Annotated in this window: 34 protein-coding genes, 2 tRNA genes and 1 riboswitch; of the genes, 24 read left to right on the top strand and 12 right to left on the bottom strand. The window is 64.3% G+C overall.

The window, feature by feature from the left end; all coding sequences use genetic code 11:
- The 12 genes from GXP39_19620 to GXP39_19565 all read right to left on the bottom strand — a co-directional run.
- Nucleotides 1–765, bottom strand: a 765-nt coding sequence (locus GXP39_19620; GenBank protein ID NOZ30244.1) for a M20/M25/M40 family metallo-hydrolase, incomplete at its 3' end; no start/stop codon positions are given.
- Between the two features lie 95 nt (nt 766–860).
- Complete coding sequence (locus GXP39_19615) at nt 861–1,964, bottom strand: glycosyltransferase (GenBank protein NOZ30243.1); 1,104 nt, start codon at nt 1,962–1,964, stop codon at nt 861–863.
- Nucleotides 1,965–2,526: 562 nt separating this feature from the next.
- Nucleotides 2,527–3,624 carry a glycosyltransferase family 4 protein gene (locus GXP39_19610; protein ID NOZ30242.1) on the bottom strand — a complete coding sequence of 366 codons (1,098 nt, stop codon included), beginning with the start codon at nt 3,622–3,624 and terminating at the stop codon, nt 2,527–2,529.
- Nucleotides 3,608–5,098 (bottom strand): glycosyltransferase family 39 protein, encoded by a 1,491-nt coding sequence (locus GXP39_19605; protein ID NOZ30241.1) that lies wholly within the window; start codon nt 5,096–5,098, stop codon nt 3,608–3,610. Before GXP39_19605 ends, GXP39_19610 begins: the two co-directional genes overlap by 17 nt.
- A complete protein-coding gene (udk, locus tag GXP39_19600; protein ID NOZ30240.1) occupies nt 5,095–5,751 on the bottom strand; it encodes a uridine kinase in 657 nt (218 codons plus the stop codon). The genes GXP39_19605 and udk overlap by 4 nt, the downstream gene beginning before the upstream one ends.
- Complete coding sequence (locus GXP39_19595) at nt 5,748–7,280, bottom strand: cytochrome c biogenesis protein ResB (GenBank protein NOZ30239.1); 1,533 nt, start codon at nt 7,278–7,280, stop codon at nt 5,748–5,750. Before GXP39_19595 ends, udk begins: the two co-directional genes overlap by 4 nt.
- A 147-nt stretch (nt 7,281–7,427) precedes the next feature.
- Nucleotides 7,428–7,503: transfer RNA gene (locus GXP39_19590), tRNA-Thr, on the bottom strand.
- A gap of 200 nt (nt 7,504–7,703) precedes the next feature.
- Nucleotides 7,704–8,555, bottom strand: coding sequence for a LysM peptidoglycan-binding domain-containing protein (locus tag GXP39_19585; protein ID NOZ30238.1), 852 nt, complete (start codon nt 8,553–8,555; stop codon nt 7,704–7,706).
- 567 nt (nt 8,556–9,122) lie between these two features.
- On the bottom strand, nt 9,123–10,226 hold the full coding sequence (locus GXP39_19580) for a DUF362 domain-containing protein (protein ID NOZ30237.1): 1,104 nt from the start codon (nt 10,224–10,226) through the stop codon (nt 9,123–9,125).
- 229 nt (nt 10,227–10,455) lie between these two features.
- Nucleotides 10,456–10,528, bottom strand: a tRNA-Thr gene (locus GXP39_19575).
- Nucleotides 10,529–10,591: 63 nt separating this feature from the next.
- Complete coding sequence (gene efp / locus GXP39_19570) at nt 10,592–11,149, bottom strand: elongation factor P (protein NOZ30236.1); 558 nt, start codon at nt 11,147–11,149, stop codon at nt 10,592–10,594.
- A gap of 120 nt (nt 11,150–11,269) precedes the next feature.
- Nucleotides 11,270–14,092 (bottom strand): DEAD/DEAH box helicase, encoded by a 2,823-nt coding sequence (locus tag GXP39_19565; GenBank protein NOZ30235.1) that lies wholly within the window; start codon nt 14,090–14,092, stop codon nt 11,270–11,272.
- 695 nt (nt 14,093–14,787) lie between these two features.
- On the opposite strand from GXP39_19565, the gene GXP39_19560 reads away from it, so the two are divergent.
- The 24 genes from GXP39_19560 to GXP39_19445 all read left to right on the top strand — a co-directional run.
- A complete protein-coding gene (locus GXP39_19560; protein ID NOZ30234.1) occupies nt 14,788–15,801 on the top strand; it encodes a hypothetical protein in 1,014 nt (337 codons plus the stop codon).
- A gap of 102 nt (nt 15,802–15,903) precedes the next feature.
- Nucleotides 15,904–16,410: a hypothetical protein gene (locus GXP39_19555; protein NOZ30233.1), complete on the top strand. Its 507-nt coding sequence runs from the start codon at nt 15,904–15,906 to the stop codon at nt 16,408–16,410.
- A gap of 352 nt (nt 16,411–16,762) precedes the next feature.
- A complete protein-coding gene (locus GXP39_19550) occupies nt 16,763–18,424 on the top strand; it encodes a CTP synthase (GenBank protein ID NOZ30232.1) in 1,662 nt (553 codons plus the stop codon).
- An 875-nt stretch (nt 18,425–19,299) separates the two neighbouring features.
- Nucleotides 19,300–20,052: a YebC/PmpR family DNA-binding transcriptional regulator gene (locus GXP39_19545; protein NOZ30231.1), complete on the top strand. Its 753-nt coding sequence runs from the start codon at nt 19,300–19,302 to the stop codon at nt 20,050–20,052.
- A 31-nt stretch (nt 20,053–20,083) separates the two neighbouring features.
- Complete coding sequence (ruvC, locus tag GXP39_19540; protein ID NOZ30230.1) at nt 20,084–20,587, top strand: crossover junction endodeoxyribonuclease RuvC; 504 nt, start codon at nt 20,084–20,086, stop codon at nt 20,585–20,587.
- Nucleotides 20,588–20,695: 108 nt separating this feature from the next.
- Nucleotides 20,696–21,442 carry a response regulator transcription factor gene (locus tag GXP39_19535; GenBank protein NOZ30229.1) on the top strand — a complete coding sequence of 249 codons (747 nt, stop codon included), beginning with the start codon at nt 20,696–20,698 and terminating at the stop codon, nt 21,440–21,442.
- The gene (ruvA, locus tag GXP39_19530) at nt 21,442–22,017 is read left to right on the top strand and encodes a Holliday junction branch migration protein RuvA (protein NOZ30228.1); all 576 of its coding nucleotides are present in this window, start codon (nt 21,442–21,444) and stop codon (nt 22,015–22,017) included. Before GXP39_19535 ends, ruvA begins: the two co-directional genes overlap by 1 nt.
- Nucleotides 22,018–22,275: 258 nt before the next feature.
- Nucleotides 22,276–24,072 (top strand): ArsB/NhaD family transporter, encoded by a 1,797-nt coding sequence (locus GXP39_19525; protein NOZ30227.1) that lies wholly within the window; start codon nt 22,276–22,278, stop codon nt 24,070–24,072.
- 82 nt (nt 24,073–24,154) lie between these two features.
- Nucleotides 24,155–24,281, top strand: a riboswitch (SAM riboswitch).
- Between the two features lie 65 nt (nt 24,282–24,346).
- Nucleotides 24,347–25,414 carry an S-methyl-5-thioribose-1-phosphate isomerase gene (gene mtnA, locus GXP39_19520; protein NOZ30226.1) on the top strand — a complete coding sequence of 356 codons (1,068 nt, stop codon included), beginning with the start codon at nt 24,347–24,349 and terminating at the stop codon, nt 25,412–25,414.
- Nucleotides 25,411–26,346, top strand: a complete 936-nt coding sequence (locus tag GXP39_19515) for a site-specific DNA-methyltransferase (protein NOZ30225.1) — start codon at nt 25,411–25,413, stop codon at nt 26,344–26,346. The genes mtnA and GXP39_19515 overlap by 4 nt, the downstream gene beginning before the upstream one ends.
- Nucleotides 26,343–27,317, top strand: a complete 975-nt coding sequence (locus GXP39_19510) for a carbohydrate kinase family protein (GenBank protein ID NOZ30224.1) — start codon at nt 26,343–26,345, stop codon at nt 27,315–27,317. Before GXP39_19515 ends, GXP39_19510 begins: the two co-directional genes overlap by 4 nt.
- A complete protein-coding gene (locus GXP39_19505; GenBank protein ID NOZ30223.1) occupies nt 27,314–28,111 on the top strand; it encodes a GNAT family N-acetyltransferase in 798 nt (265 codons plus the stop codon). Before GXP39_19510 ends, GXP39_19505 begins: the two co-directional genes overlap by 4 nt.
- A gap of 265 nt (nt 28,112–28,376) precedes the next feature.
- Nucleotides 28,377–29,639, top strand: a complete 1,263-nt coding sequence (locus GXP39_19500; GenBank protein NOZ30222.1) for an adenosylhomocysteinase — start codon at nt 28,377–28,379, stop codon at nt 29,637–29,639.
- 126 nt (nt 29,640–29,765) lie between these two features.
- Nucleotides 29,766–30,980, top strand: coding sequence for a methionine adenosyltransferase (locus GXP39_19495; protein ID NOZ30221.1), 1,215 nt, complete (start codon nt 29,766–29,768; stop codon nt 30,978–30,980).
- Between the two features lie 311 nt (nt 30,981–31,291).
- Nucleotides 31,292–32,263, top strand: coding sequence for a GDP-mannose 4,6-dehydratase (locus tag GXP39_19490; protein NOZ30220.1), 972 nt, complete (start codon nt 31,292–31,294; stop codon nt 32,261–32,263).
- A gap of 119 nt (nt 32,264–32,382) precedes the next feature.
- Complete coding sequence (locus tag GXP39_19485; GenBank protein ID NOZ30219.1) at nt 32,383–33,807, top strand: phosphoglucomutase/phosphomannomutase family protein; 1,425 nt, start codon at nt 32,383–32,385, stop codon at nt 33,805–33,807.
- Entirely contained in the window at nt 33,797–34,618 is an 822-nt protein-coding gene (locus GXP39_19480; protein ID NOZ30218.1) for a TatD family hydrolase, read from the top strand. Before GXP39_19485 ends, GXP39_19480 begins: the two co-directional genes overlap by 11 nt.
- A 220-nt stretch (nt 34,619–34,838) precedes the next feature.
- Nucleotides 34,839–35,810, top strand: coding sequence for a polyprenyl synthetase family protein (locus GXP39_19475; protein NOZ30217.1), 972 nt, complete (start codon nt 34,839–34,841; stop codon nt 35,808–35,810).
- Between the two features lie 175 nt (nt 35,811–35,985).
- Entirely contained in the window at nt 35,986–36,942 is a 957-nt protein-coding gene (locus GXP39_19470; GenBank protein ID NOZ30216.1) for a glycosyltransferase family 2 protein, read from the top strand.
- Between the two features lie 3 nt (nt 36,943–36,945).
- Nucleotides 36,946–38,154: a glycosyltransferase family 4 protein gene (locus GXP39_19465; protein NOZ30215.1), complete on the top strand. Its 1,209-nt coding sequence runs from the start codon at nt 36,946–36,948 to the stop codon at nt 38,152–38,154.
- Entirely contained in the window at nt 38,135–40,375 is a 2,241-nt protein-coding gene (locus GXP39_19460) for a phospholipid carrier-dependent glycosyltransferase (protein ID NOZ30214.1), read from the top strand. Before GXP39_19465 ends, GXP39_19460 begins: the two co-directional genes overlap by 20 nt.
- Nucleotides 40,376–40,561: 186 nt before the next feature.
- Complete coding sequence (locus tag GXP39_19455; GenBank protein ID NOZ30213.1) at nt 40,562–41,266, top strand: transposase; 705 nt, start codon at nt 40,562–40,564, stop codon at nt 41,264–41,266.
- Nucleotides 41,263–41,631 carry a hypothetical protein gene (locus GXP39_19450; protein ID NOZ30212.1) on the top strand — a complete coding sequence of 123 codons (369 nt, stop codon included), beginning with the start codon at nt 41,263–41,265 and terminating at the stop codon, nt 41,629–41,631. The genes GXP39_19455 and GXP39_19450 overlap by 4 nt, the downstream gene beginning before the upstream one ends.
- A 72-nt stretch (nt 41,632–41,703) precedes the next feature.
- Nucleotides 41,704–42,065 (top strand): hypothetical protein (locus GXP39_19445; GenBank protein NOZ30211.1); only part of this gene is annotated, 362 nt, incomplete at its 3' end.

The following is a 42,065-nucleotide window of genomic DNA, read 5'->3' as shown; positions in this document are numbered from 1 at the left end:
CCGCTCGATGTCCGGCGGCAGGCGCAGCCCGACCGTGGCGTCCACTCGATCATAAAGGCCATCGCTGGATGAGCGAATCTCCCGCAACGAGGGTAACAGCCGGTCGAAGGCGGCCTTCCGATCCCGATTGAATGCCTCGGCGAACCGCTGGATGCCCAGCCACCAGGTGACGGCCGTCTCGCACACGCTGCCCATCGGCCCGGCCGTGTGCCCCATAGGCTGACGGGCGGTGAAGTCGGCCAACAGTCGGCCCTTATAGCCCAACGTGATCCGATCCCACGCGCTGGGCTCGCCGATGATGCAGAAATCGGGGTGGTACTGGGTGGCGATGTGGCGGGCGCCCCGGGATGTAGCCGATTCCTCCTCCACGGCGCCGACGACGACGATGCGCCAGTCCGTTGGGGGGCGTACCCGCGCGGCGGCCTCGATGAACGCGCACAGCGGCCCCTTGGCGTCCACGCTGCCCCGGCCATAAAGCTTCCCGTCCTCGATCCGTACCGGGATATGGCCGGGTACCGTGTCCATATGCCCGAGCAGCACGATCGTATGCGCGGCATCCGGGGAGCCCATCTCGCCGACGGCGTTGCCCGCCTCGTCGATGAAGGCTCGATCATAGCCGCGTGCGCTCATGGCGTCCACCAGGTAAGCGGCGAGCGCCCCTTCCTGCCCGGAGAGGCTCTCGATCTCCACCGCACCGCGTAGCAGGGCGATAGCGGCAGAAGAGTGAGTAGTCAAGGTCGAAAGGTCTTTATCGATTGGGTTCATTCTCACCATCTTGAGCTCGAGTTTCGTTGCCTAATTGTAGAATCGAATTGGCAGATTACCAAACGCTGCATCGAAGGGGACGAGATCGGGGCTTATCAGGAGGGCATACGGTGTTCCAGTACATGTTTGTAGACGGCCTTGACTCGCTGCACCATCAGCGGCAGGCTGAACTCCGCCTCCACCCGCTCTCGCGCGGCCCTTCCCATCCGTCGCCTCCGTTCAGGGTCCGCCAGCAGCTCCCGGATCGCCCGGGCCAGCGCGTCCGGATCATCGGGCGGGACGACCCGTCCGGTCACCCCGTCCTGGTTCACCCAGGAGGTGCCGGTGCCCAGCTCCGTGCTGATCACGGGGAGCGCCATAGCCATCGCCTCCAGCAGCACGGTCCCGAACGCCTCCGCCCGGGCGGTGGCGGGAAGCACGAACAGGTCCGCCCTCGCGTAATAGCCGGGCAGTTCCTCGTCGGGCACCTCGCCGGCGAATCGGACGCGAGATCCCAGATCCTGCTCCTGGGCCAGCCGTTCCCACGGCTTGCGCATCGGGCCGTCGCCCACGATGATCAGTTGGACGCCGGGCAGGGAGCGCATGGCGCGCAGCAGGACGTCCAGCCCCTTGTAGTAGCGCAGCTTGCCCACGAACAGGATCCTCGGCGGGTCGTGGATCGGCGGCTTAGGATGCTCGGGGAAGCGGCTCAGATCGATGCCCAGCGGCACGATGGTGCATCGGTCCCGCACGGGGCGGAGCCAGGGCGAGGTCTCCAGGTAGCGTGGGCTGGTGGCGATGATGGCGTCGGCGGAGCGCAGGACGCGGCGCAGGATCGGCCCGTAGAAGCGCAGGATGAGCTTCTGGCGCACCACGTCGCTGTGGTGGGTGATCACCGTGGCGCGGGCACGTCCCCATAGCCAGTTGGCGGCCTCGCCCACCGGGTAGGGGGAATGGATGTGGACGATATCGGGACGCAGGCGGGCCAGGAACCGGGGCTGTTGTACGCTTAAGGGGGTGGAGGCGATGGTGGCCAGCCGGGCGGCCTTGATGACGTGTACGCCGTTCCGGTCTTCAACACGAGTACGAGATCCTGGCGCACAGACGAGCACGGTCACCTGATGGCCCGCGGCCGCCTGGGCCTCCGCCAGCATGCGGATGTGGTTCTCGATACCGCCCAGGACGGGGAAGTAATCCTTGTATACGTGCAGGATCCTCATTCCGGCGTCGATTTTCTCCCTGATGGGGCCTCTCCTCGGGCATGGTGTGGGCGTAGCTTCTGCGCCAGGATGCGCCGTCTCATTGCCTCTCCCAGCCTTGGCGTATGATAGCACAGGCGTGGCGGGGGGACAATGCTCAAACGCTCGACGGCGCTCGTGGCAGCTAATATCCTGTTGGAAATGGGACGCTGATCTCGCTGATAAGCGCTGATTTCTCAGGAATCTGCGAAGATCAGACACAAGATGACGGGTAAGATGTAAGTACTCGTAGGGTTGCACCCCACATTGCTCATTTAAAACATGCCCTTTGAACTATGGAAAGCCACCCTACTGCTAGGGCTGTGTGTATTGAAGTCCCATTCCTAACAAGGAGGGCTGGTTTCCATACCTGGCCTTTCGCCGAGATAGGCGGTGCTCGCCTGGGACGTGGCTGTTGAAAATGGGACACTGATCCCGCTGATGAGCGCTGATTTCTCCAAGGCATCTGCGGGGATCAGCGAAGATCTGCGTCGTCTGCGTTCTATGCTAGCTCGGGCAGTGAGAGGGTGGGAGGCTGTGAGTGTCAACTCGCCATCGCCCGGTACACCGCGAGCGTCATGCAGGCCGTTCGCTCCCAGGAGAATTCGGCCGCGCGCGCCAACGCCCGTCGGCGCATCTCCTGGCGCAGGCCCTCATCGGTCAGCAGCCTTGTGATCGCCCCGGCCAGCGCTTCCGCGTCCGTGGGATCCACCAACAGGGCGGCGTCCCCGGCCACCTCGGGCAAACTGGCGCGATCTGAGCAGACGACCGGCGCGCCGCACGCCATCGCCTCCAATACCGGTAACCCGAACCCCTCGTACAACGATGGGAAGACGAAGAGCTCGGCGCCCCCGTACAGGGCTGGCAAATCGGCCTCGTCCACGGGTCCCAGGAACCGCACCTGGTCCTGCAACCCGAGCGTCCGGGCGCGCTGGCGGGCCTCCGGGTAGCGGGGATCCCAAACCCCGGCGATGACCAGCGCCCACCCGGCCGCCTCCGGCGTCTTCGAGACCAGCCCCCACGCCTCGATCAGGCGCACCAGGTTCTTATGGGGCTTGTTGCTGCCCACGTAGAGCGCATATCGAGGGGGAAGCCCCAGCCGCTCTCGCAGGTGGGCGATCATCGGCCCGGGTTGGGGGACGAATCGGGGATCCGGCGCCAGCGGGATCACGTCAATCCTGCTCTCGGGGACTCCCGTAACTCGACATAAATCTTTCTTCGTCGCCGTGGAGATGGCGATCACCCGGTGGGCGGCGCGTAGTGCCAGCCGGAGCAGGTGGGGGAACAACCACCGGGCGCGTCTGGACACGGCCTCCGGGTAGAGGATCGGGATCAGGTCGTATACGGTGAGCACGGTGGGGACGCCCGGGCGGTAGGGCATCAGGAAGTACGTGCTGTGATAGACGTCCGCCCGGAGCCGACTCAGCGCGCGGGGCACCTCCCATTGCTGGCGCAGGGAGAACGGCCCTCCCCGAACTCGGACGGCCCTTTCGTGGGCGGTGGGGACATCGCTCAGGGTAAGCAGGGTGAGCTGCTCTCCTGGGGCCATGATCGGGGGCAGAGCGCGCAGCAGGTTCGAGACGTAGCGCCCGATCCCGGGGAAGTGAGGCGTGACCGTACGAGCGTCAATCACGATGTGCATCGGGAGCCTCGTATAGGGAGAGAACGGCCTTGTGCGTGTAGGCCGGACGTCTAAGCACTCGAGCCTTCACCTTTCGATAGGTCGGATCCAGGGGGACATATTTCCATTCAGCGACGCGCCGGTAGCTCCGTTCCAGCTGTTGGATCGCCTCCCTGGGCGCCAGGGGACGGGTTCGGTCCCGGTTGAGCGTGAGCAGCCAGACATGGGAGGGACGTGTGCGAAGCGCCCTCAGCGCCTGGGGGGAGCGGCTGGCGATCAGGGGGACGGGATGAGTCGCAGGCCAGTAGCGCTGCACGACGGTGTCTCGATCCGCCAGGAACAGGTCGCCGGGGTGCGCGCTCTCGGCCACCTGGGCGGCGATCTCCCGCGAGGGAACGGCGTAGATGGGATTCAGGAGATCTCGCCCCGTCCACAGGTGGATCAGGCCGACCAGGTTCGTCGCGACCAGGGCGGCCGCCAGCGTCAGCCGGAAAGGACGGCGAACCCGCATGAGCCCTGCTCCCCATACGAGGTAGAGGGCGGGCGCGGCGTACAAGGCCCGGCTGGCCGTGTTGAGGAAGGTGATGTCGGGAGCTACGATCTCGGTCAGGCCGATGGTGAATCCCAGGGGCACGAGCACTCCCAGCGCCAGCGCGGCGCGGGGACGCGGCTGCCTGATGGCCGCCAGAATGAGCAGGCCACCTGCCAACAGGCCCAGCCAGGCGATCCCCTGCCAGGGGAGCGTGGCCTCGCCGACCGTCCACACGTACCAGGGGGTGCTCAGGCGCAGCAGGATGCCCGTGATCGTGCCGGACAGATCGGCTCGGAGCAGATCACGGCTCGCCTGGCGGCGGAGGAGGTGCCACCAGGGGAACGTGGCCAGCCCCAGCGCCAGCACGGTAAGCGCCCACGCTCGCCGCTGCCCTCGCCTCCTGGCGTACAGACGGATTCCCTGCCCGATCAGGACCGGGATAATGGCGGGGTCGGTGTACATCAGCGCCAGGGTGGTCGCCGCATATGCCCACCAGGCCCGTCTTCCGGCCAGCCAGCGCTCGAGGGTGAGCCAAGAGCTCGCGGCCAGCAGCCATACCAGGCTGTAGTAGCGGGCCATGGGCACGTATAGGGCCAGGAAGGCGGATCCGGCGGTCAGGATCCCACATCCGAGAGCCGCCCGCCGTCCCATCCAGCGCCGTGCCAGTCGCATGGTCACGGCCAGGGCCAGCACGCCGGCCGCGGCCGAGGGATAGCGCAGGGCGAAATCGGTGTCTCCGGCGGCGTGGCGCCAGGCGAAGAGCAGCAGGTGATAGCCCGGGGGACGGCGTTCCCGGCGTGCCACGCTCTGCCACACGCTTTTCACATCAGGCTCGCCGGCGATCTCCGCCGCGATCTGCTCGTCGATCCAGAACGAGGGGCGGTTCAGACGCCCGCACCACAGAGCGAAAGCGAGGAGCAGGATCGCCAGCGAGATGGCCTGCCGCCCCCGCATCACGTTCACACGTCCTCGGCCGTCATCCCCAGCAGCGCCCGGATCCGAGCGACCACCATGTCGAGCGCCACCTCGTTGAACCCGCCTTCCGGGATGATGATATCCGCGTAGCGTTTGGAGGGCTCGACGAACTCCAGATGCATGGGGCGGACCGTGCTCAGGTATTGCTCGATCACCGACTCGACCGTCCGGCCCCGCTCTCGGATATCCCGCTGCAGCCGGCGGATGAAGCGCAGATCGGAGTCGGTGTCTACGAAGATCTTAATGTCCATCAGGTCGCGCAGCATAGGCTCCGCGAAGATCAGGATGCCCTCCACCAGGATCACCGGCTCCGGGTTCACGCGGCGGGTCTCGGGTTTGCGGGTGTGGGTGGTGAAGTCGTAGATGGGGACCTCCACCGGGCGTCCGGCCTGGAGGTCTCGAATGTGTTGTGCGAGCAGGGCATTGTCCAGCGCGTCGGGGTGGTCGAAGTTGAGCTTGGCGCGCTCCTCCGGCGGCAGGTTGCTGGCGTCGTGATAGTACGCGTCGTGTTGCAGGTAGGCGATGCGATGCCACCCCACCCGCTTCAGGATCGCGTGGGCGATGGTCGTCTTGCCGGAGCCGGTCCCCCCGGCCACGCCAATGGTGATCGGACGCCTGGGAGCGCTCTCTTGCGAGGTCATGGTTGGGTCGTCTCCTCCATGGAGGATTGCATCCAGGAGTGCCAGGCCAGGGCGAGCAGGGTCAGCGCCAAGGGCAGGACCCATCCGATCCCCCTCGTCCAGTACTGGCCTGTCATACGTTGGTTCCACCAGAAGGAAGCTGCCAGCCATCCGGCGGCGATCATGCAGATCCCGCTGGTCGCTTTGATGATGTGGGCAGCCCGACGGTTGGGATGGGACCGTTGGCTTCCCGGCGGCGTTGGCGGGATAGGAGCACCCTCCAGGGACACGATCCGCCAGATGACCCGGGTGCTTTCCCGCGCGGGGCGCAGGGTGATGTGCCATCCCTGATAGGGAGATACCAGCGAGATGAGGTAGCCCAGCCAGATAAGCGCCGCGCTGGCGACCGCCAACGGGAAGCCAGGATCGTGCGAGGCCGCCAGCAATGGGGATGAGGTGATGTGAAAGGTGTATCGGGCCTGGCCCACTTCGATCGTCGTGTCGGCCGTGATGAATTGGTTGTAGATGGGCTCCGCCTGGTCGGCCTGGAAGGCCTGTACCAGGATGGCGGGCCCTCCATCGGGATCCTCGGGCGGGTGATCGAAGTTCACCAGGCGGAAGACCAGGCCCTCATCGGGCACGGCGAACCCGCTTTCCGTCTGGTCTTGCGGGAACGCCAGGGTGAGCTCGGCCCCTGGGTCGCCCTCCAGAGGTTGCAAAACGAGCTCTCGTCCGTCCCGGGATGTGGCCCTCACCGCCACGGCTGGCCGCTGGCCGGTTACGTAGAATCCGATCCCTTGCCAGCGAGCCGGATCCCCCGGGCGAGGGGTGATCCGAACGCTCCCTTGCGAGTCGGTCACCTGGATCTGGGGCGGTGAGCTCTCGGCCAGCTGGAGGGTCACGTCTGGACGGTGGGCCAGACGGATGCTGCGGCCCGGGGGCAGGAACAGCCCGGGCTCGTGCCAGGCGATCTGACTGCTGACCCACAGCCCGATGAGCAGCAGGATGCCGCCCAGCGATGCCATGGGCATGGCCCAGATGCCGATCCGGCCGCGCTGGGCGACCAGGGTCTGCTCGTCGGGGGATTCGGCGTTGGCGGGCAATCGAGCGCGGAGTGATTGGGCCGTCTCGTGGATGGGGCTATCGAAGGTCTCCTCGGCGACCCATGTCGCTTCCTCTGGTGACGGCCCGGTGGTCCAGAGCCGCCAGCGGCCAGGCAGCAGATCGGCCAGGTAGACGGCCAGGGAGACGAACAGGAGCCCGCAGAGGATCCGCCAGACCGGGTTCCGGTAGATGTGAAACAGCCCCAGCGATCCCATGATGCGGCCGAGCGTCCCCTCATAGGGGACGTGGGTGGCCAGCCAGCGGGCTGTGGCCGCCGCATCGTCGGCGATCTGTTCCGGGATCTGCGGGATCATCGTGGACAGGAGCGCCAGGGCGGCCAGGATGACGAGCATGATGGCCCGCACGCGGGGCGAGGACGCGAGGCGCCACAGCGTGGTCCATATCTCTGCTCGAATTCGCGATGACGGTACGGCGTGTTCGGTCATCCCATATCGCCTTCGGCCGCTGGTGGCCTGTGTGCATGGCCTCGGCCAGCAGTAGTGCCGATCTCCCCTGCGATTCCCTGAGCCGTCAGGAGCGGATCAGGGCCCATATGGAAAAGGCCCCAACCGCCGGTCGGGGCCTCGATACGCTGGAGCCACCCATCGGACTCGAACCGATAACCGGCCGCTTACGAAGCGGCTGCTCTACCGATTGAGCTAGGGTGGCCCATTAGACATCGGTGCTGTCAAGCAGCGCTGTAACAATACCACGTGCGGCCGCGTTTTGTCAAACTCGCGGTGTCCTGGCGGAGCGGCACAAGGGCGAGGCACAGAAAGCGCCCCGCCGCCGCTCCTCTCGCTCCGGCGCGCGAGCATCCCCCTCGGGCCGACGGGCGGGCCGTACAGCCCGTGAATGTGCCGACGCTCCTAATTGAAGTGTTGCCAGATGCCGTTGCTGTAGAGGACGTAGATGCCCAGGGTGGGCGTCCACAGCATGGTGCCGCCGTCGAAATGCTGGATGGATACCTTGGTCAGCGCTCCCGCGTCCACCGGCCAGCCGAGCTGCCAGGCGACGCTATACCATTGGTCGGCGGCATATTCGCCCCATCGTCGGTCATTCCACAGCACCCAGAATCGGTTCTCATCCGCTCGCCAGAGGACGATCCCTTGCTGGAAGCGCTGTTGCGTGGCGTCGGTGCTGAACTCGGGCTCCGTCGCGCAGCCCAGAGCGGCTTGTACATTCAGGTGGGAGTTCCATACACGGCCAAACCCGAGAATCGGCGTGATACTACAACTCGGCGGCGGTGACGGCGGTGGTGGCGGCGGATAGGGCGGATAGGGCGGCCACAACGGCGGCGAATACGGGACGGGAATTGCCAGGCGCTGTCCCACGTAGATCCGATTCACGTTTCGGATCCCGTTGATGCGGGCCAGCTCCCACATGCTGACCCCGTAACGGGCGGCGATCAGGCTCAGCGTTTCTCCCGGTCGCACGATGTGAATGCGATAAGAGCCCGATGGGGGAGCTGACGGCCGACAGATGGGGATGCGTAGCCATTGCCCGACGTAGATGTAGTTGATGTTCGCGAGCCCGTTTGCTCTAGCGATGGCCCATACGCTGACCCCATAACGGGCGGCAATGCTGCCTAGCGTCTCTCCTGCCCGCACCTGGTGATAGACGGGGTCGCATGCCATGGCCGGGCCAGGCAACAAGAGGATCACCAGGCTGGCGAGTAATGTGCCGATGATGAGCGCTCGCCAGAACCTTTTGGCTTTCATTTGCTCCTCCTAATCGTCTTCCTGTTCCCCCAAGGGGTTCCGATACCCGATCGCCTGGCAGAGAGGGGATGGTAATGGCCCAACGCGTTTGTGGCAGGGAGGCAAGTCTCCTCCGTAGTTAAAGACGACGGAGCTAGGGCAAAAGATCCTGTCAGTGTGGAAGTCGGTGACAGAAATCTCGCTCAGGCTCATTGTAGCACTCCTGGCGTGATTTGACAACAGGATATTCCATGGAGAAGAGAGCTCCATTGGGATCGCCCGCCGTTCCGCGGGGGAAATACGCCGCCTTTCGGCGGCAGAGATGAGAAGCCGGGGCTCTCGAAAAGCCCCGGCTTCCGATCAGACATGTGTGATGGCGTCCGCGCCTATTCGTCTCGTGGATTCCCAGATCGCTGTTCGCCCGCCCTGGCCGGTGGTGGTGGGTATCCCAGGCAGACCAGGCTCAGGCTTTTGGGATCCCAGCGCCACAGCAAGTTGCAATGAGAGCAGTGAAGTACATCCTCTCGCCAGGGCGACAGCTCATGGGAGCACTTCTGGCAGATTCGCTCGCCGGCCATGTTGGGACTCCTACATCTGATCGGCGGCGATGTAGTCCATGGGCTTGCGCTCGATCTTCTCCAGCGGCATGATGTCGATCAGCTCGTATTCCCGAGTGCCCAGCCCCAGCTTCTCGCCGTACTCGACGACCAGGTAGGGGTTCTTGTACGGGCCATGAAGCCATTGGAAGGGGTGCCCCTCGCGGGTATGCACCTCCATCGACAGGGGCACGTTCTCCTCGATGAGGCGGTGTCGCCCGATGACGTCCAGCGTGGCCTGTTCCACGGCGACGATATCATCCGATCCGAAGACTCCCACGTCCGGCAGGATGGGGAGCCCCGTGAAGCCGAAACAGTCGCACACCGGCGTCATGTGGGTGGCGATGTTGATGAACACGGCCTTGCCGGGCTCGAACGTGCTCAGGACCAGGTCGACGGCGATGGCGTTCGCCTCCTGGAAGGAGGCGAAGTTGACGGGATCGATCTTCAGTGACCCGGGCGGCGCCACCCGAAGACAGCGCCCACACTGATTGCAGTTGTCAAAGTGGATGTGGATCTCCTCCGGATCCTCTTTATCCTCCACCAGCGCGCCGAAGGGGCACGACTCGATGATCTTCTGGCGGGTGGCCGCGTCGGGGCATTTCTCCTTAAACCAGTACTTGTCGTAATGCACCGTGTCGTGCATATCGCCTCGGGTCTGGCGGGTCATACAGCCCAGGGCCAGGTTCTTGAACACGCCCCCATACCCGCAGGAGGGATGTCCCTTCACGTGCGCCAGGTCGATCAGGAATGTGGCATCCCGGATCATCCCCGCCATGTGCCATTCCTTGACGTTCTTATAGGGCCTCTCGTAGGTGTAGGAATACTTCTCGTCGGGGCCGGCCACGGGGTAGATCGGGCAGCCGAGCGTCTCCTCCGTGTACCCGCGTTGCCAGGCCGTCATGGCACTGCCGGAGTGATCGGTCACAAACGGTTTGCCGCCACCGTCCTTCACCGCCTGCACCACGCGCCGCACGAAGACGGGGTGGATCGTGGAGTAGCCGACGTTGCCGCCTAGATGCATTTTGATCGCAACCGTCTCCCCTTTGACGCGATCACGCAGGTGAAGCGCGTCGATGATTCGATCCAGCTTCATCGGTAGCGTCTCTTCTGCACTCAGCCTTGCCTGTCGTGCATCGCCAAAGAACACCTTACTTGCCATGAAACAACCTCCTCACATGCATGAAACTGAGAGTCCTCTTACCCATTCCTCTTCCTCTGCATCTAGGCGGCGGCTACCGTTTGTGACATGAACGAAGGAGGCTGACCGAGAGCGGCGCCTCCTTCGCCATACCCAATTGGTTATGCGATTGTTCGTTTCACAGAGCCACCCATCGGACTCGAACCGATAACCGGCCGCTTACGAAGCGGCTGCTCTACCGATTGAGCTAGGGTGGCAGAAATCGGGGAAAACCCCTGGATGCGGCGATTATATATCAAGCCAGGAAGGTTGGCAAGCATTCACACCCGGGTCACGTAGTTGCCGTTGCGCGTGTCCACCCGGATGACGTCGCCGACGTTGATGAAGAGCGGCACCTGGACCTTCAGGCCGGTCTCCACGGTGACCTGTTTGGTGGCACTGGCGGCCGTGTCGCCGGCAAATCCCGGCTCCGCCTCCACGACCTTCAGATCCACCGTCGTGGGGAGCTGGACGTCGATGGGCTCTCCCTCGTACGTCTGCAGTTCGACGGTCACCCCCTCCGTCAGGTAGTAGACGGCGTCGCCCAGCACGGAGGCGTTCAGCGCCGGCTGCTCGAACGTCTCCATGTCCATGAAGTAGTAGAGGTCGCCGTCGTGATAGAGATACTGGACCGTGTGGTGGTCCAGACGCACGTCCTGGACCCGTTCGCCGGAAGTGAACGTGCGATCGATGGTGGCACCACTTCGGAGATTGCGCAGCTTGGTCCGGATGATGGCGTTGCCCCGTCCGGGTTTATGGTGCTGGTACTCCAGCACGCGATACAGCTCGCCGTCCAACTCGACGATGGTGCCCTTGCGCATCTCCGTCACGCCGATCATGAGTTTAGGCCTCCTATCCATATTCTATAACGATTATACGGACGGGTGATGAGAGAGTCAAACTGATTCCGTGATAGGGGGGCACTCCTTTTCAATGAGAATGCCGTGGAGCCATCGCCCTCAAGTCCGTTCCCGGGCCAGCCAGCGGGCGGCCAGGCGAGGCAGGTGGGCCAGCGGCCCATGGATCGTGTGACAGGTGGGCAGGGATTTCAGGAACAGCTCGCCGTACGCCTTGCTGATCACGCGCCGATCCAGGATGACGCAGACGCCGATGTCGTTGTGGCTGCGGATCAGACGGCCGAACCCCTGGCGGAAGCGCAGGATGGCGTCGGGGAGGTAATATTCGTTGAACGGATCCTCGAAGGTGTGGCTGCGGGCCCGGATGATGGGATCGTTGGGCACGGCGAAGGGGAGCCGGCAGATCACCAGCGCGCTGAGCGCCTGGCCGACCACGTCGACTCCTTCCCAGAAGCTGCGCGTGCCCAGCAGCACCGCCTTGGGGGTGGTGCGGAACCCCTGCAGGAGCTGGACCCGAGAGGTTCCATCCCCCTGGCTGAAGATGGCGAACCCTTCCGGGGCCAACGCCGTGGCTACCGCCTCCGTCGTGCGGCGCAGCTGATTATAGGACGTGAACAGGGCCAGTAGTCGTCCGTCGGTGGCCCGGGCCAGCTCGATGATGGTCTGCTCCACCGTCTCCTGGTAGCGGGGCTGGTTCGGCTCCGGCATGTCGGTGGGGATGTAGAGGAGCGTTTGCTCCTCGTAATTGAAGGGGGAGCCGACGGCCAGCTCCTCCGCATCCCAGGCGTGGAGCCGCTCCCGGATATAGTCGAAGGAGCCGGCCGTGCGCAGCGTGGCCGAGGTCATGACCACGGTGCGTTTGGGGGCCAGCAGGTGTTGTTCCACCAGGGGGCCCACATGTAATGGCACGGCCTTCAGGCTGAGCTGCCCGCTGCGGACCGACACCTCGGCCCAATAGATGCCGTTGGAGTGCGGGGATGAGACGATGGCCTCGATCTGATCCCGGTGCTCGGCGACATGCCGCGCGGCTGCCGTGAGATCTTCGACCAGCCCCTCCAGGCCCTCGACGTCGTGTCCCATCCATCGGCTCAGTTCGTCGGCCAGATCGATGAGCCGTTCGGCCAGATCCGTGAGGCGTTCGCTCACCTCGCCCCATGCGATCTCCAGGTCGGACCAGGCCGGCTGATAGCGCATGCCCTCATCCAGCAGGATGCGCACGTCATAAGGGCCGTCCAGGCGTTGATTCGTGTGCTCGCGCAGGAAGTCCCACACGGCATCGAAGAAGAGCCTCGTCGCCGTGCGGGCGGCCTGGACGGCCCGTTGCAGCGTCTGGACGCGAGCTTGAACCGGTGAGAGATCTCGCCCCTCCGCGAGGGGACGCAGGCGCGGGAGGATCTCATCCAGCAGGCCGGGTCGGCGTCCGGTGGTGTGTAGCGTGCTCAGGAGCTGGGCGATCCCCTCGGCACTGACGGAGAAGCCAAGCTGCTGGGTCGTGGCCTCCTCCAGATGGTGTGCCTCGTCGATGATGAGATGGGTGTATTCGGGCAGCACCCGGTTCTCCGTGGCCACATCGGATAGCAACAGCGCGTGGTTGACGATGATGATGTGCGCGTTTTGAGCTCGCTTGTGGGCCTGGTAGAAGAAGCAACGCCCCTTCTGCTCACGCAGGCAGCGCTCCGCGGTGCAGCCCCTGGGCTCGCTGGCGATGCGGTTCCAGATGGCTCGATAGGTCGCCGAGGGTAGGAACAGCTCCGCCTGATCCCCCGTCGTCGTGGTGGCCAGCCAGACCAGCACGCGGGCGATCACGTCCATCTCGTCGGCGGAGAGGTCCGGCGCCCGGCACAGCGCCTCGAATCGGCGAGGGCACAGGTAGTTGCTCCTCCCTTTCAGGATCGCGCACCGGACGTTGGCCCCCAGGATGCGTTGCAGGGTGGGGATGTCCTTGTCGAAGAGCTGATCCTGCAGGTTGATGGTGTTGGTGGAGATCACCACCCGCTCCTGGTTCGCCACGGCGAACTGGATGGCCGGCAGCAGGTAGGCCAGCGACTTGCCGATGCCGGTGCCCGCCTCGACCAGCAGGTGCCCTCCCTCGTTGAAGGCCTGGGCGATGGCCTTCATCATCTCGATCTGCTGCGGCCGGTGCTCGTAGCCGGGGAGCCCGGTCGCGATGGCCCCTCCGGGCGACAGCATGTCGGCCAGCGCCTCGACGTCGAGCGGGCGGCTCGGCGGCTCCTCGGGCGGACGGGCTCTCGGCGGCTCCGCCTCGTCGATATCCATCGGGGGGGCCGGGCGAGGGCGGGGGGCCGATTGAGTGAACGCATGACGGGCCTGGCGCCGTTCGATCTCCTGGAAGATCTCGCGCAGGGGCCATGGGTCTCGGCATCGCCGGGCGATGTGATTGATGCGCCGGATCACGTCCGGGGGGATGTGCGTCTCCGCGTAGCGGATCAGGGCCAGGAAGAGCTCGGCGGCGGCGCGTGCGTCGGCCAGGGCGCGATGCGCGTCCTTCAGGGTCACGCCCAGGGTCTCCGTCAGCGCTCCCAATGCGTAGCTATGCTGGCGGGGAAGCACGATGGAGGCCAGGGCGAAGGTGTCGATAGCCGCGTTCTGCTCCAGCAGATGGGCCTGGCGCAGGAAGCCGATGTCGAAGGCCACGTTATGGCCGACCAGGATGGCGTCTCCCACGAAGCGTCGGAGCGTGGGGAGCACCATAGGGAGCGTCGGCGCGTGGGCGAGTTCGTCGGAGGAGATGCCGGTGAGCTGTTCGATCCGGGGCGGCAGCGGGCATTCCGGGTTCACCAGGGTGGACCAGGTCTCGATGTCGCCGTCACTGTGGAAGCGCACAACGCCGATCTCGATGATGCGATCGCGTTCCGGGTCCAGGCCGGTGGTCTCTAAATCCAGGGCGACGAATACGGGTTTCATATGCCTCTTCTGAGGGAGGGATTGTTCGATTATACCATAGCTCGTTAGGAAATGGAGCAACGGGTGGCGTGTCGTCGGGCGTTCTCAATTTCGTTGCCTTTTCGTCCCTGAATTTCTCAATTTGGGTTCTCTGTGACTAGGCGAATATCGGAAATCTGTGGTACAATAGGGTTGCCCGTATCCTGCAATGGCAGCTCAGCGTCACGATCTGTGAGGCCGGGAAAGCCGACCGTGGTTTGTTAGGAAAAGCTCGCCAGATCTTCGCGACCTTAAGCGGTTGGCTGTGTTGATTACTAGTGAAAGCGGGCTGAGGCTGCGCCTCGCGGTTGACATTCGCGGCGATCGGCGCGATACTAAAAGGGATTGCCACATCGGGTGGAATCCGTGCCTCGAGGTCCCCGGGCGGAGGCCCGCCCGAAGCCGGTCACGATCCAGGTATCCCATCCTGAGCGTGACTACTCAAGCGAAACCCAGGTCTTGTCATCGGTCCAGAGCACAGCGGATTTATCGGACAGTGCAGGGCGCACCGTGAGCATCGGTCCATAGAGCGATCTTCATCCGCGGCCGTTGGGCGTCTCGGCGGGCGGCGTCAGCCGTTCGATCCACGGGGGCGGGATGGGGTCTGCTGCAAGGTTGTCCGGATGCGACGAGGTGGCCCTAGCGAGCATATAAGCCCGGACTATGGGAGGTGAAAGGTGCGACCACGACGTTCCCTGCGGCAATCCTTCGTATGGGTGCTCGTTTTGAGCCTCTTGCTGCCGTTCTTCACGGCAGGCGGAGTCTCTGCGGCCCCTGTTGTGGCCCCCCTAGCGCAAGAAGAACCGGCCTTTCGGCTAGAGCTCCCGCGCATCGTGGTGACCATTGACGAGGAAGGATTCCCCGGTGTCTTCGGCCTGAGCGTCAAGGACATCCAGAGCATGACCGGCATGGACATGAGCATGGCGAAGGTGCCGGACAACATCATGCAGATGGTGGCTCAGGCCGGGATCCAGCACTTTGAAGTCGTTCTGAATGGGCAGGGCCTTTTCCTGTTCGCCAATGGGAAGCCGTTGCCATATTTGGAGTGGGATCAGGAACGGCTGACCAGCCTGGTGGAGGTGCTTCAGGCCTTCCAGGTGCCCAATGCAGCTCTCATTGGACGTTTTGTACCCTTCCTTCAGTACATTAGCATCTCTCTGGCGGTGCAGTTCCCGCTGCCGGAGGGGGCAAGCCCTGTGCCCATGCGGGATCCCAAGGATCTGTCCCTGGTCGACGTTGAGGCCGCTCGCGCGGAGGTAACCGAGGGCCCCTCGGTGATCTTCCACACCATCGTGGATGTGGATGCTGAAGGCGTGCCCTCGATCCTGGATCTGTCTGTCCGGGATATCCAGGAGGAGGCTGGCATCGATTTGAGCTCTGTCGTGGTGCCGGCAAACCTGATGGCTCAGCTGGAGGCCGCGGGGGTTCAGCACGTGCAGTTGAAGACCTGGCCGGATGGTCTGTACCTGTACCTGAACGGCCAACCGTTGCCGCGCCTGGTCTGGGATGCGGCCCACCTGGCCACGTTGGGCGAGGTGTTGCCTGGCCTGTTGGCCGGTCAGCCGTGGGCGCCTTTGGCGGGAGATGCGGTGCCGGTCCTGCAAGCGGCGGATGTCCAGATCACCGTTCGCTTCCCTCTGCCGGCCGGCGCGCAGGAACTGCCGCTACACGACTTTTCGACGGGACAGTAAGGTGTGACCGATGTGTAGGCCCGGTCACCACGACCGGGCCTACGTAGATTTGTGTTCGGATCATCATCGACGATCCCGCTCTAATCAGCTTGTGGAGGAGTGATGATGTTGGAAACGCGACGTGACCTATTGCGCAAGGTCGCCCTGGCCAGTAAGGCGTTGGGCATCTTGCTTCTTATTATCGGCGTGATCGGCCTGATCGCGGGGCTAACGGCCGGGGGGAATATGCCCGCCATTGTGACCTCGCTGGTGCGGATGGCGGCTCTATTTATCCTGATCACGGGAGTCTTCTTCTTCATCATACTCTATGCTGTCGGCGATATGGTCCTGGTCCTGCTGGGGATCGAGGAGAACACGCGCCAGATGCGGGAGCAGCTTGCCCGCAGCGCCACCGCTTCTCCCTCTCGGTCGGGGAGCGCCGCCCGCAGTGGGAGCCGGACGACCTCCTCGCGTAGCACGGTGACGCCATCGGAGTCGAGCTCTGCCGCGCGGTCCAAGGAGGCCTCTGCGGAGTCGGAGGATGAGGCCGTGCGTCGCGCGGCGGATCAGGCCCGCCGCGCGGCGGAGATCGCCCGGAAGAGCAAGGAGTCTGGCTCCTCCGAGGAGTGAAGGATTGCCCCAGGACATAATAAGCCCGGCCTCCGCCGGGCTTTTTCGTTGGGGCGAAATGTCCGCGGTTACGCGCACGGCCGTGCGCCCATATGAGGGCTCAATGCCTCCTCGCGGCGTTTCCACATGAAAAGGGTATATCACCTCTTCGCATATCGCGTTGACAGGGCCGGTAAGGTATGATAGGATTTCAGCGGGTTGAGGGCTCCCAGGCCTTCCGTAACAGGGAGATGGCAGCGCGCTGATCAATGGCCGGCACATCATGTAGGGATGTCCGCGCAGAGACACGGGACGATCGCCGTGTCTCTGTTGTATGGGGAGCCGGACAACCATTCCAGTGAGGTCGAAGGCAGTGACGAAATATATCTTTGTAACTGGCGGCGTGGTTAGCTCCCTCGGCAAGGGCGTGACGGCTGCATCCATCGGGCGGCTGCTCAAAAGCCGGGGCATTTCCGTTTCCATCCAGAAGCTGGACCCTTACCTCAACGTGGATCCCGGGACGATGTCGCCGTATCAGCACGGCGAGGTGTTCGTCACCGAGGATGGGGCCGAGACGGATCTGGACCTGGGCCATTACGAGCGGTTCATCGACGAGAACCTGACCCGGGATAACAACGTGACGACGGGCCAGATCTACGCGGAGGTGATCGCCAAGGAGCGGCGTGGCGATTACCTCGGCGGGACCATCCAGGTGATCCCCCATGTCACCAACGAGATCAAGCGGCGGATCGCTCTGGTGGCGAGGACGTCCGGCGCCGAGGTGGTGATCTGCGAGGTGGGCGGCACCGTGGGCGACATCGAGGGGCTTCCGTTCCTGGAAGCCATTCGTCAGATGCGCAAGGATGTGGGGCGGGAGAACACGGTCTACATCCACGTCACCCTGTTGCCCTTCATGCCGGCGACGGGGGAGCTGAAGACCAAGCCCACGCAGCACAGCGTGCGAGAGCTGCGCGGGATCGGGATCCAGCCGGACGTCATCGTGTGCCGTGCCGATTTCCCGGTCGGGGAGGCCGTGCGGGATAAGATCGCCCTGTTCTGTGACGTAGAGAAGCGGGCGGTCATCCCGTTGATCACGGCGGAGACGATCTATGAGGTCCCGCTGATGCTGGAGGAGGCCGGTCTCACCGATTTCCTGTTGGAGCGCCTCCAGTGCGCGCCGCGCAAGCAGGACCTGGACGAGTGGCGGCGGCTGGTCGCCGAGATCAAGCGCCCGAAGGAGCGGCTGTCCATCGGCCTGGTGGGGAAGTACGTGGAGTTGCAGGATGCCTACATCAGCGTGAAGGAGGCGTTGCTGCACGCCGGCGTCGCGATCAACCGGGACGTGGATATCGAATGGATCAGCTCGGAGGACCTGGAGCGCGGTCGCGGGCTGGATCGGCTGCAGGCCGTGGACGGCATCGTGGTGCCGGGGGGATTCGGCTACCGGGGCATCGATGGGAAGATCGTCGCCGCACGCTACGCCCGTGAGCACAAAGTCCCCTATCTGGGGCTATGCCTGGGCATGCAGATCATGTGCATCGAGTTCGCACGCGCCGTGTTGAACTCGGAGGAGCCCAACAGCACGGAGTTCGACGTGACGACCCAGTATCCGGTGATCGACCTGCTGCCGGAGCAGCGTTCCATTGAGGACCTGGGCGGCACCATGCGCCTGGGGATCTATCCGTGCCGCCTGGTGCCCGGGACCCGGGCGTGGGAGGCATACCAGACGGATCTGGTGTCGGAGCGTCATCGTCATCGCTTCGAGTTCAATAACGCGTACCGGGACCTGCTGGGGCAGGCCGGGATGGTGTTTAGCGGCCTCTCCCCCGACGGACGCCTGGTGGAGATCGTCGAGCTGCGGGATCACCCCTGGATGGTGGGCACACAGTTCCACCCGGAATTCAAGTCGCGCCCGAACGCTCCTCATCCCCTCTTCCGTGATTTCTTGAAGGCTGCCGAGGCACATCGGCGGGAGCGCCTCCAGGCGGGGCAGGTCTCCCTGATGTCGGTTGAGGAGAAGACGGAGACGGCGTGAGAAGGTGCAAGTCGCGGCCACCCGTGTCCCCCTGTTGCGTTCTGTGGGCCTCGCGTCTCCGGGGTGGCCTGGAAGAGCGCCAGCTCTTCCGAGGAAACGGATTCTTTTCGCCCTTCACCTGCCCTCCTGGGGCAGAGGGCTCTCGGTCTGAGAGCGTGTCTGAGAAATGCCGTTACCCCCATGCTATGGGGAGACCCGGAGGGGCGGAGCCCCTCCGGAAGAAGCCCTTCTTCCGCCTTCGGACCCGCCTGGCCTCGGCCCGGGTCCTTCGGGAAGGGCAGAGAAAGGCAGGTGCAAGCCGGAAAGGTGGGATTTCCGTGGAGGGAAGGTCTCCTCCACACCTCCCCCTGTGGAGCTGGTAACCGAGGAAGCTCCTCAGATACTTGACCGGTAGATTTTCAGACACGCTCTGAGCCCCAACCACGCAGGTAGCGGCGAGAAGGTGGACATTTTTGCGGAGGGAATTTCCCTTTGCGCCTCCCCGGCCCCCGTTGTCGGCTTGGGAAAGCTCGCGCGTGGCGCTATCGCAGGCGGTGGTTTGGGCAGCTTTATGGTATAATGTGGACGAAAACACATGTTAAGATGCGCTCGCTCGTGGTGCTGTTGCCGGCGATCCGGGCGCGGGATTGAGGTTGGTACGTGAGATCCGGACGAGAGATCTGGCGGTTCATCCGCCTGTGGCGCTACGTGGCTTGGGATGGCCCCGACCAACGTGGTGAGTGGAAGGGGACTTCTCGGGGGTACGTGTAGGGGTGGCGGGGGATGCCGCCGCGTGAGGGCCCGGGAGGCGCGTGCGTCTCGGCGGGCGTCAGGATTATGTGTCCGGCGATGGGCCGCTGTCCGGTCGCCGGTTGGAATGATAGTGGGGGTGACTGATGTCTGGACATTCGAAATGGTCAACGATTAAGCGGAAGAAAGGGGCCATGGATGCAAAGCGGGGCGCTCTCTTCACCAAGTTGGCGCGCGAGATTCAGGTCGCCGCGCGGGAGGGCCCCGATCCGGAATATAACTTCAAGCTGCGGCTGGCGATTGAGAAGGCCAAGGCGCACTCCATGCCCAAGGAGAACATCGAGCGGGCTATCCGCCGAGGGAGCGGCCTGGAGAAGGGCGGCGAGAAGCTGGAGCAGATCATCTACGAGGGATATGGGCCTCATGGTGTGGCCATCATCGTGGAGGTGCTGACCGACAATCGCAATCGGGCCGTGTCGGACATCCGCCGCCTGTTCAACCGGGCCGGTGGGAGCCTGGGCGAGTCCGGGAGCGTGGCCTGGCAGTTTGAGATGAAGGGATATATCACCATTCCCATGGAGGGAAAGGACGAGGAGTCCCTGTTCGAGGCCGCGATTGAGGCGGGTGCCGAGGACGTCGAGTTCAGCGATGAGGTGGCCGAGGTGTATACGGCGCCTACCGATCTGCAGGCCGTGCGTGAGGCGTTCCAGAAGCAGGGCATCGCCGTGGAGACGGCCGAGTTGGTCTGGAAGCCGAAGAATCCCGTCTCCCTGGGCACCAAGGAGACGCTTCAGAACCTCTCCTTGATCGAGGCCCTGGAGGATCTGGAGGACGTCTCTCGCGTGTTCTCGAATCTGGATATCTCGGAGGAGGCCGTCGAGGAGTTCGCCGCCGCGTAGGGACCTCTGAGGAAGGCGAGGATAAAGCCGGGTGCTCGTGTTAGGGATCGATCCGGGCGTCGCCATCACGGGATATGGTGTGGTGGAGCAGGGGCGCGATCAGCTATCGTTGGTCGCGTGTGGAGTGGTGACGACGCCGCCGCACCAGCCGTTGGCGGAGAGGTTGCGCACGATCTATCAGGAGCTGTCCGATCTGATCGGCCGTTATCGGCCGGAGGCGGTGGCGGTAGAGGAGCTTTTCTTCGGACGGAACGTGCGCACGGCCATCTCGGTGGGACACGCTCGCGGGGTGGCGTTGTTGGCGGCGGCCCTGGCCGATCTTCCCGTGTTCACTTATACGCCCACGGCCGTCAAGATGGCGATCATCGGATACGGGGGCGCGAGCAAGCGTCAGATGCAGGAGATGGTGCGTATGCTCCTGGGGTTGCCGGACGTACCGCGCCCGGATGACGCCGCAGATGCCATCGCTGTAGCGATCTGTCACATCCATTCGGCTCAGTGGGATCAGATGGCCGCTGCTGCCGGAGATTCGTGACCGGCGTTGCCGTGAGGCGGTCATGCAAGGTGGGTACAATTCCGATGCGATCGTCGCGAGCGCGGTGGTTGCATGGCTGTGCGAGGGGGATCTATGGGGAACGACGAGATGACAGCGGAGGGCCGGGATAGGCGGCTCGAGGCCCGTCAAGAGGAGGACGGGCGAAAGGCGTATCGCGTCCTGATCGCCGAGGATGAGGCGCCGCTGCGGAATCTACTCAAGCTCTCCCTGGAGAACGCGGGGTATGAGGTATTCCCCGTTGAGGATGGACAACAGGCGGTCGAAGTCTTCGATTCGCAGGACATCGACCTCGTGATCCTGGATATCATGATGCCCAGGTTGGATGGCTTCAGCGTCTGTCGCCATATCCGGAAACGCTCTGACGTTCCCATCATTATGTTGACGGCTCTTGGCAACACCGATGACCTGGTCCAGGGGTTCGAGCTGGGTGCCGACGATTACATCACCAAGCCGTTCACGTTCAAGGAGGTCGAGGCGCGCATCCAGGCGATCCTGCGCCGGGTGGAGTGGAGCCGCAATCGGCCGAAGCCTCATGTGATCTCGATCGGTCGTGTGACCATCGATACCGAATCGCACGAGGTGTTCGTGGATGGCGAGCCGCGGCATCTGACGCCCATCGAGTTTCAGCTTCTGTATTACCTTATGGCCCACGCGGGCCAGACGGTCCCCAAGGAGACGCTCTTCCGAGAGGTGTGGGGGTACGACTTCGTGGGCGGGACGAACCTGGTGGAAGTCGGGATTCGACGGTTGCGTGAGAAGGTGGAGGAGAATCCGTCCAAGCCGACGCACATCCTGACGGTGCGAGGTGCGGGTTATCGCTTCCGGGAACCGTGATGATCGCTTGGGTGGAAGGGCGTGTTCTGGCACGCGGGAAGGATTATGTGGTGATCGATGTGGGGGGCATAGGCCTGAAGGTCTTTGCCCCCGCGCCGCTTCTGGCCCAGGCGCGGGTCGGAGAGCGGTTGGCCGTGCACACGCACCTGCATGTGCGGGAGAACGACCTGGCCCTGTTCGGCTTTGCCGATGAGGAGGAGCTGGCCATGTTCGGCCTCCTGCTCTCCATCTCCGGCGTGGGGCCGCGGGTGGCGCTGGCCGCGCTGTCGGCCATGTCCGTGGATGCGCTGCGAATGGCCATCGCACAGGAGCAGCCGGAGCTGTTGTCTCGTATCCCCGGCATCGGCAAGCGCACGGCTCAGAAGATCGTGCTCGAGCTGAAGGACAAGCTGCCGGCCGTGGAGGTGCCCGAGGAGCTGGCCGCGCTGACGGAGGCGGATGCCGAGGTGATCGACGCCCTCACGGCGTTGGGGTACAGCGTGGTGGAGGCTCAGCGGGCGGTTCAGTCCCTGCCTCGCGACGTCACCGATGTGGAGGAGCGCCTGCGTCTGGCGTTGGCTTCCTTCGCCGAATGAGCGCAGGTGTCCATCGGATATCGTGCGGTCGGGTAGCCCTCTACCCGACCAGCTGTGGGATGTGATTTCCCCTCCGTTTTTCTTCTGACTGCCCTGACCTCGTCAGTCGTCAGCGGTCAAAAGCTGGATAGGCCGAAAGATCTGGGCCTGGCTCGTCTCGACGCGCGCGGCGCGGCGTTTCCTCGGTGGCGCGTGTGAAGAGGGCGTGCTTGACGGTATATCGGAGAGGGCGAGACGTTTCAGACCACACAGGTGACCATGCGCGATCATCGTCGGAAGGGGTTCCCTCTCGGGAAGGGGTGGGGCGGGCTCAGCGGGCGTGCGCGAGCGGCCTTGGGCCTTGCCCTTCTCGTGCTGCTCGCGTTCGCCTGGGCGTCGCCGCGCCCGGCGTCGGCCCAGGCGCTGGATGAGATCGATCTGGTCATCACCGGCCGGCTGGTCAACGCGCATAGCGACCCGATCGTCGGCGCGGCCGTGGAGGTGACCATCGATGGCCGGCGGTGGCCGGTCCGGGTGGAGGACGCCGATCAGGACGCGGCGCATAGCGCCGATGATGGCACCTTTCGGCTGGCCCTGGCCGTGCCACGAGACGTGCTGGATGACATCGCCGCGGGTCGCTCCACCCTCTCCGTGATCGTGTCCAAGCCGGCCTATCGCACGGCCGTCATCCCCGTGCGACATCCGGGCTTCGCCGGGTCCGAGCTGCTGGCCGACCTGGGGCCGGTGATCATGGTGCGCCTGGTCAACGCCGGGTTCATCATCGCCGGCGTGGTGTTCCTCCTGGTCTTCATCCTCATCTCCTTTCACATCCTGCACGAGACGGTGGCGGCCCTGTTGGGGGCCTGCCTGATCTTCCTGGTGACCTATGGGCTCGGCACCTTTTTCCGCGACTTCTGGATCCTCTCCTTTGAACGTTCCCTGACCTATATCGACTTCAACGTCATCTTCCTGATCCTGGGGATGATGATCTTCATGGCGGTGCTGGCCCGGACGGGGGTGTTCCCCTGGCTGGCCTACCGCTCGTTTCAGCTGGCGGGCGGCAACGCATGGTACCTGGCGGTGATCCTGATCTTGCTGACCGGCGTGATCTCCGCGCTGCTGAACGACGTGACCGCCATCCTGTTGGTCGCCCCGGTGAGCATCGAGATCGCCCTCATCTCGGATATTCACCCGTTCGCCTTCGTCATCCCGGAGGTCATGGCCTCGAACATCGGCGGCGCGAGCACGTTGATCGGGGATCCGCCCAGCACCATCGTGGGCTCGTACCTGGGGATGGGTTTCACGGAGTACCTGGTGAACATGGGGCCGCTCGGCGTCACGATGCTCCTGGTGTTGGTGCTCATCATCTGGCTCCTCTATGGCAAGGCGTATTCCCGGGCGAGGATTCGCTTCTCGCCTGAGCTCCTGGCCCGCCTGGAGAGCGATTCCCGCATCACCAACCCCGAGCTGCTTCGTAAATCCCTGATCGTGGCCGGATTTACGCTCGTGTTGTTCTTCATCGAGGATTTCTTCGGGATGCCCCCCGGCGTGGTCGCCCTGGTGGGCGCGACGGCTCTGCTGGTCTGGGTACGGCCGGATGTGCACGACATGCTCTCCGAGGTGGACTGGACGACGCTGGTCTTCTTCCTGGCCCTGTTCATCCTGGTGGGCGGCCTGGAGGAGGCGGGCGTGATCCAGGCGGTGGCGGATTTGATCGGAAGCCTGGCGGGTGGCAACCTGACGCTGGCTGTGATTTTGATGGTGTGGATCTCGGGTATCGCTTCGGCCATCGTGGCCAACATCCCCTTCACGCTGGCGGTGTTGCCGGTGGCGTCCTTCCTGAGCCGGAGCATCCCCGGCGCGGAGAATCACGTCCTCTTCTGGGCGTTGGTGGTGGGGGCGGACCTGGGGGGCAACGCGACCTATCTCGGGTCGGCGCCCAATATCGTGGCGGCGGGCCTGTTGGACCGCGCGGGGTATCACCTGTCCTTCCTGCGGTTCATGCGGGACGGCGTGCCGGTGACGGTGATCACCCTTCTGCTGAGCACGATCTGGCTGCTGATCCGGTATGGGTGAGCGGCCGGACGGTCCTTTGCCGCTTTGACAAATCAGGGCCTCTGTGCTAGCATGTCGCCGCCTAAATGAATAGAATGTGGCACTCTTATCCAGAGGAGGGGAGGGACCGGCCCTGTGAACCTCCGGCAACCGGGTGAGGTGAAGGCTGCCTCACCGCGGTGCCAATTCCGGCAGGCGGCCTCGTGTCCGGCTGACCTGGAAGATGAGAGTGAGCTTGGTAAGTGCGCTCTCATCGGAGCGCGTTTTTTGTGCCCTGGGCAGGTAGGAGGGATCTGTGCGCACGATCTGGTGGGATGCGGAGGCGGGCACGGTCAGGATGATCGACCAGCGGCTGTTGCCCGACCGATTGGAGATCGCCACGTATGACGACTTTCGGGACGTGGCGCGGGCCATCACGGATATGGTGATTCGCGGCGCGCCGGCCATTGGGGCGGCGGGGGCCTATGGGATGGCGTTGGCGGCGCGGCAGAGTTCCGCTCGCGATCGGGAGGGCCTGTTGCAGGACCTGCGTGAGGCTAAGGCCGTGCTGGATAGCGCCCGTCCCACCGCGGTGAACCTGAGTTGGGCGACCACGCGTCTCCTCCGGCTGGCCGAGCGCTTGACCTCGGGCGATGTGGACGAGATCCGGGAGGCCCTGCTGGCCGAAGCGGAGCGTTTGGCGGAGGAGGACATCGCCATCAACCGGCGCATGGGGGCGCACGGCGCGAAGGTGATCCCCCACGGGGCCCGTATCCTGCATCACTGCAACACAGGATCGTTGGCCACGGTGGACTACGGCACCGCGCTGGGGGTGGTGCGGGCGGCGCATGAGCAGGGCAAGCAGATTCACGTCTGGGTGGATGAGACCCGGCCCCGCCTCCAGGGCGCTCGCCTGACCGCTTGGGAGCTAATGCAAGAGGGGATCCCCATGACGTTGATCGTGGACAACGCGGCGGGCCATCTCATGCGCACCGGCCAGGTCGACGTCGTCCTCTTCGGGGCGGACCGGGTGGCGGCCAACGGCGACGTGGCGAACAAGATCGGCACGTATAAGCTCGCCGTGTGCGCACGGGAGAACGGCATCCCCTGCTATGCGGTGGTGCCGACCTCCACCATCGATCTGAGCCTGCCGGATGGCGATCATATCCCCATCGAGGAGCGCGATCCGGAGGAGATCACGAAGATCGATGGCGTCTCCATCGCCCCGGAAGGTGTGCCGGTACATAACCCCGCGTTCGACGTGACCCCCTATCGCTACCTGACCGGCATCATCACCGAGGAGGGAATCGCCTATCCTCCCTTCTATGATAGCCTGCGCCGTTTAAAGGAGGCGGCCGAGGCGCGCATCTGGAGCGATCGATGAAATCGGCTGTCCCCGACTTCCCCGTCGATGTGATCTATTGCGCGGACGCCCGTCATATGCGAGAGGTGCCCGATGCCTCCGTGCACCTCGTGGTGACCTCGCCTCCCTACAACGTGGGCAAGCCCTACGAGGCTCACAACGATAATCTCCCCCTGGACGAGTACCTGGCGTTCCTCAATCAGGTGTGGCGTGAATGCTATCGCGTGTTGGTGCCCGGCGGCCGGTTGTGCATCAACGTGGCCAACACGGATCGTAAGCCCTACCTGCCGTTGAACGCGCTCATCACGACGGAGCTGCTTCGCATGGGCCGTTCGGAGGGGCTGCGATGGCTGATGCGCGGCGAGATCATCTGGGATAAGGGGGCGTCCGTGGGGGTCTCCACCGCGTGGGGGAGCTTTGGCCGCGCCTCGGACCCCGTATTGCGAGACGTGCATGAGTACATCATGATCTTCTCCAAGGATGAGCTCAAGCTGAAGGGGGGCGGGCCCACGGGCATCACCGGCGGGGAGTTCGTCACCTGGACGCGCAGCGTCTGGCGGCCCGAGGACGGGTTGGACGAGCTGCAGCGCAAGATGCGGGAGAAGCTGGCGGATGCCCGGCGGCGCGGGAAGAGCGATGCGTGGCTGGCGGAGTCGCTGGCCCGCGCCGCGTTGCAGCACTTCACGCGGCCGGCCGAGAGCACCTGGCGGATCACCACGGAGTCCACCGTGGATCACCCGGCCCCCTTCCCGGTGGAGCTGCCGCGTCGACTGATCCTGCTTTACACATCTCCGGGGGACGTGGTGTTGGATCCCTTCATGGGCTCCGGGTCGACGGCGGTGGCCGCGGTGAAGACCGGCCGTCACTATGTGGGGTACGAGATCTCGCCGGAGTATTGCGAGCTGGCGCGCCGTCGCCTGGTCGCCCTGGCGAAAGAAGAGGAGGAGGCATGACCATCGTCGTAACGGGGTCGGTGGCGTACGATTACATCATGTCATTCCCCGGCCGATTCAAAGATCACATCCTGCCCGATAAGATCGACCACCTGTCAGTCAGCTTTCTGGTGGACTCCATGCGGCGTGAGCGGGGCGGCTGCGCCCCCAACATCGCCTACACCCTGCGCCTGCTGGGGGCGCGTCCGTACATCGTGGCCACCGTGGGGCAGGATTTCGGGGACTACCGGCGCTGGCTGGAGGAGCAGGGGATCGACACATCGGGCATTCGCGTGTACGAGGATGATTTCACCGCCTCCTTCTTCGTCAGCACGGATCTGGACAACAACCAGATCGCCAGCTTTTACACGGGGGCCATGCGTCGTGCGGCCGAGCTCTCCCTCCACGATCTGGATCTGGCCGACGCGGCCCTGGCCATCATCTCCCCCAATGACCCGGCGGCGATGGTGAAGTACGTGCAGGAGTGCAAGGATCTGGATCTGCTGTACGTATACGATCCCAGCCAGCAGGTCATTCGTCTGAGTGGGGAGGATCTGCTGGAGGGGATCCGGGGGGCTCGCCTGTTGGTGGTGAATGAGTATGAGTTCGAGATGATCAAGCGCAAGACGGGCCTGGATGACGAGGCGATCTTCGGGATGGCGCAGGCCACCATTATCACATGTGGCGAGCGGGGGTCCGTCATCGTGGAGGGGGACCAGCGGGTGGAGGTGCCCGTTGCAGCGCCGAGGCGGATCGGCGAGCCAACCGGTGTAGGCGACGCGTATCGGGCGGGCATCATGGTGGGCATGCTGGCGGGACTCCCCTGGGAGATCACCGGCCGGATAGGCAGCCTGGCGGCCACGTACGTGCTGGAGCAGTACGGCACTCAGAGCCACTCGTTCACGCTGGATGAGTTCATCGAGCGGTATCGGGAGACCTTTGGGGACGCGCCGGGGCTGGAGCGATTGCGGAGCGGGGTGGTGAGCTCGTGACCGGAGGGTGGTGGGCTCGTCCCTCGGAGGATCCGGACGAGATCCGCGGGCTATTGAACGAGGACCGCGGCTACGCCGCCTACGCCCTGGGCGACCTCTCGCCGGGTTTCCGTGAGTACAGCCGCTGGTACGTGGCCGGCCGGGGTCGGCGCCCGGAGGCGCTGATCCTGTTGTTCGAGCGCTTGAACCCGCCCGCGCTGTTTTGTTTCGGCCCTGCTGATGGGGTGTTGGCCGCGGCGGCTCGGGCCGATCTGCCCGAACGGGTGTATTTCACCGGGCTGGATGAGCACGTGGACGCGGCGGCGTCCTGGCTTCGCTTTGAGGGGCGGATACCCATGTGGCGCATGGTGGTGTCCCCTGAGGATTTCCGGCCGATGGGACTGGAGCGGGCCCGCCGGCTGGGAATGGATGATCTGCCGGCGTTATCTCGCCTGTACATGCACGGCGGGGCGGACGCCTTTGCCCCCTATCAGCTTGAGCAGGGGGTTTTCTACGGGTGTTGGGATGGGGACGATCTGATCGCCGTGGCGGGCACGCATTTGGTGGCTCCCCAGGAGCGGGTGGCGGCGGTGGGCAATGTCTTCACGCATCCCGCCCATCGGAGACGCGGCCTGGGCGCGGCCGTGACCAGTGCGGTGACCGCGGAGTTGCTCGAGCGGGGCATGGACGTCGTGTTGAACGTCTCCCAGGAGAACGTGTCGGCCGTTGCCCTGTATGAGAGGCTGGGCTACCGGCGATATTGTCCCTTCCTGGAGGGCATCGCCGTGCCCGTCCGGATGTTGGCGCATGGCTGAGTGTTTGATCCCCCAATGCAGGGTTTGCCCCGGGTGAGGGCGGTTCATGAATCGCTCCATTGGCGTCAGTTGAGCCGCATGGGAGCAGGCCCCTGCCCCCGCGGATGGCTTGGGGGATTCCCCCTTCGCCATCGCCCTTTTGGGGGGAAAGCGGCGGTAAGCGCCTTGTCCATGTCGTTCCGTTGACGCTTATGGTGTGCTTCATGGATTATCCCTGCCTGTTTTGAAGAGACGCGATCTCACGATCATACAAGGAGTGTAACACGTGACGAAACAGTACGATGTGAAGGATTTGTCGCTGGCCGATCAGGGCCGTTTTCGCATGGAGTGGGCCGCGCGAGAGATGGCGGTGCTCCAGCAGCTGCTGGAGCGGTTCCAGCAGGAGCGCCCGCTGGATGGGCTGCGGGTGTCCGCCTGTCTGCATGTGACCACTGAGACGGCCAACCTGATGCGGGTGTTGCAGGCCGGCGGGGCGGATGTGGTGCTGTGCGCCTCGAACCCGCTGTCCACTCAGGACGATGTGGCGGCCGCGCTGGTGGTGCATTACGGGATCCCCGTGTACGCCATCAAGGGTGAGGACAACGAGACCTATTACGAGCATATCAAGGCCGCGCTGGACCATCGGCCTCACGTGACCATGGACGACGGCGCCGATCTGGTCTCCACCCTGCATCGAGAGCGCCAGGATCTGCTGGGGGATGTCATCGGTGGGACGGAGGAGACGACCACCGGCGTCATCCGGCTGCGGGCGATGGCCAAGGACGGGGTGTTGCGGTATCCCATCATCGCCGTGAACGACGCGATGACCAAGCACCTGTTTGACAATCGGTATGGCACGGGCCAGTCCACCATCGACGGCCTCCTGCGGGCGACCAACGTCCTGCTGGCGGGTAAGAACTTTGTGGTCGCCGGATACGGCTGGTGTAGCCGTGGCATTGCCATGCGGGCGCGAGGCATGGGGGCCAACGTTATCGTGACCGAGGTGGACCCGCTGAGGGCTTTGGAGGCGGTGATGGATGGCTTCCGGGTCATGCCCATGATCGAGGCCGCGGCGATCGGCGACATCTTCGTCACGGCCACGGGCGATATCCACGTCCTGGATCAGCCGCACTTCGAGCGCATGAAGTCGGGGGCGATCATGGCCAACTCGGGCCATTTCAACGTGGAGATCAACCTGCCCGCGCTGGAGTCGATGGCGGTGGAGAAGCGGCGGGTGCGCGAGTCCCTGGACGAGTATCGGCTGGCTGACGGCCGCTGCCTGTACGTGGCGGGAGAGGGCCGGCTGGTGAACCTGGCCGCGGCCGAGGGGCATCCCAGCGCCGTCATGGATATGAGCTTCGCCAATCAGGCCTTGTGCGTGGAGTATATGATCCAGCACGCGAACGAGCTGGAGCGTCAGGTATACCCGGTCCCCGAGCAGATCGACAAGACGGTCGCCCTCCTGAAGCTTCAGGCGATGGAGGTGAAGATCGACGAGCTGACCCCCGAGCAGGAGAAGTATCTGGCGTCGTGGGAGATGGGCACCTGATCCCCCTGTGCGAACCTGGCGTCTCACCGGGGATGGCGTGGCGGGCGTTCACGATGATCCCCGGTGAGACGTTGTGGAGAGGGTTGAGCGCTTGTGGAATGAGAGACCGTTGAAGGAGTAAACGATATGACCACGACCTTCATGAGTTCACCGCAACTCTTCTACACTTCCGAGTCTGTGACGGAGGGGCACCCGGACAAGATGTGCGATCAGGTCTCCGACGCCGTGTTGGATGCCATCATCGCTCAGGATCCGGATGCGCGGGTGGCCTGTGAGTGCGCCACGACCACGGGGCTGATGGTGGTGATGGGCGAGATCACGACCTCGGCGTCGGTCGATATCCCCCGGATCGCCCGCGATACCATTCGGGAGATCGGCTACACGCGCGCCAAGTATGGCTTCGACGCGGACACCTGTGGGGTCATCGTATCCATCAAGGAGCAGTCGGCCGACATCGCGTTGGGCGTGGATAAGGCCCTGGAGGCCAAGACGGGGGAGATGAGCGACTCCGAGATCGAGGCCATCGGCGCGGGCGACCAGGGCATGATGATCGGCTTCGCATGCGATGAGACGCCGGAATACATGCCCATGTCCATCATGTTGGCGCATAAGCTGTGCAAGCGCCTGGCGGCCGTGCGCAAGAACGGCGCGTTGCCCTACCTGCGTCCGGACGGGAAGTCGCAGGTCACGGTGGAGTATCACTACGGCAAGCCGGTGCGCGTGGACACCATCGTGGTCTCCACCCAACATGCCCCGGAGATCGAGCAGGACAGGCTCCATCAGGACATCCTGGAGGTGGTCATCCGGCAGGTGGTGCCCCCTGAGATGATCGACGAGCGCACGAAGATCTTCGTCAACCCGACCGGCCGGTTCGTGACGGGCGGCCCCATGGGGGACGCCGGCATGACCGGGCGCAAGATCATCGTGGACACTTACGGCGGGGTGGCCCGACATGGTGGCGGCGCCTTCTCCGGCAAGGATCCCACGAAGGTGGATCGATCAGCGTCCTACATGGCGCGCTACATCGCCAAGAACGTGGTGGCGGCCGGGCTGGCCAGCCGATTCGAGCTGCAGGTCTCCTACGCGATCGGCGTGGCGCGGCCCGTGTCCCTGGCGGTGGAGACGTTCGGCACGGGGAAGGTGCCCGACGAGCGGATCATCGAGCTGATCCAGGAGCACTTCGATCTGCGTCCGGCCGCCATCATCCGCCATCTGGAGCTGCGGCGTCCCATCTATAAGGCGACCGCCGCGTATGGTCACTTCGGGCGAGATGATATCGACGCCCCGTGGGAGCGGATCGATATGGCGGAGGTCCTGCGGGATGAGGCCGGGCTGGACTGATTCGACGATCGGATAACGCCGTGGGGGCGTGATGCCCCTGATTCGCAGGCATATCGGCGGGCGACGGTTTTGGAATCGCCATCGGTTGGATAGATGGGCAGGCCAAGCATCGTGCTTGGCCTGCTTCGCTTGGAGGCTCGTCCATCGCAGGAGCACGCGGCGCTCGGCCTCGCCCAATCAGGCCGGGGAGGGGCAGGTGCTGGGCTGAGATCGGATACACCACCCCCTGTCTCTGGGGTTCTTTGCGGGTCGGGTCGCTCCTGGGGTATAATAGGTGGTCACCGCTAGGTTATCGGCCAGGAGGGATAGACTTGGCACGGGCACTCATCACGGGGATTTCGGGATTTGTTGGCAGTCACCTGGCCGAGCATCTCCTGACAGAGACGGACTGGCACGTCGCGGGCACGCTCTTTGGCGATGTCAGCGGTATCTCCCATCTGCGGGATCGGCTGGAGCTGTATCCGGCGGAACTGTCCCGTCTGCAGGTGGTCATGGACATCGTGGATCAGGTCCGGCCGGATTACATCTTTCACCTGGCGGCGCAACCGTTGCCCTCCCTCTCGCGCCGCGATCCGTGGGGGACGTTACAGACGAATATCCGATTGCAGCTGAACGTGTTGGAGGCGGTCGTCCGGTTAGGGCTGGAGAGCCGAGTGCTGGTGGTGGGCTCGGGAGAGGAGTACGGGCTCGTCTCGCCAGACCAGCTGCCGGTGACCGAGGACACGCCTTTGCGCCCGCTGAATCCCTACGCGGTGAGCAAGATCGCGCAGGATTTCCTGGGGTTGCAGTATCATCTCAGTCATGGGGTGTTCGCCGTGAGGGTGCGGCCCTTCAATCATATCGGCCCCCGACAACGTCTCGGCTTCGTCGTCCCGGATTTTGCCCAGCAGATCGCCGAGATGGAGGCGGGCCTTCGTCCCCCGGTAGTCTATGTGGGCAACCTCGACGTCTACCGGGATTTCAGCGATGTGCGTGACGTGGTGCGCGCGTATCGGCTGGCGTTGACTCATGGGGAGCCGGGACAGGTGTATAATCTGGGATCGGGACGTGCGTACTCGGTACGAGAACTGTTGGAGCGGCTCATCGCCCTCACGGGCATGGACGTGGAGGTGCGTGTGGACCCCCAGCGCATGCGCCCGTCCGAGGTGCCCCGGATCGTGGCGGATGCGTCGCGCTTCCGTCAGCGCACCGGTTGGGAGCCGCGCATCCCCCTGGAGCAGAGCCTGCGCGACGTCCTGGATGAGTGGCGGGGCCGGGTGCGCGCTTCGACGGAGGCATCGTGAGCCCCGTTTGACCCTCACACGGATCAGGGGTTGTGGCAGCTGTGGCCTTTTTCATGTCTGCCACGCTCACGTGTGATGCTACCAATCGAGAGTGAAGGAGGAGTAGATTGGAGACGAAGATTCGATTTGGCACGGATGGGTGGCGAGGTCGCATCGCCGAGGATTATACGTTCGCGAACGTCCGGCGTTGCGCGCAGGGGTTCGCGCTCTATTTGAAGCAGCTGGGAAATGTCGATGGCGGTGTGGTGGTGGGATTCGACCGACGATTCGCGTCGGAGCATTTCGCCGCCGCGGTGGCGGAGGTGATGGCCGGCAATGGCATCCGGGTCTTCCTCATGAGGGAGGCCGCTCCAACGCCGGCGATCTCCTATAGCGTGGTGGTCAAGAAGGCGGCCGGCGCGGTGAACATCACGGCCAGCCATAATCCGCCTACGGATAACGGGTTTAAGGTGCGGAATGAGACGGGCGGCGCTATAGATCCGGAGGGCTTGGCCGAGATCGAATCGCTGATCCCGCCGTCCGATCAGGTGTTGCGCATGGATCTGGATGAGGCGTTGGAGAAGGGATTGGTGGAATACTTCGATCCCGCTCCGGCTTACATCGAGCAGTTGAATCGGCTGGTGGATCTGGAGTCCATTCGCCAGGCCGGGTTGACCGTGGTGGCGGACGCGATGTGGGGCAATGGCGCCGGCTGGCTGGAGCGGCTGATCGGGGGAGGACGCACGCAGGTGATCTCCATCCACAAGGAACGCAATCCCATCTTCCCGGAGATGCAGCGGCCGGAGCCCATCCGCCCGAACGTGGATCCCTGTATGGCCAAGGTACGTGAGGTGGGGGCGGATATCGGGCTCATCACGGATGGGGATGCGGATCGCCTGGGTGTGGTGGATGAACATGGCGACTTCGTGGACCAGCTGCGTGTGTACGGCTTGATCGCCCTGTACCTGTTGGAGGTCCGCGGCGAGCGTGGCCCTATCGTCAAGACGCTGTCCACGACCTCCATGCTGAACCGGCTGGGCGAGATCTACAACGTGCCGGTCTATGAGACGGGCGTGGGGTTCAAGTACGTGGCCCCCAAGATGCTGGAAGTGGGCGCGATGGTGGGTGGCGAGGAGAGCGGCGGATATGCCTTCGGGGATCACATCCCGGAGCGCGATGGCATCCTGGCCAGCCTGTACATGCTGGACCTCCTCGTGCGCACCGGTAAGTCGGTGACTCAGCTGCTGGAGCATCTGTTCAGCAAAGTGGGGGCGCATTACTACAAGCGCATCGATGTGCCGTTCCCGGTGGAGAAGCGGGAGGCCGTGCGTCGGCGTGTCGAGAGCGCCCGGCCGGAGGTCATCGGCGGGCTGAAGGTCACGGGCCTGAACACGATGGACGGTTTCAAGTACAGCCTGGAGGATGGGGGCTGGATGCTGATCCGCTTCTCCGGGACGGAGCCGATCATCCGGGTGTATACGGAGACGACGCACCCGGAGGCCATCGACGCGATCCTGAGGGACGGGCTGAAGCTGGCGGGGCTGGATCAAGAGCGTGCTGATTGATTCCCATTGCCACCTGGACTTCCCGCAGTTCGATGCGGATCGGGCGGCCGTGTTAGACCGGGCACGGGCGGCCGGCGTTCGGGTCATCGTGAACCCGGGCGCCGATCTCGCCTCCAGCCGGCGGGCGGTGGCTCTGGCGGAGGCGGAGCCCGGTGTGTACGCCGCCGTCGGGGTCCATCCCCATGACGCGGATACGGTGGACGATGCCGTGTTGTCCGTGCTGCGGGATCTGGCCGTCCATCCCAAGGTCGTGGCCATCGGCGAGATCGGACTGGACTTCTATCGAGATCTGTCGCCCAGGGATCGGCAGCAGGAGGCCTTCGAGCGACAGCTGGACCTGGCCGCCGAGCTGCGCCTGCCGGTGATCATCCACTGCCGGGAGGCGCAGTCGCAGGTGATGGCGACGTTGCGGGCGTGGGCGGATCGGCACCCGCCGCCGGAGGGCGGGTATCGAGGGGTGCTCCATGCCTTCGCCGGCGACAAGGCGATGGCGGAGGCTGGACGTGCGATGGGATTCCTGATCGCCCTGGGGGGCCCCGTGACCTTTCGGAACGCTCGCCGGCTACACGCCCTGGTTCCGGAGCTGCCGTTGGACTCCCTGTTGCTGGAGACGGATGCGCCCTATCTGTCGCCTCACCCGTATCGAGGGAAGCGCAACGAGCCCGCCCGGCTGACGCTGATCGCGGAGGCCGTCGCCCGTTTGCAGGGTGTGTCGGTGGAGGAGGTCGCCCGTCGGACGACGGACAACGCGATACGCCTGTTCCGGTTGTCCGGTCTGGGAGGGGATGGAGAGACCTTCGTCGGCGTGTGAGATGGGGGGATCATCCACCCTGTAGGCGACGTTTTTTCTCAGATCGGCAGACTTGTGTAAAATACCACCTGAATATTTTAGTGAATGCTCATGGATGGTTTGTGTTCGGTCCGGGTGACGGCTGAGCAGGTCCTGTTGGGGTGAAACGGGGGTGGCCGCACCTTTGTAGGGGAGTGCGGCTTTGTCGATGAACACAACGACCATGAGGGGATGAGGTCCATTGACGCGATTGGCTGCCCTTGACCTGGTGCGTGATGAGCTCGACATGGTCGAGGAGATCATGCGCGCCCGGTTGAAAGAAACCTTCCCTCCGATCGCACAGGCGTTGGAGGGGCTGATTATCCGTGGTGGCAAACGGCTGCGTCCCGCCATCACGCTGTTGGCCGCGAAGTTCTCCCCGTGCGATGTGCAGTTGGTGTTGCCTCTGGCCGCGGCAGCGGAGGCGTTGCATACGGCGACGTTGGTTCATGATGATGTGATTGATGGGGCGCTGCTTCGACGTGGCCTTCCCACCCTCAACGCGATGTGGAGTCGCGGCGCCACGGTGCTGGCGGGGGACTTCCTCTTCGCCCAGGCCGCCGACTTCGCGGCGATGAGCGGCAATCCCCGGGTGATCCGCATCTTCTCACGCACGTTGGTAACGATCTGCAACGGGGAGCTACGACAGCTCTTCTCGGCGTTGAACTGGAAACAGCCGAAGGAGGAGTATTACCGGCGCATCTTCGCCAAGACGGCCTCCCTGTTCCAGGCCGCCGCGGAGACGGGCGCGGTGATCAGCGGCGCCTCCGAGGAGTTCGTGCAGGCACTGAGCGCGTATGGGTATAACTTCGGGATGGCCTTCCAGATTGTGGACGATATCCTCGATTTCGTGGGGGACGAGTCGGTGATGGGGAAGCCGGCCGGAAGCGATCTGCGCCAGGGCACGGTGACGTTGCCGGTCTTCTACTTCCTGCAGCAGGATGAGCGGGCCCCGGAGCTGATCCGCATCCTGGAACATGCGCAGGCGGATGGCGGAAGCCGCCTGGAGGAGGCGGTGGCGTTGATCCGGGACTCGGACGCCATCGATGCGGCGGAGGCGGAGGCGAGGGAGTTCGTGGCGAAGGCCCAGGAGGCGTTGTCCATCCTTCCGGACGTGCCCGCCCGGGATGTGTTGACGGATCTGGCCGACTTCGTGGTTGAGCGGCGCTGGTAACGCGCGCATGGCGGCGAGGTGAGGGGTTAGGGGCGGTTGCCTCTAACCCTTGCTTTTTGTGGGGTGGGCGTGGGATGTCTGCGGCGTGGAGTTGGCCCCCTGTGAAGGTGAGAAGAAGCTTTTCCTTGCGTCGCCGCAGGCGGTGTCCACGCTCGTTGGGGGGACTTCCGGCGTGTTGGACCTCTCCGTCCTGATCGTAAACTGGAACGTGGCTCCTCTCCTGCGGCGCTGCCTGGCCTCCATCGCCGTGTCGCCGGGCGTCGACGTACGCGGGGAGGGCGATGGGCTTGCCGCGGAGGTCATCGTCGTGGACAATGCCTCCACGGATGACAGCGTGGCCATGATGGAGCGGGAGTTCCCCTGGGTTCGCGTCGTCCGCAATCGAGAGAACGTGGGATTCACCAGAGCGAACAACCAGGCGCTGGAGCTGGCGCGAGGCCGCTACCTGCTGTTCCTCAACCCGGATACCGAGATCGTCGGCGAGTCGCTGGTGACCATGGTGCGGTATATGGACGCTCATCCGGACGTCGGCGCGCTGGGGCCACAGTTGCGTTATGCGGACGGTCGTATACAATCATCACGGCGGCGTTTCCCGACCCTGGCGACGGCCTTCCTGGAGAGCACGGTCCTGCATCTCTGGTGGCCGAACAATCCGGTCGCCCGGCGGTATTACGTGGCCGATCGACCGGATGATCAGGAGCAGGAGGTGGACTGGGTGGTTGGCGCCTGCCTCCTGGTGCGTCGTCAGGCGGTCGAGCAGGTTGGCGGCTTTGACGAGCGGTTCTTCATGTACTCGGAGGAGCTGGATTGGTGTCGGCGGGCCCGCGCGGCGGGTTGGCGGGTTGTCTATCTGCCGGCCGCCCGGGTGATCCACCATGAGGGGAAGTCCAGCGAGCAGGCCGTGCCCGCTCGCCACATCCACTTTCAGAGCTCCAAGGTGCTCTACTTCCGCAAGCATCATGGGCGCCTGGCGGCCGAGTCGGTGCGGATATTCCTGCTCGCGACGTATGGATATCAGTGGATGTTGGAGGCCGCCAAGTGGGTGGTGGGCCATCGGCGGCCCTTGCGTCGTCAGCGCATGGCGACCTATGTGCAGGTGCTGCGCTCTGGCCTGCGAGGAGTGAGGCGGTAGAAGATGCGCATCCTGTTGGTGTCGGGCGAATACCCCCCTATGCAGGGGGGCGTAGGAGACTACACGCGTGAGTTGGGGATCGCGTTGGGGGCCCTGGGGGCGGATGTGCACGTGCTCACGGCGAAGGCGGCCGGGGTCGAGCACTTGCGGCCCCATCGTGAGGGGGCTATCGAGCCGACGGTGCACGCGATCGTGCCGCGTTGGGGGTGGCGGTTTTGGCGCATCCTCCAGGATGTGGCGCGTGAGATTCAGCCCGATGTGGTGCATGTCCAGTACCAGGCGGCAGCGTACGGGATGCATCCGGCCATCAACCTGGTGCCCACCCGCTTCCTGCAGAACGAGACCCGGCCGCGCCTGGCGGTGACCTTCCACGATCTGAAGGTGCCCTATCTCTTCCCCAAGGCCGGCCCATTGCGCCGCTGGGCGGTGTTCCGCCTGGCCCGGGCTTCGGATGTGGCCATCACCACCAACGCGGCGGACTTCCAGACGTTGCAGTCGGCGGGTGGCGTCGGCATGTTGGATCTGATCCCCATCGGCAGCAACATTCAGGCGCGTCCCCCGGCCGGCTACGATCGAGGGGATTGGCGGGCGAAGGTGGGGGTACGCCCCGAGGACCTCTTGCTGTGCTACTTCGGGTTCCTCAACGCGAGCAAGGGGGGCGAGACGCTGATCCTGGCCCTGGCCGAGTTGGTGCGTCGCGGCGTGCCCGCGCATCTGTTGATGGTCGGCGGGCAGGTGGGCGCCAGCGATCCCACCAACGTGGCCTACTTGAGGCGAGTGCAGCAGTTGATCGACCGGCTGGGGCTGGTGGAGCGGGTTCATTGGACCGGGTATGTGCCGGAGCCGGAGGTTTCGGCTTACCTGATGGCGGCCGACATCTGCGTGCTCCCGTATCGGGATGGCGCCTCGTTCCGGCGGGGGAGCCTGATGGCCGCTCTGGTACACGGCCTGCCGATCGTGACGACCCGTGCGCCGGGGGAGCCGCCGTCCCCGACGGCGTTCAGCATTCCCCGGCTGGCCGATGGCGAGAATGTCCTGTTGGTGTCGCCCGAGGACCCCTCCGGAGTGGCGAACGCTGTACAGCGTCTCATGTCCGATCCCCTGTTGCGGGAGCGGATCGGGCAGGGGGCTCGTCAGCTGGCTGAGGCCTTCCGCTGGGATGACATCGCGGCGCGCCATCTGGAGGTCTATCGTGCCCTTGGGGTGGCGTAAGCGCCTCACCCGCCCGCGCCCGATCTGGGTGATCCTGCTTGCCTACCTGGGCGTGGCGACGATCTACAACGTGACCGTCCCCCTGTTCGAGACCCCGGACGAGTATCACCACTATTTCTACGTCAAGCATCTGGCCGACGGGAACGGCCTCCCTGTGCAGGTGCCAGAGCGGGGAGATCTGTGGGCGCAGGAGGGGAGCCAGCCTCCCCTCTACTACGCGCTGGCGGCGTTGGCGACCCGCTGGATCGATACCAGTGACGCGTATGAGCTGTTGTGGTTCAACGCGCACGCCAATATTGGGAACCCCACCCTGCCGGGGAATAAGAACCGCTTCGTGCATCTGCCGCGGGAGCGTTGGCCCTATCATGGCACCGTGTTGGCCGTCCATCTGATCCGCCTCCTTTCCACATTGCTGGGAGCTGGGACCGTCTATCTGACCTACCGGGTGGCCCAGGCGCTGCTGCCCGGCCGTCCGGTCATCGCCCACGGGGCGGCCGCGCTGGTCGCCTTTACCCCCCAGTTCGACTTCATCCACGCGGCGGTGAGCAACGACTCGGCCATCGTGTTCCTGTCCACGCTGGCGTTATGGTGGCTGGTTCGGGTGTTGCAGGGCCAGGACGGCGTGACTGACCTCGCCTTGGGGGTGACGCTGGGGCTGGCCGCCCTGGCCAAGCTGAGCGGGCTCTTCCTCTGGCTCCTCGCCGCGATCATCCTGGTCGCCAGAGCCGGCATGGCTCGACGGTGGCGCCGGCTGTGGCGCGATAGTCTCATCGTCTTCGGCAGCGCGCTGGCGATCTCGGGGTGGTGGTATGTGCGCAACTGGCGGCTGTACGGGGATCCTACAGGGCTCAACGTCATGCTTCAGATCGTGGGACCTCGGGAGAACCCGCCCACCCTGGCGCAGCTGGGCAAGGAGTTTGAAGGGTTGCGCATCTCGTTCTGGGCACTGTTCGGGTGGTTCAGCATCCTGGTGCCCACGTGGATCTATCGCGTGCTGGACGCGATCGGCGTGATCTCTCTTGGCGGGTTGCTGGTGGGGCTGTGGCGGCGAGGGAAGCCGCCGATCCCGCGTGAGGTGTGGTGGCTCACGCTGCCGACCGGGTGGCTGGCTCTCCTGTTCGCCGGGCTTGTGCGCTGGACCCGCCTGACGCCGGGGACGCAGGGACGCCTCCTGTTCCCCGCCATCTCCGCGGTGATGCTCCTGACGGCCCTGGGATGGTGCCAGTGGGTGCCGAGGACGTGGCGCCGATATTGGATGGGGGCGTTGGTGGGGTTCATGTTTGTCTTCACCGTGGCCTCGCCGTTTTATGTGATCAAGCCGGCGTATGCGCGTCCCCGCTACATTCGTCCGGAGATGGTGCCGGCATCGGCGCGCATGGATCCCATCTATCATGACGATCTGATGCGGGTTGTGGGCGCCGAGATCCAGCAGGATACGGTGACCCCAGGCGAGACTTTGTGGCTGACCGTGTACTGGGAGCCTTTGAGGCATTTCCGTCGTGATTACAGCGTCTTCGTGCACGTGTTGACGCCGGACGGGCGGGTGATCGGGCAGGTGGATACCTGGCCCGGGATGGGGACGTTGCCCACCCGTCTGTTGCGCCCGGGGACCGTTCTGCCGGATCGCTATCCTGTGCTCATTCGTCATGATGCGCCAGTGCCTACCGTCGCCCGTGTAAATGTCGGCCTGTTCGATCGTGAATCCCAGCAGGGGATCCCCACGTTCGATGCCGATGGGAACCAGATGGATAATCTCATCGGTTGGATCCGCGTCCTGCCGCGGGAGCGCCCCTCTGTGACGCCTGCGGAGCCGTTGGATTTCCGGCTGGGCAACGCCATCGTTCTGGACGGCTTCGATCTGTCGTCGGCGCAGGTCCGTCCTGGCGAGACCGTGACGGTGACGCTGTATTGGCGAGCGACGGCTCCTGTGAATCGCAGCTTCACCGTGTTCACCCACCTGGAGGATGATCGTCGCTCCGTGATCACGCAACACGACAAGACCCCGCTGGATGGCGCCTGGCCCACCATAGCCTGGGAGCCCGGGTGGCCGGTGGTGGATCGTTATCAATTGCCGGTGCCGGAGGATACGCCGCCTGGCTTCTACCCGCTGTTGGTGGGCATGTACACCCTGGAGGACGGCGTTCGGCTGCCCGTCTCGCCGGTGACGGACGCCGTAGTGGATAACGCCATCCGGATCGCCGTGATCGAAGTTGTGCGCTGAGCGGTGGGGTGACGCATGCGTTTCCCTCTATAGGTCGACATCTGGGGACAACGGAGTGATTTTCGATTCAGAGCGCATTCAGCTGATCCAAGAGTCTGGCCTGTAGCGTTTCGTTTTCTTGTGCTTCGAGAAACTGAGACGGGGTTTGAGGTGGGATGGAAGGTCGGGTAGAGTCACTGAGGATAAATTCGTGTGTCCCATGAGTGCTATCGCCGCAAATCCATCCGCCTGAAGGAATGGGATTATACCGAGCCCGGTGCGTATTTCGTCACCATTTGCACCCACCGGCGCGCACACCTGTTCGGCCGCGTGGTGGATGGGGTGATGGAATTGAATGAATTTGGGGAGATCGTGCGCGACGCGTGGTTCGACTTGCCTAACCATTACCACCATGTGGAATTGGACGCGTTCGTCATTATGCCCAACCACGTACATGGTATCATCGCCTTGACTGTGGATCTGCCCGCGAATTTCGCGAATTCTGTAGGGGCAGGTCTCAGACCTGCCCCTACAGCCTCTACAGAACCGGGTCCTGCCCACACAGAACCAACATCCTCTCCCCTAAAGCGGCACCCACTTTCGGAAATCGTCCGGGCGTTCAAATCCTTCTCCGCCCGCCGCATTAATGTCTTGCGCGAGACGCCCGGCGCGCGTGTCTGGCAACGCAACTACTGGGAACATATCATCCGCAACAAACGCGCGCTTGACGCTATTCGTCGCTATATCGTCTACAACCCCGCCCGCTGGGCCTGGGATCGCTACAATCCCGACGCGATCGGCCCTGATCCCTGGGCCAAAGATCTCTGGAACATGATACAGGAAGATGCCCGCAGTGTAGGGATGCCCCACCGGATCACCTCTACCAGCGCCACATCGGAGGATCAGTCATGACCGCATCCACCACATCCACCATCGCCCAGCGCGTCTGGAACTATTGCCACGACCTGCGGGACGACAGCGTCTCCTACGGCGACGACCTGCGGGAGTTCGTTGAATGGGCTGTCAGAGTGTGTCTGAAAAATGCTGTTGCTTCTGTTGGGGGGAGCCCCTCCGGAGAAAACCCTTCTTTTGCCCTCGACCTGCTTGGCCTCGGCCTGGGCCCTTCGGGAAGGGCCGAGAGAGACAGGTACAGGCCGGAAAGGTGGGATTTCTGTGGAAGGGAGGCCCCCTCCACACCTCCCCCTGTGGAGCTGGCGGTTGAGGGAGCCTCCTCAAAGCATCTTGCCGGTAAATTTTCAGACACGCTGTCAGATTGAGAGGAAAGTACAACGTGATGAACGTTATCCATGCAGGGGTTTAGGCATACAAAGGTGTGTCGGATGCCTTTTGTGAGCTCACGCGGGCGTCAATGGGCGCTGATCATCCTGCTATTGTGGGGTGGGCTCGCGCTGCGTTTGTATCGCATCGACGTCCAGAACATCTGGTGGGACGAGGGCCGGAACATCGATGTGGCCGGCCGGCCCCTGGCCGCCATCGCGGGGTCCCAGGAGCTGGACATCCAGCCGCCCCTCTACTTCTACTTCCTCCACGTCTGGATGGGACTGCTCGGCCGGTCGGAGTTCGCCGTGCGATCCCTCTCCGCGTACTTCGGCCTGCTCAGCGCGCCGCTGCTGTTCCTCCTGGGGCGGCGGATCGGCGGGCGGGCTGCGGGCGTGCTCGCCCTGGGCGCCGGGGCGCTGGCCCCTTTCTT

The sequence above is a fragment of the Chloroflexota bacterium genome (assembly GCA_013152435.1).
GTDB lineage: Bacteria > Chloroflexota > Anaerolineae > DUEN01 > DUEN01 > DUEN01.
The sequence above is the reverse complement of the archived record's forward strand: the minus strand, read 5'-3'. Positions and strand labels throughout refer to the sequence as shown.

Coding starts and splice junctions, on each gene's coding strand:
- GXP39_19585 (NOZ30238.1), bottom strand. CDS start 8,555: ATGAAAGCCAAAAGGTTCTGGCGAGCGCTCATCATCGGCACATTACTC.
- udk (NOZ30240.1), bottom strand. CDS start 5,751: ATGACCTCGCAAGAGAGCGCTCCCAGGCGTCCGATCACCATTGGCGTG.
- efp (NOZ30236.1), bottom strand. CDS start 11,149: ATGATCGGCGTGACGGAGATGCGCAAGGGCACCATCGTCGAGTTGGAC.
- GXP39_19565 (NOZ30235.1), bottom strand. CDS start 14,092: ATGAAACCCGTATTCGTCGCCCTGGATTTAGAGACCACCGGCCTGGAC.
- GXP39_19515 (NOZ30225.1), top strand. CDS start 25,411: ATGAAATCGGCTGTCCCCGACTTCCCCGTCGATGTGATCTATTGCGCG.
- GXP39_19495 (NOZ30221.1), top strand. CDS start 29,766: ATGACCACGACCTTCATGAGTTCACCGCAACTCTTCTACACTTCCGAG.
- GXP39_19465 (NOZ30215.1), top strand. CDS start 36,946: ATGCGCATCCTGTTGGTGTCGGGCGAATACCCCCCTATGCAGGGGGGC.
- GXP39_19610 (NOZ30242.1), bottom strand. CDS start 3,624: ATGCACATCGTGATTGACGCTCGTACGGTCACGCCTCACTTCCCCGGG.
- GXP39_19510 (NOZ30224.1), top strand. CDS start 26,343: ATGACCATCGTCGTAACGGGGTCGGTGGCGTACGATTACATCATGTCA.
- GXP39_19580 (NOZ30237.1), bottom strand. CDS start 10,226: ATGAAGCTGGATCGAATCATCGACGCGCTTCACCTGCGTGATCGCGTC.
- GXP39_19450 (NOZ30212.1), top strand. CDS start 41,263: ATGACCGCATCCACCACATCCACCATCGCCCAGCGCGTCTGGAACTAT.
- GXP39_19615 (NOZ30243.1), bottom strand. CDS start 1,964: ATGAGGATCCTGCACGTATACAAGGATTACTTCCCCGTCCTGGGCGGT.
- GXP39_19535 (NOZ30229.1), top strand. CDS start 20,696: ATGACAGCGGAGGGCCGGGATAGGCGGCTCGAGGCCCGTCAAGAGGAG.
- GXP39_19555 (NOZ30233.1), top strand. CDS start 15,904: ATGATGTTGGAAACGCGACGTGACCTATTGCGCAAGGTCGCCCTGGCC.
- GXP39_19545 (NOZ30231.1), top strand. CDS start 19,300: ATGTCTGGACATTCGAAATGGTCAACGATTAAGCGGAAGAAAGGGGCC.
- GXP39_19595 (NOZ30239.1), bottom strand. CDS start 7,280: ATGACCGAACACGCCGTACCGTCATCGCGAATTCGAGCAGAGATATGG.
- ruvA (NOZ30228.1), top strand. CDS start 21,442: ATGATCGCTTGGGTGGAAGGGCGTGTTCTGGCACGCGGGAAGGATTAT.
- GXP39_19525 (NOZ30227.1), top strand. CDS start 22,276: ATGCGCGATCATCGTCGGAAGGGGTTCCCTCTCGGGAAGGGGTGGGGC.